The 57,671-nt window shown below is 38.5% G+C and carries 61 protein-coding genes, 3 pseudogenes and 1 riboswitch (1 of these 65 cut by a window edge); of the genes and pseudogenes, 46 read left to right on the top strand and 18 right to left on the bottom strand.

The features are described 5' to 3' along the window. From ptsP to CZ487_RS10135, 4 genes are all read left to right on the top strand, one after another. Nucleotides 1-904: phosphoenolpyruvate--protein phosphotransferase (gene ptsP / locus CZ487_RS10120; protein WP_077212075.1), on the top strand; the 904-nt coding region annotated here is incomplete at its 5' end. Between the two features lie 18 nt (nt 905-922). Then, on the top strand, nt 923-1,780 hold the full coding sequence (locus CZ487_RS10125) for a class II fructose-bisphosphate aldolase (RefSeq protein ID WP_077212073.1): 858 nt from the start codon (nt 923-925) through the stop codon (nt 1,778-1,780). Nucleotides 1,781-2,237: 457 nt separating this feature from the next. Then, nucleotides 2,238-2,753 (top strand): DoxX family membrane protein, encoded by a 516-nt coding sequence (locus tag CZ487_RS10130; protein WP_077212074.1) that lies wholly within the window; start codon nt 2,238-2,240, stop codon nt 2,751-2,753. A 194-nt stretch (nt 2,754-2,947) separates the two neighbouring features. Continuing rightward, nucleotides 2,948-3,739, top strand: a complete 792-nt coding sequence (locus CZ487_RS10135; RefSeq protein WP_077212076.1) for an SDR family NAD(P)-dependent oxidoreductase — start codon at nt 2,948-2,950, stop codon at nt 3,737-3,739. Nucleotides 3,740-3,897: 158 nt separating this feature from the next. Here CZ487_RS10135 and CZ487_RS26580 read toward each other — a convergent pair whose 3' ends face one another. After that, a complete protein-coding gene (locus tag CZ487_RS26580; protein ID WP_154676023.1) occupies nt 3,898-4,053 on the bottom strand; it encodes a hypothetical protein in 156 nt (51 codons plus the stop codon). Between the two features lie 419 nt (nt 4,054-4,472). Between CZ487_RS26580 and CZ487_RS10140 the strand changes: the two genes are divergently transcribed. After that, nucleotides 4,473-5,423, top strand: coding sequence for a ribose-phosphate diphosphokinase (locus CZ487_RS10140; RefSeq protein ID WP_272914198.1), 951 nt, complete (start codon nt 4,473-4,475; stop codon nt 5,421-5,423). Nucleotides 5,424-5,528: 105 nt separating this feature from the next. On the opposite strand, the gene CZ487_RS10145 is transcribed toward CZ487_RS10140, so the two are convergent. Beyond that, entirely contained in the window at nt 5,529-5,732 is a 204-nt protein-coding gene (locus tag CZ487_RS10145) for a hypothetical protein (protein WP_077212077.1), read from the bottom strand. A gap of 220 nt (nt 5,733-5,952) precedes the next feature. Here CZ487_RS10145 and CZ487_RS10150 point away from each other — a divergent pair, with 220 nt between their 5' ends. From CZ487_RS10150 to CZ487_RS10225, 16 genes and pseudogenes are all read left to right on the top strand, one after another. Beyond that, complete coding sequence (locus CZ487_RS10150) at nt 5,953-7,101, top strand: acyl-CoA dehydrogenase family protein (RefSeq protein ID WP_077212078.1); 1,149 nt, start codon at nt 5,953-5,955, stop codon at nt 7,099-7,101. 12 nt (nt 7,102-7,113) lie between these two features. After that, nucleotides 7,114-7,698 carry a TetR/AcrR family transcriptional regulator gene (locus tag CZ487_RS10155; protein ID WP_077212079.1) on the top strand — a complete coding sequence of 195 codons (585 nt, stop codon included), beginning with the start codon at nt 7,114-7,116 and terminating at the stop codon, nt 7,696-7,698. Nucleotides 7,699-7,714: 16 nt separating this feature from the next. After that, on the top strand, nt 7,715-9,220 hold the full coding sequence (locus CZ487_RS10160; RefSeq protein WP_077212080.1) for a class I adenylate-forming enzyme family protein: 1,506 nt from the start codon (nt 7,715-7,717) through the stop codon (nt 9,218-9,220). Between the two features lie 70 nt (nt 9,221-9,290). Then, a complete protein-coding gene (locus tag CZ487_RS10165) occupies nt 9,291-10,433 on the top strand; it encodes a TRAP transporter substrate-binding protein (protein WP_077212081.1) in 1,143 nt (380 codons plus the stop codon). 86 nt (nt 10,434-10,519) lie between these two features. Further along, on the top strand, nt 10,520-11,848 hold the full coding sequence (locus CZ487_RS10170) for a TRAP transporter large permease (RefSeq protein WP_237562850.1): 1,329 nt from the start codon (nt 10,520-10,522) through the stop codon (nt 11,846-11,848). A 15-nt stretch (nt 11,849-11,863) separates the two neighbouring features. Beyond that, complete coding sequence (locus tag CZ487_RS10175) at nt 11,864-12,364, top strand: TRAP transporter small permease (RefSeq protein WP_077212082.1); 501 nt, start codon at nt 11,864-11,866, stop codon at nt 12,362-12,364. An 18-nt stretch (nt 12,365-12,382) separates the two neighbouring features. Then, a pseudogene (locus CZ487_RS27460) lies at nt 12,383-12,566 on the top strand (hypothetical protein); the annotation flags it as partial. Between the two features lie 178 nt (nt 12,567-12,744). Then, entirely contained in the window at nt 12,745-13,182 is a 438-nt protein-coding gene (locus CZ487_RS10185; RefSeq protein WP_077212083.1) for a MarR family winged helix-turn-helix transcriptional regulator, read from the top strand. A 174-nt stretch (nt 13,183-13,356) separates the two neighbouring features. After that, nucleotides 13,357-14,295 carry a ring-cleaving dioxygenase gene (locus CZ487_RS10190; protein ID WP_077212084.1) on the top strand — a complete coding sequence of 313 codons (939 nt, stop codon included), beginning with the start codon at nt 13,357-13,359 and terminating at the stop codon, nt 14,293-14,295. A 78-nt stretch (nt 14,296-14,373) separates the two neighbouring features. Further along, on the top strand, nt 14,374-14,979 hold the full coding sequence (locus CZ487_RS10195; RefSeq protein ID WP_077212085.1) for an alpha/beta hydrolase: 606 nt from the start codon (nt 14,374-14,376) through the stop codon (nt 14,977-14,979). 41 nt (nt 14,980-15,020) lie between these two features. Next, nucleotides 15,021-15,443, top strand: coding sequence for a DoxX family protein (locus CZ487_RS10200; protein WP_077212086.1), 423 nt, complete (start codon nt 15,021-15,023; stop codon nt 15,441-15,443). A gap of 102 nt (nt 15,444-15,545) precedes the next feature. Beyond that, nucleotides 15,546-16,157 carry an NAD(P)H:quinone oxidoreductase gene (gene wrbA / locus CZ487_RS10205; protein WP_077215265.1) on the top strand — a complete coding sequence of 204 codons (612 nt, stop codon included), beginning with the start codon at nt 15,546-15,548 and terminating at the stop codon, nt 16,155-16,157. Nucleotides 16,158-16,361: 204 nt separating this feature from the next. After that, entirely contained in the window at nt 16,362-18,509 is a 2,148-nt protein-coding gene (locus CZ487_RS10210) for a transglycosylase domain-containing protein (RefSeq protein ID WP_077212087.1), read from the top strand. Nucleotides 18,510-18,747: 238 nt separating this feature from the next. Further along, nucleotides 18,748-19,227, top strand: coding sequence for a MarR family winged helix-turn-helix transcriptional regulator (locus CZ487_RS10215; RefSeq protein ID WP_077215266.1), 480 nt, complete (start codon nt 18,748-18,750; stop codon nt 19,225-19,227). A gap of 39 nt (nt 19,228-19,266) precedes the next feature. Beyond that, nucleotides 19,267-19,752, top strand: coding sequence for a CBO0543 family protein (locus CZ487_RS10220; protein ID WP_077212088.1), 486 nt, complete (start codon nt 19,267-19,269; stop codon nt 19,750-19,752). Between the two features lie 111 nt (nt 19,753-19,863). After that, a riboswitch (SAM riboswitch) is annotated at nt 19,864-19,980 on the top strand. 84 nt (nt 19,981-20,064) lie between these two features. After that, entirely contained in the window at nt 20,065-20,421 is a 357-nt protein-coding gene (locus CZ487_RS10225) for a peptide-methionine (S)-S-oxide reductase (RefSeq protein ID WP_077212089.1), read from the top strand. A 49-nt stretch (nt 20,422-20,470) separates the two neighbouring features. On the opposite strand, the gene CZ487_RS10230 is transcribed toward CZ487_RS10225, so the two are convergent. Then, nucleotides 20,471-21,331, bottom strand: coding sequence for a glycerophosphodiester phosphodiesterase (locus tag CZ487_RS10230; RefSeq protein WP_077212090.1), 861 nt, complete (start codon nt 21,329-21,331; stop codon nt 20,471-20,473). A 45-nt stretch (nt 21,332-21,376) separates the two neighbouring features. Between CZ487_RS10230 and CZ487_RS27120 the strand changes: the two genes are divergently transcribed. From CZ487_RS27120 to CZ487_RS10250, 4 genes are all read left to right on the top strand, one after another. Then, on the top strand, nt 21,377-21,754 hold the full coding sequence (locus CZ487_RS27120; protein ID WP_077212091.1) for a hypothetical protein: 378 nt from the start codon (nt 21,377-21,379) through the stop codon (nt 21,752-21,754). A gap of 314 nt (nt 21,755-22,068) precedes the next feature. Then, entirely contained in the window at nt 22,069-22,266 is a 198-nt protein-coding gene (locus tag CZ487_RS10240) for a hypothetical protein (protein ID WP_077212092.1), read from the top strand. 267 nt (nt 22,267-22,533) lie between these two features. After that, nucleotides 22,534-23,649 carry an S-layer homology domain-containing protein gene (locus tag CZ487_RS10245; RefSeq protein WP_077212093.1) on the top strand — a complete coding sequence of 372 codons (1,116 nt, stop codon included), beginning with the start codon at nt 22,534-22,536 and terminating at the stop codon, nt 23,647-23,649. A 212-nt stretch (nt 23,650-23,861) separates the two neighbouring features. Then, on the top strand, nt 23,862-25,220 hold the full coding sequence (locus tag CZ487_RS10250) for a VWA domain-containing protein (RefSeq protein ID WP_077212094.1): 1,359 nt from the start codon (nt 23,862-23,864) through the stop codon (nt 25,218-25,220). 239 nt (nt 25,221-25,459) lie between these two features. Here CZ487_RS10250 and CZ487_RS10255 read toward each other — a convergent pair whose 3' ends face one another. Continuing rightward, nucleotides 25,460-25,753: a transposase gene (locus CZ487_RS10255; RefSeq protein ID WP_337189736.1), complete on the bottom strand. Its 294-nt coding sequence runs from the start codon at nt 25,751-25,753 to the stop codon at nt 25,460-25,462. 185 nt (nt 25,754-25,938) lie between these two features. Between CZ487_RS10255 and CZ487_RS10260 the strand changes: the two genes are divergently transcribed. The 6 genes from CZ487_RS10260 to CZ487_RS27125 all read left to right on the top strand — a co-directional run bounded on the left by CZ487_RS10260 (nt 25,939) and on the right by CZ487_RS27125 (nt 30,140). Then, nucleotides 25,939-27,201 (top strand): MFS transporter, encoded by a 1,263-nt coding sequence (locus CZ487_RS10260; protein WP_077212096.1) that lies wholly within the window; start codon nt 25,939-25,941, stop codon nt 27,199-27,201. Between the two features lie 142 nt (nt 27,202-27,343). Continuing rightward, nucleotides 27,344-27,526 (top strand): hypothetical protein, encoded by a 183-nt coding sequence (locus CZ487_RS10265; protein ID WP_077212097.1) that lies wholly within the window; start codon nt 27,344-27,346, stop codon nt 27,524-27,526. A 144-nt stretch (nt 27,527-27,670) separates the two neighbouring features. Further along, complete coding sequence (locus CZ487_RS10270; protein ID WP_077212098.1) at nt 27,671-28,039, top strand: hypothetical protein; 369 nt, start codon at nt 27,671-27,673, stop codon at nt 28,037-28,039. 186 nt (nt 28,040-28,225) lie between these two features. Continuing rightward, complete coding sequence (gene yedF / locus CZ487_RS10275; RefSeq protein ID WP_077212099.1) at nt 28,226-28,618, top strand: sulfurtransferase-like selenium metabolism protein YedF; 393 nt, start codon at nt 28,226-28,228, stop codon at nt 28,616-28,618. Nucleotides 28,619-28,664: 46 nt separating this feature from the next. Further along, nucleotides 28,665-29,891: a selenium metabolism membrane protein YedE/FdhT gene (gene yedE, locus CZ487_RS10280; protein ID WP_077212100.1), complete on the top strand. Its 1,227-nt coding sequence runs from the start codon at nt 28,665-28,667 to the stop codon at nt 29,889-29,891. Between the two features lie 69 nt (nt 29,892-29,960). After that, nucleotides 29,961-30,140: a sulfurtransferase TusA family protein gene (locus CZ487_RS27125; RefSeq protein ID WP_272914221.1), complete on the top strand. Its 180-nt coding sequence runs from the start codon at nt 29,961-29,963 to the stop codon at nt 30,138-30,140. A 493-nt stretch (nt 30,141-30,633) separates the two neighbouring features. Here the strand turns inward: CZ487_RS27125 and CZ487_RS10290 are convergent, their stop codons facing one another. The 3 genes from CZ487_RS10290 to CZ487_RS10305 all read right to left on the bottom strand — a co-directional run bounded on the left by CZ487_RS10290 (nt 30,634) and on the right by CZ487_RS10305 (nt 32,647). After that, a complete protein-coding gene (locus CZ487_RS10290) occupies nt 30,634-31,368 on the bottom strand; it encodes an SDR family oxidoreductase (RefSeq protein WP_077212101.1) in 735 nt (244 codons plus the stop codon). Beyond that, a complete protein-coding gene (locus CZ487_RS10295) occupies nt 31,369-31,692 on the bottom strand; it encodes an EthD family reductase (protein ID WP_077212102.1) in 324 nt (107 codons plus the stop codon). It abuts the gene before it with no gap. Between the two features lie 499 nt (nt 31,693-32,191). Then, nucleotides 32,192-32,647 (bottom strand): nucleoside deaminase, encoded by a 456-nt coding sequence (locus CZ487_RS10305; protein WP_077212104.1) that lies wholly within the window; start codon nt 32,645-32,647, stop codon nt 32,192-32,194. A 265-nt stretch (nt 32,648-32,912) separates the two neighbouring features. On the opposite strand from CZ487_RS10305, the gene CZ487_RS10310 reads away from it, so the two are divergent. Further along, nucleotides 32,913-33,050, top strand: coding sequence for an anti-repressor SinI family protein (locus CZ487_RS10310; RefSeq protein ID WP_084783202.1), 138 nt, complete (start codon nt 32,913-32,915; stop codon nt 33,048-33,050). Between the two features lie 131 nt (nt 33,051-33,181). Here the strand turns inward: CZ487_RS10310 and CZ487_RS10315 are convergent, their stop codons facing one another. From CZ487_RS10315 to CZ487_RS10325, 3 genes are all read right to left on the bottom strand, one after another. Beyond that, nucleotides 33,182-33,307 (bottom strand): anti-repressor SinI family protein, encoded by a 126-nt coding sequence (locus CZ487_RS10315; protein WP_139339554.1) that lies wholly within the window; start codon nt 33,305-33,307, stop codon nt 33,182-33,184. Between the two features lie 115 nt (nt 33,308-33,422). Beyond that, on the bottom strand, nt 33,423-34,106 hold the full coding sequence (locus CZ487_RS10320) for a response regulator transcription factor (protein ID WP_077212105.1): 684 nt from the start codon (nt 34,104-34,106) through the stop codon (nt 33,423-33,425). After that, nucleotides 34,078-37,455 carry an ATP-binding protein gene (locus tag CZ487_RS10325; protein WP_077212106.1) on the bottom strand — a complete coding sequence of 1,126 codons (3,378 nt, stop codon included), beginning with the start codon at nt 37,453-37,455 and terminating at the stop codon, nt 34,078-34,080. Before CZ487_RS10325 ends, CZ487_RS10320 begins: the two co-directional genes overlap by 29 nt. Nucleotides 37,456-37,664: 209 nt before the next feature. Between CZ487_RS10325 and CZ487_RS10330 the strand changes: the two genes are divergently transcribed. Continuing rightward, a complete protein-coding gene (locus tag CZ487_RS10330) occupies nt 37,665-38,339 on the top strand; it encodes a metal-dependent hydrolase (protein WP_077212107.1) in 675 nt (224 codons plus the stop codon). Between the two features lie 32 nt (nt 38,340-38,371). On the opposite strand, the gene CZ487_RS10335 is transcribed toward CZ487_RS10330, so the two are convergent. After that, entirely contained in the window at nt 38,372-39,568 is a 1,197-nt protein-coding gene (locus CZ487_RS10335; RefSeq protein ID WP_077212108.1) for a GGDEF domain-containing protein, read from the bottom strand. A 219-nt stretch (nt 39,569-39,787) separates the two neighbouring features. On the opposite strand from CZ487_RS10335, the gene CZ487_RS10340 reads away from it, so the two are divergent. Continuing rightward, nucleotides 39,788-40,873 (top strand): metallophosphoesterase, encoded by a 1,086-nt coding sequence (locus CZ487_RS10340; protein ID WP_084783204.1) that lies wholly within the window; start codon nt 39,788-39,790, stop codon nt 40,871-40,873. Between the two features lie 33 nt (nt 40,874-40,906). Here the strand turns inward: CZ487_RS10340 and CZ487_RS10345 are convergent, their stop codons facing one another. After that, on the bottom strand, nt 40,907-41,347 hold the full coding sequence (locus tag CZ487_RS10345; RefSeq protein ID WP_077212109.1) for a cell wall hydrolase: 441 nt from the start codon (nt 41,345-41,347) through the stop codon (nt 40,907-40,909). A 232-nt stretch (nt 41,348-41,579) separates the two neighbouring features. Between CZ487_RS10345 and CZ487_RS10350 the strand changes: the two genes are divergently transcribed. The 5 genes from CZ487_RS10350 to CZ487_RS10370 all read left to right on the top strand — a co-directional run bounded on the left by CZ487_RS10350 (nt 41,580) and on the right by CZ487_RS10370 (nt 47,352). Beyond that, on the top strand, nt 41,580-41,879 hold the full coding sequence (locus CZ487_RS10350) for a hypothetical protein (RefSeq protein ID WP_077212110.1): 300 nt from the start codon (nt 41,580-41,582) through the stop codon (nt 41,877-41,879). Between the two features lie 136 nt (nt 41,880-42,015). Continuing rightward, complete coding sequence (locus tag CZ487_RS10355) at nt 42,016-42,558, top strand: sigma-70 family RNA polymerase sigma factor (RefSeq protein ID WP_237562851.1); 543 nt, start codon at nt 42,016-42,018, stop codon at nt 42,556-42,558. Further along, nucleotides 42,534-43,844 carry a DUF4179 domain-containing protein gene (locus CZ487_RS10360; protein ID WP_077212112.1) on the top strand — a complete coding sequence of 437 codons (1,311 nt, stop codon included), beginning with the start codon at nt 42,534-42,536 and terminating at the stop codon, nt 43,842-43,844. The genes CZ487_RS10355 and CZ487_RS10360 overlap by 25 nt, the downstream gene beginning before the upstream one ends. Nucleotides 43,845-44,325: 481 nt before the next feature. Further along, nucleotides 44,326-45,210 (top strand): DMT family transporter, encoded by an 885-nt coding sequence (locus tag CZ487_RS10365; protein WP_077212113.1) that lies wholly within the window; start codon nt 44,326-44,328, stop codon nt 45,208-45,210. 585 nt (nt 45,211-45,795) lie between these two features. Next, entirely contained in the window at nt 45,796-47,352 is a 1,557-nt protein-coding gene (locus CZ487_RS10370) for a glycine betaine uptake BCCT transporter (protein WP_077212114.1), read from the top strand. A gap of 67 nt (nt 47,353-47,419) precedes the next feature. Here the strand turns inward: CZ487_RS10370 and hprK are convergent, their stop codons facing one another. Continuing rightward, complete coding sequence (hprK, locus tag CZ487_RS10375; protein ID WP_077212115.1) at nt 47,420-48,346, bottom strand: HPr(Ser) kinase/phosphatase; 927 nt, start codon at nt 48,344-48,346, stop codon at nt 47,420-47,422. 595 nt (nt 48,347-48,941) lie between these two features. On the opposite strand from hprK, the gene CZ487_RS10380 reads away from it, so the two are divergent. Beyond that, entirely contained in the window at nt 48,942-50,024 is a 1,083-nt protein-coding gene (locus CZ487_RS10380) for a TRAP transporter substrate-binding protein (RefSeq protein WP_237562949.1), read from the top strand. A gap of 216 nt (nt 50,025-50,240) precedes the next feature. On the opposite strand, the gene CZ487_RS26880 is transcribed toward CZ487_RS10380, so the two are convergent. Next, nucleotides 50,241-50,342 (bottom strand): LysR family transcriptional regulator, encoded by a 102-nt coding sequence (locus tag CZ487_RS26880; RefSeq protein ID WP_139339555.1) that lies wholly within the window; start codon nt 50,340-50,342, stop codon nt 50,241-50,243. Nucleotides 50,343-50,457: 115 nt separating this feature from the next. Here CZ487_RS26880 and CZ487_RS10385 point away from each other — a divergent pair, with 115 nt between their 5' ends. The 4 genes and pseudogenes from CZ487_RS10385 to CZ487_RS10400 all read left to right on the top strand — a co-directional run bounded on the left by CZ487_RS10385 (nt 50,458) and on the right by CZ487_RS10400 (nt 53,646). Continuing rightward, entirely contained in the window at nt 50,458-51,126 is a 669-nt protein-coding gene (locus CZ487_RS10385) for a YczE/YyaS/YitT family protein (RefSeq protein ID WP_077212117.1), read from the top strand. 180 nt (nt 51,127-51,306) lie between these two features. After that, nucleotides 51,307-52,701: an L-cystine transporter gene (locus CZ487_RS10390; protein ID WP_077212118.1), complete on the top strand. Its 1,395-nt coding sequence runs from the start codon at nt 51,307-51,309 to the stop codon at nt 52,699-52,701. A 57-nt stretch (nt 52,702-52,758) separates the two neighbouring features. Then, nucleotides 52,759-52,841: pseudogene (locus CZ487_RS26885) on the top strand (ArsI/CadI family heavy metal resistance metalloenzyme); the annotation flags it as partial. 217 nt (nt 52,842-53,058) lie between these two features. After that, the gene (locus CZ487_RS10400; protein ID WP_077212120.1) at nt 53,059-53,646 is read left to right on the top strand and encodes a CBO0543 family protein; all 588 of its coding nucleotides are present in this window, start codon (nt 53,059-53,061) and stop codon (nt 53,644-53,646) included. A 46-nt stretch (nt 53,647-53,692) separates the two neighbouring features. Here the strand turns inward: CZ487_RS10400 and CZ487_RS10405 are convergent, their stop codons facing one another. The 4 genes from CZ487_RS10405 to CZ487_RS10425 all read right to left on the bottom strand — a co-directional run bounded on the left by CZ487_RS10405 (nt 53,693) and on the right by CZ487_RS10425 (nt 56,169). After that, nucleotides 53,693-54,373: a phosphoribosylaminoimidazolesuccinocarboxamide synthase gene (locus tag CZ487_RS10405; protein WP_077212121.1), complete on the bottom strand. Its 681-nt coding sequence runs from the start codon at nt 54,371-54,373 to the stop codon at nt 53,693-53,695. A gap of 663 nt (nt 54,374-55,036) precedes the next feature. Beyond that, nucleotides 55,037-55,282, bottom strand: coding sequence for a hypothetical protein (locus CZ487_RS10415; RefSeq protein ID WP_077212123.1), 246 nt, complete (start codon nt 55,280-55,282; stop codon nt 55,037-55,039). Beyond that, nucleotides 55,263-55,781, bottom strand: a complete 519-nt coding sequence (locus CZ487_RS10420) for an RNA polymerase sigma factor (protein WP_139339625.1) — start codon at nt 55,779-55,781, stop codon at nt 55,263-55,265. The genes CZ487_RS10415 and CZ487_RS10420 overlap by 20 nt, the downstream gene beginning before the upstream one ends. A 16-nt stretch (nt 55,782-55,797) precedes the next feature. Continuing rightward, nucleotides 55,798-56,169, bottom strand: a complete 372-nt coding sequence (locus CZ487_RS10425; protein ID WP_077212125.1) for a group-specific protein — start codon at nt 56,167-56,169, stop codon at nt 55,798-55,800. A gap of 371 nt (nt 56,170-56,540) precedes the next feature. On the opposite strand from CZ487_RS10425, the gene CZ487_RS10430 reads away from it, so the two are divergent. Both CZ487_RS10430 and CZ487_RS10435 read left to right on the top strand, forming a co-directional pair. Next, nucleotides 56,541-56,978: a PH domain-containing protein gene (locus CZ487_RS10430; protein WP_237562950.1), complete on the top strand. Its 438-nt coding sequence runs from the start codon at nt 56,541-56,543 to the stop codon at nt 56,976-56,978. Between the two features lie 93 nt (nt 56,979-57,071). Next, nucleotides 57,072-57,671: pseudogene (locus CZ487_RS10435) on the top strand (DedA family protein); it runs 3 nt beyond the window's last position.

The following is a 57,671-nucleotide window of genomic DNA, read 5'->3' on the forward strand; positions in this document are numbered from 1 at the left end:
TGCTGCAAACATTGGAACTCCTGATGATGTCCAAGGAGTGTTGGAAAACGGAGGAGAAGGCGTAGGTTTATATCGGACCGAATTCCTATATATGGGACGCGAAACTCTTCCGACAGAAGAGGAACAATTCGAGGCTTATAAAGCGGTGCTTGAACGTATGGGTGATAAGCCGGTCGTTGTGCGTACACTCGATATCGGCGGTGACAAAGAGCTTCCATATTTAGATCTTCCGAAAGAAATGAATCCGTTCTTAGGATTCCGCGCGATCCGCTTATGTTTGGAAATGCAGGATATGTTCCGTACACAGCTTCGGGCATTATTGCGTGCAAGTGTATTCGGTAACTTAAAAATCATGTTCCCGATGATTGCTACACTTGATGAGTTCCGTGAGGCAAAGTCAATACTGCTTGAGGAAAAAGAAAAACTTCAAGGAGAAGGGATTGCGGTTTCTGAAACGATTGAGGTAGGAATCATGGTGGAAATTCCATCTACAGCTGTAATGGCGGATCTTTTTGCAAAAGAGGTCGATTTCTTTTCAATTGGAACGAATGATTTAATTCAGTATACATTAGCAGCAGATCGCATGAACGAACGAGTTTCTTATCTTTATCAGCCATACAACCCAGCAATTCTTCGCTTGGTTAAAAATGTCATTGATGCAGCGCATAAAGAAGGCAAATGGGCCGGTATGTGCGGAGAAATGGCAGGGGATGAAGTTGCAATTCCACTGTTACTAGGGCTTGGTTTAGATGAATTTAGTATGAGTGCGACATCGATTTTGAAGGCTCGCAGTCAAATTTTACGATTATCTCGAGAAGAATTGCGATCTGATGCGCAGAAAGCTTTAATGATGAATACAGCTGAGGAAGTTAAACGTTTTATTGAAGAAAAATACATCAATTAAGAACGAGGAGGAACAGATATGCCTTTAGTTTCTATGAAAGAAATGCTGATTAAAGCGAAAGAAGAAGGCTATGCGGTAGGGCAGTTTAACTTGAATAATCTTGAATTTACTCAAGCTATTTTACAAGCGGCGGAGGATGAAAAATCTCCAGTTATACTAGGGGTCTCTGAAGGTGCTGGAAAATATATGGGTGGTTTTAAAACAGTTGTAAAAATGGTAGAAGGGCTGTTAGAAGATTACAAAATTACCGTTCCAGTCGCGATTCATTTGGACCATGGTTCTGGTTTTGACAAGTGTAAACAAGCAATTGACGCTGGTTTCACTTCTGTGATGATTGATGCTTCTCATCATCCGTTTGCAGAAAATGTGAGAATCACTTCTGAAGTAGTGGAGTATGCTCATGCTAAAGGCGTTTCGGTGGAAGCAGAACTGGGCATTGTCGGCGGAGAAGAGGATGGCGTCGTTGGGAATGGCGTTATTTATGCAGATCCACGTGAATGTGAGGAATTAGTGACTCAGACAGGAATCGATTTTCTTGCTCCTGCTCTTGGCTCCGTTCACGGACCATATGTGGGAGAGCCTAACCTTGGTTTTAAAGAAATGAAGGAAATTGCTGAACTTGCAGGGGTACCGCTTGTGCTGCATGGTGGAACAGGAATCCCGACGAAGGATATTCAAAAAGCGATTTCACTCGGAACTGCTAAAATCAATGTGAATACCGAAAACCAAATTTCTTCTGCGAAAAAAGTTCGCGAAGTATTAGCGGCGAATCCAAATATGTATGATCCACGTAAATACCTGGGACCTGCTCGCGAGGCCATTAAAGAAACAGTGATCGGAAAAATCCGTGAGTTTGGTTCTTCAGGGAAGGCGTAACACGGCGCTTTAGCTTATATAGTGATAGAAACACGATATTTCACGAAGTGGAGTATCGTGTTTTTTTTGGATGCAGATGTGGGGAATTCTTTTTCAGACAAGGTAAGTGGTAAATGCGTAAGCGGAGTCTGAATTCTTGGTGGATTCGGACAAGGAGCAAGGGAAAAACGCAAGCGGAGTCTGAATACGAGAAGGATTCGGACAGCTCATGGAGTAAGTGATCATACCGAGTCCGATATACGGGTCTAGACAACCGTTGTCCAGCTTGCGTTCCGCACCTTTTATTGGTGTCAAATAGTATAATCATTATAGTTAAGGTAGATACAAGTTCAATATTCCGCCATAACTTTTTTACGCATTTGTGACATGTTTCACAAAGTGCTGATTGTCCGTCAAGTTCATGGTATTCTCTGAGTATAGAAATTATCTTATATATTCCTGAAAGGAAGAGATCATAATGATCAACAAAACACTAAGAGAAAATAATATTGTAGCAGGAGTTTTAACATTAATTAGATTATATCTAGGTTACGCTTGGTTTACTGCAGGGCTTGGAAAATTAACAGGTGGATTTGACGCTAGTGGATTTTTAGCCAATGCAGTGAAAAATCCAGTTATGGGCCCAGACGGAAGTGCCGTTTACGGCTGGTATGTAACATTTATTGAAGGCTTTGCTCTTCCAAATGCCGAATTATTCAATGTCTTGATTCCTCTTGGAGAAACTTTGGTTGGCTTAGGACTGATGCTGGGTGGCTTAACAACGGCAGCTGCATTCTTTGCAGTAGTCATGAACTTTGCTTTTATGCTTGCTGGAACAGTATCTCACAATCCAACAGACGTTTTAATGGGCGTTATCATTATTGCAGCTGGCTACAATGCAGGTAAATTCGGATTAGATCGTTATCTATTACCATTCTTACGCAAGCTAGTAAACAAAGGAAAAGAAGAAAAAGCACAATCTGTATCTGCTTAAAGAATAGTAGAAGAGGATGGCTTGGGGGATCGTTTTAACGATTTCTAGAGTCATCCTCTTTCTTTTTTGTTGACCTTTATAGCTTTGAGAGAAGTATTAGGCATTTTTAAAAATAAAAGGTAATTTCGAAAATTTATTGAATTTATCAATAGATATAAATCATTTTGTTTGTATGATAAAGGAGGGGAACCATAATGGAATTTGGACTTACCGGAAAAAATGCGATTATTACAGGCGGAAGTGCTGGGATTGGTTTATCGTGTGCGAAAGCATTGGTTTCAGAAGGAGCTAATGTGATGATTATTGGGAGAGATCGTGTAAAACTTGAAAATGCAGTGAACTCTTTACGTGAAATTGATGAAAAGCGTAAGGTTATTGCAATTAGTGAGGATTTAACGAGTCCTTCAGTAGCGGAAAGGATAGGGGCAGAGGCCATTTCTCAATTTGGAAAAATTGATATTTTGATCAATAATGCAGGATCTGCTAAAGCGGGATCATTTTGGGACCTTAGTGATCAAGATTTCTTAGATGCATGGACTTTAAAACTATTAGGCTACATTCGGATGGTGAAGGCTGTGGCACCATATATGATGAAGGAAAAGCAAGGAAGGATTCTAAATATTGTCGGTACCGGCGGGAAAACTCCAAGTCCTACCTTTCTTCCAGGTGGAACAGCCAATGCGGCTTTATTAAATTTCACAAAAGGGATTTCAAAAGAACTGGCTGGGTATGGTGTCCGAATTAATGTGATTTCTCCAGCCATTACGGCTACCGAACGAGCAGAAACACTCGCTTTACAGGAGGCGGAAGCAAATGGGATCAGTGTAGAAGAACAAAAGGCGTTGACTAATGCCAAAATGCCTCTTGGTCAGGTAGTCCAGCCGGAGGAAATAGCGTATATGGCGCTCCTTCTTGTATCGGACCTTATCCCTTCGATAACTGGGACGGAAATCGCCATTGATGGTGGATTACAGGCTGGTATTTAGTGCTTTTTAGGCATGCATTAATAATTATAATTAGATTGCTCCGAAAATCTATTTTTTGGTTAAAATGCGATATTTTGTTGTAATTCTTTTTTGTAAAAAAATTAAAGAAGAGGAGACTGTCTTGATTGTTAATACCGCTATTTAACAGCCTCTTTAAGTTAAAAGAACCCTTCTGTTGCTTCAAAGCTTCTTAGGACATGGTCTATGGTATTTTTGTTTTCTTGATAAAAACGGGAGGTTACTTGACCGTTAATGTGGTACTCGATGCTCACATCTTTAATAAAAACCAACTCAAAGGTAACCATCCCGTTCATGTCTTCCTCATATTAATATGCCGTCTGACCGTTGTTAAAAGTAATTGGAGTAAAGCTTTGTAGGTCAGGAGAGAACTCAGGGTAGTAAAAGGAACCAAAAGCTGATATGTGATTGCTATCGAATTTATATAAGGATTTTCCATCGCATTGCCTGATACTAGCCCGCTTGGCCAGTCTTCAGGATACTCTATTTTAAATCCATATTTAGCGTTTTCGTAAACCGTAAAATATCTCAAGGGCTTTGTAAGTCGCAGGAAACCATCATTTTAAGGAATTGCTTTAATCATTGAGTTGTATTGTTAAACGGATTTATCTTATCTCGTAATCCTCCCTACCATAACATCCTTAAATATAGTAGAATAAGGTGAATTGTTAAAAGAATGTAAAGGCAGAAATACATACAGGTGGAGGATTACAAAGTGACGTATCAGCTAAAACCCAGTTTTAAAATGTTTTCATTGAATTCAAATCGAAAGTTAGCGGAAGAGATGGCAGAACTGTTGGGGTGTAAGTTAGGAAAATGCTCGGTATCTCAATTCAGTGATGGCGAAATTCAAATACATATCGAGGAAAGTGTACGAGGCTGTGAGGTCTTCGTCGTTCAATCTACATCAAACCCGGTAAATGAGACGATTTTGGAGCTATTGATCATGATTGATGCTTTAAAGAGAGCTTCTGCAAGTCAAATTAATGTGGTAATCCCTTATTTTGGCTATGGCCGACAAGATCGAAAGGCACGTTCACGGGAACCTATTACGGCAAAATTAGTTGCTAATCTTCTAGAGAAAGCCGGAGCAAATCGTGTTGTCACAATGGATTTCCACTCAACACAAGCTCAAGGTTTCTTTGATATCCCGGTTGAACATTTGATTGGCGTTCCAATTTTGGCCGAATATTTTGAGGCAAAAGGGTTGGAAGATATCGTCGTGGTTGCGCCACATAATGGAAGCATAGGAAGAGCTAGAAAAATGGCAAATCTTTTGCATGCACCACTAGCTCTTATAGATAAAAGAAAGCTAGAAGACAGTGAAGCAGAAACGTTGGATATTGTCGGAAATGTTGAAAGCAAAAATGCGATTATTATCGATGATTTAGTTGATACAGGTACCACTATTACATTAGCAGCTAAGGCTTTAAAAGAACACGGAGCAAACTCCATTTATGTAGGTCTTACACATGCTGTTTTAACAGGGGATTCTATTATTAAAATTGAATCGTCACCAATTAAAGAACTAGTGGTGACCAACACGATACACCAGCCAAAAGAAAAAGACAGCAAGAAAGTGACAACGATCTCGGTGGCGCCATTGCTTGTTGATGCGATCGATCGTATTCACAACGATAAAGCGGTTAGTCCACTATTCGAATAATAAAATTTATGCCCCCGCTGAATGGAAGATATATTCATTCAGCGGGGGGCATTTTGCTGTGAAGCGCAATATTTATTATGCTAAGGGGGAAAAGCAAGGACGAGATTATTCTTGCTTTTCGCGATTGTCGTTATTGCCGGTTATATTGTTAACAGCATTTTTAGCCGCATCCACCGTATTCATGGCTGCATTTTCAGTTGTCTCCAATGCATTATGCACCGTCTCAAATGCAGAACCGGCTGTATTCTTTAGGCTTTCAGTAAAACTGCTGTTATTCTGCTGCTGTTGATTATTTTTTTCATTAGCCATATGTATCACCTCCAACAAAAATAGGATATGTAGGGGGTGATTTTTTATTCTACAAAAATAAAAGTGTCGTCCTAATGCATTTTTCTGCTAGTACCTAAGCCTAAAATTCTTTTGAACTTCGTTTAAAAATTAATTGACATTCAAAAGACAATGTTTATAATAAAAATATATAATATTCAGAAAATTAATAAATTTTATCAATCCGGAGGTGTATGGAAGAATGAAAGCTCCTTTTTTAACAGATGAACATGAGTTGTTTCGCAGTTCATTACGGAAAATGCTCGAAAAAGAAGCGTATCCATTTTATAAAGAATGGGAGCAGAATCGAGAAATACCAAGAGAATTTTGGTTGAAAATGGGCGAGAATGGGTTCCTATGTTCTTGGGTAGATGAAAAATATGGAGGATTAGGGTCTGATTTCGGTTATTCGATGATTTTAAACGAAGAATTAGAAAGAGTCGGTCAAGGGCTAGCAAGCGGGATGTGTCTACATTCTGAAATTGTAAGCCCTTACATATCCGCGCTGGGAACAGAGGAGCAAAAGCAGAAATGGCTTCCAGGCTGTGTAAGCGGTGAAATCATTACGGCGATTGCAATGACAGAGCCAGGAGCAGGATCAGACTTGGCTCATATTAAAACAACAGCAAAGCGTGAGGGAGAATACTATATTCTCAACGGAGAAAAAACGTTTATCACTAATGCGGTAAAAGCAGATTTAGCGATTGTTGTCTGCAAAACAGATCCTCATGCCAATCCGCCGCATAAAGGGGTCAGTTTGATTGCTGTTGAAGCAGGGACAGAAGGATTTAAGAAAGGAAAGAAGCTAGAAAAAATAGGAATGCATAGCGGTGAGACAGGTGAACTGATTTTTGAAGATGCGAAAGTGCCTGTTGCAAACCTTATTGGAGAAGAAGGAAAAGGCTTTTACTATTTAATGAAAAACTTGCAGCAAGAACGTCTTGTTGTCGCCATTCAATGCCAGGTGGAAGCAGAAGAAATGCTGCGTCTAACGATCGACTATGTGAAAAATCGGCAGGCCTTTGGGCAGTCTGTTAGCAAGTTTCAAAATACACAATTTAAAATCGCAGAGATGGCTACGGAAATTGATATCGGCCGTTCTTACCTTAATGGCGTGGTTGAAAGACATATAAAGGGAGCAGATTTAGTCAAAGAAGTATCGATGGCCAAATGGTGGATCAGTGAAATGGCGAAAAGGGTAGCATCTCAATGTCTTCAGCTTCATGGCGGATATGGATACATGGAAGAATACGAGATTGCGAGGCGTTATCGGGATATTCCTGTAGCAAGCATCTATGCTGGCTCAACGGAGATCATGAAGACGATCATCGCAAAACAACTCAACTTATAAGGGTTTTGTGCTATGAAACTATCTGAAAAGAGGCTGCTAAACAAGAAGGAACAAATACTAATATCCGCCATTAAAATTGTTAATCAAAAAGGCTTTCAAAATACGACGATGGAAGAAGTTGCAGCAGAGCTTTTGATGACGAAGGGATCCCTTTACTACTATTTTAAAAATAAAGAAGATCTCCTCTTTCAATGCCACAAACTTGTTTTATCAAGGGCGATTGAAGAATTGCAAGCACATATAGATGAAGAAACAACCTATGAAAATCGTTTGAGAAAAATGATCAAAACGCATATTGATTATGCAATTGAAGAAAAAGAAACCTTTAATATCATCATTAAACCGAGCGAAACATTCTCGGGCACGAAATTAGAACCGATATTAGAAATCCGCCGCACTTATGCAGGTTACTTTTACCGTGTCATAAAGGATGGAATATCCGCAAAGGAATTTAAAAACGATGAACCAAAAATCGTCAGCATGTTCTTGCTTGGATCGATGAACTGGCTGCAGCAGTGGTATAATCCAGCTGGCAAAAAGTCTAAAGAAGAGATTCAAGACATTTATGCTGAATATATATTAAAAATTCTTAAATAGAAAGGAAGTCTACGAGATGTTTGTTTATGAAAAACTAGAAGAACTTGCAAAACTACAACCAGAGAAAGTGATTACGACTTATCAAGGAAGAGAAACTTCTTATGGGCAATTTTATCAGCAAGCGAAGAATTTAGCTGGCTATTTGCAAGGAAAGGGATATCAAAAAGAAGACATTATCGCTCTTTATCTTCCGAACTCAGATTATTTCCTTGTTTGTTATTTTGCTTGTCAGCTCGGTGGTTTTTCAGTAATGCCGATTAATACGAAATTAACAGCTCCAGAAGTTGACTATATTCTGAACCATTCAGAGGCAAAGGCGATTATTTATGATGTGCGTTATAACGCTATTTTGGGTAAGCTTGAGTCCACGCTTAGCAGATTCCAAGACAAGATTGAATTAGGGGGAGATGAGACACTCCGTACAATTTTGGCGGATGACACCATCTCTTATCATAAACCAAGCGTTGAACGTGATGATACAGCAGTTGTATTTTACACATCTGGAACAACAGGAAAGCCAAAAGGGGTTATGCTTTCTGCTGGAAATGTTCAAGCAATTACGCAAATTTGGTCAGATTCATTGGAAATCACCGCAAATGATTCTATGCAAATTTCTACCCCTCTTTTCCATTGTGCTGCAGCTCATTGCTTTAGTGTTCCGACGATTTATAGCGGCGGAAAGGTAGTGATTGAAGAGGCTTTTTCTCCTGAAGGTACACTTGACACGATGGAAAAAGAGAAAGTCACGATCTTCTTCGGAGTTCCTGCGATGTTTAGCATTCTATTAAACACGCCAAAAATGGAGAAGGTAGATTTATCGAATTTACGATTGTTCACATATGGAGCCGCGCCGATGCCATATGAGTTAGTTCGAAAAATAAAAGCACGCTACCCGAAGGTGAAAGTGCAGAACCTGTATGGACAAACGGAAAACTCGCCAGGTGCGACAACATTGAAAGATCACTACGCGCTGGAAAAGGTTGGTTCGGTTGGTGAACCATTGCCGATGACACAAGTACAAGTGGTTGATGAAAATGGAAATCCACTGCCAACAGGGCAAGTTGGAGAAATCATTGTTAAGGGACCGCAAGTGATGAAGGGCTATTTGAAAAATGAAGAAGCCACCCGCAATACTCTTAAAAATGGCTGGATGTATAGCGGTGACTTAGGACGCTTGGACGAAGATGGATTGTTATACATCGTGGACCGGAAAAAAGATATGATTATTCGCGGTGGTGAAAACGTCTATCCGGTTGAGGTAGAGGAAGTATTGTATGAGATGGATCAAATTTTAGAGGTGGCAATCGTAGGTGTTCCGCATGAAGTATATGGGGAGGTTCCTAAGGCATTTGTCGTTGTAAAAGAAGGCCAATCTCTTACAGAAGAAGAGGTCCTAAATTATTGCAGAACGAAGCTGGCAAAATATAAGTTACCTGCAGAAGTAGAATTCCTTGATGAACTCCCTCGGAATGCGAGTGGAAAAGTGTTGAAGCACAATTTGAGAGATAATGCGCGAGTGTAGGGAATGCAGTATTTTAAATTTAGTTTTTTGAATATTAAAAATATAAATTGCGATTAGGGGGTCTTTAATCATGAAAAAAAGAAAGTCATTTCTAACACTTGCTATGGGTGCCATGCTGGCTTTAAGTGCCTGCAGCGGCGGGGGCACAACTTCTACTGATGGCTCATCCTCATCATCAAGTTCTTCGGGAGAAAATGTTAATTTTCGTGCTTCTTCAGGTGTTTCTGACAAACACTTTTGGGATCGCGGCTTTTTCCAGCCGTTGATTGATCGTGTTGAAGAGGAGACGAATGGTGGAGTTACATTTGATAAGTTTACAGCGGGTGAACTCGTTGGGCTGGGTACAGAGTATGATGCGCTTCGTCAAGGAACCATCGATGTAGCGTTCACATTCATGGCGCCGTATGATCCACAGCGTTTTCCATACACAGAGGTTGTAATGCTTCCGTTGCTTGAATCAGATGCGCATATCGCTGCAACTGCCATGAGCAATATGATGAAAAGTGACCGAGAAATTCAGGATGGAAAAACCTATTACGAACTTGAATTTGCTGAAAAGGGATTAGTAGCTTTTGCCAATCCGCCAACAGAACCATACGTTCTTTCTACGACGGAACAGACATTTGAAAGTGTTGATGATTTTAATAATAAAATACGGATGCGTACAGCATCGCGCGTTCATGAGATTCTATCTGAGAACTTAGGGATTACTTCTCTTTCCATGCCGATTACAGATGCTTATGACAGTTTAAGCCGTAATGCCTTGGATGGTATCTTCTATAATATACCGGACTGGCAAGCATTCGGGTTTGATGAGTTGATTAAGCATACGATTGTAGGTGCTAACCTAGGACACTTTGTCGGCCATACGGCGATGACGCAGGAAACATGGGATTCTCTGCCAAAAGAAACACAAGATATCTTTACAAATGCTGCTGAAGAGCTCATTTTCAATGGTGCTGAATTAGCGATGAGTGAAACAAAGTTAAATGAAGAAAGCAACCTGGAAAAAGGGGGACAGTTTACACACTTAGATGAATTGAACCCAGAGGTATCTGAACGAATTCAAAAGGCAATGGTTGATACTTGGATGGACTGGATTGAAAACCTTGAGGGCCAAGGCATAGCTGGAAAAGAAATGGCGATGCTTTGGAGAGATATGCTGGTTGAAGCTGGTGCAAAATTACCTGAAGAAATTATGAACCTACAATAATAGAAAAAATGGGAGTGGAGCTCAAACGGCTCCATTTCCTTTATCTTAATCGAAAATTTGAGTGTTTAGAAAAGGAGGCGAAAACATTGTTTGAGAATATCGTAATCATTGTGGTGTTACTGATTTTTTTATACTTGCTGATGATGGGGCAATATATAAGTTCATTGCTTTTAACGGTCGGTATACTAGGAATCTTTTTATTAGGCGGCTTAGAATTGTTGAATGGCTTTATTCAAAGCGAACCATTTAACCGGACGGCAAGTTATGCGCTGACAACGATACCGCTATATATTTTGATGGCACAGTTCATCATGCAAGCTGGTATTGTAAAAGATTTATATGGATTATTTTATCGATTATCACGCGGTCGCCGTAGTGTTTTAAGTGTGTTGACCATTGTTTTGGGAGGCTTGTTAGGAGGGGTGTCTGGTTCTGGTACGGCCACTTCAGCGGCGCTGGGACAAATTGCTGTTCCTGAGTTAAAAAGGAGAGGATATCCGGATAATTTAGCAGGGACGATTGCCGCATCGGCCGGGTCCTTATCGTCGATCATTCCCCCAAGTATCTTCTTAATCATTTACGGGGTTGTTGCGCAAATTTCGATTGGACAGTTATTTACTGCAGCGATTATTCCTGGAATCCTGCTCGTTATTGTGTTTTCTTTAACGACGATTGCGTATTTGCAAGTTTATAAGAAAAGGATGGAGATCACGACAGGTACGAACGAAACTGCCGCTACGATTGAAGATGAACATACTCCTGTTTCCCGTTATGTTGTAGTCGTTTTAGCTGGTACGTTAATGATGGCAGCGATTTTTGGCGGGATTTATACGGGATTTTTCACTCCGACTGAAGCGGGAGCTGTAGGTGCTTTCATTGCCCTCATATTGGCCTTATTATTACGAAAAGTGAACAAGGCGTTCATTAAAGAATCTTTTTCAGAGACAGTTAAAGTCACGGTGATGGCAATGTTTATTGTCATTGGGGCATCCCTTTTTGGAAGATTTATTTCACTATCATTAGTTCCTCGGAAAATTATTGATTTACTAGGTCCATTAATGGAAACGCCGCTGTTAGTTCTGGCAATCATCATGTTAATCTATTTCTTCTTATTTATGTTTATTGAAGGAGTTGCGGTAATTTTAATGACGGTTCCGATTATTTCACCAATGCTGGATACGATGAACATTGATCCGCTATGGTTTGGGATTATGTTAACGGTTGTTTGTACATTAGGTATGCTTACGCCTCCTGTAGGAATAAGCGTGTATGTGGTAGGGGGAGTTTCTAATATCCCGATCGAAAGGTTATTCCCTACATCAATGGTGTACGCGGCTGTTGCCATGTTTTTCGTCATTGGAACTTTATTAGTTTTTCCAGAATTAGTAACATGGCTGCCAAGTCAGATGAAGTAAAGGAGGGGATTTTGAATGGAAAGATTGGAAAGATGGACAAAAAAAATGGAGTTCTTTGGGATGGTCGTTAGCGGCCTATCTATAGCCACTATGATGCTCTTGATTATGACCGATGTGGTCATGCGTAATTTTCTAGATTCACCTATTACGGGAACGTACGAACTTGTCCAATATTTCTTAATGCCGCTGGCTGTTTTTCCAGCGCTGGCATACACCTACACTTCAGGTGTGCTTCCTAGATTAGGAGAGTTAGTCTCGAAAATGCCTGGTAAATTTCAAATTTTCAATAAAAATATGATCATCGTCATCGAAATCGTTATTTTTGTCTTGTTAACACTGTACGGTATGAAGTTTGCTCAAGCAGGTATCGCAGATCGCATGGCGATTCCAGTCAGCGGAAATTTAATCCCTGTGTATCCTGTTTATGTGGTCGTACCATTAGGATTCTTGAGTGTACTTTGGGTCATCATTCTGGAGAGAGTCAAAGGACTTGTTGGTAATAAAGAGACTGCCTAAGGAAAGTGCTTAATTTAAATTTTAATGAGAGTCGGGGGTCTGGCTCCGTTGGAGGTTCTTTCTGGGTTTAATGGGAATTCCTCTTATTTTCATTCAGTTCTTAACCATATATGCTGCTAAGAAAATGATGGATGAAGATGAAAGGCTAGTAATTATTAAACATTTTAATGAGACCACTAAAGGGCCGGACCTGCATCAGTAAACGTTACTGCGGCGGGGCTGGTCCGCTTTTGTTTTTTGTCTGGCCAAGAAATGAAGAACAATACTATCGATTAAAAATTTTATAAAAAGGATTGACACATTCAGATAAACATATTAATATTATCTCATATTCAAGATATTTTAAATAAAGGTAATTAGTTAGGTGAGGTGATGATTCAATGCAAGGAAAATGTAGTAATCAGCCTTATTTACTGTTAATGCAAACATCAAAAGCGATACAGGAAAGAATCAAAACCGAGTTAGTTCCATATAAGTTAAACCTCACTGAATTTTCTGTATTAGAAGTGCTGCATCTTAAGGGAACCCAAACGATTCAGCAGGTTGGTCATAGCATTTTAATATCAAGTGGTTCGATGACTTATGTGATAGATAAATTGGAGCAACGAGGCTTGCTGGAAAGAAAGGCTTGTCCTAATGATCGTAGGGCCATACATGTATTGCTAACTGAGGACGGAACCAATTTGATGACAGAATTGATGCCTATGCATCAGGAACTGGTAGATGACATGTTTAGCGATTTGGATCATGAAGAGGCTGAAACAATAGTGAAGCTCTTGGAGAAAGTAAATAGAAAGCCTAGACGTGAATTTATTTGAACAGATGTAATCTATATTTTTTTATTCTAAAATATCTCGAATTAGAGATTCTTAATTCTAAATTAAATGATTAGAAAATTTTCTCTTTAGGATTGGGGAAAATAAGCAAACTATTATCATGATAGATTCATCTGAATTTCTCCGTTTAGGTTTGGAAAAAGGAGTGGATATAAGATGTCAAAGAAGACGATGGGTATACACCATATCACGGCAATTGTGGGCCATCCTCAAGAAAATGTGGATTTTTATGCGGGTGTTTTGGGGCTGCGCTTAGTCAAACAAACGGTCAACTTTGATGATCCAGGAACTTATCATTTTTATTTTGGCAATGAAGGCGGGAAACCAGGAACAATTATTACTTTTTTTCCTTGGCCGGATGCTTATCGAGGAAGCATTGGGGATGGTCAAGTAGGGGTCACCTCTTATGTTGTCCCTAAAGGTGCACTGCCGTTCTGGGAAAAGAGGCTGGAAAAGTTCAACGTACCATTCACCAAATTAAAACGTTTTGGTGAGAACTATTTGGAATTTGATGACCCGCATGGTCTTCATTTGGAATTAGTTGAACGCGAAGAAGGAGAAATAAATAACTGGACCTTTGGAGGAGTAACGCCTGAAGTGGCGATTAAAGGGTTCGGTGGAGCAACCCTATTATCATCTCAACCTGATCGTACTGCGGAATTGCTAGAAAAAATTATGGACCTTGAAAAAGTCGGCACAGAAGGAGATTTTATTCGGTACCGTTCCACTGCTGATATCGGAAATATTATAGATTTAAAGTTAACGCCAATTGGACGCGGAAAAATGGGGGTTGGTACGGTCCACCATATCGCATGGCGAGCAGCAGATGACCAAGATCAGTTGAATTGGAAAAAGCATATTGAAGGAAATGGGTATGGTGTTACACCTGTTCGAGACCGGAATTACTTTAATGCTATCTACTTTAGAGAGCATGGGGAAATACTATTTGAAATTGCAACAGATCCTCCGGGATTTTCTCATGATGAATCACAAGAAACGATGGGCAGCGAGTTAAAATTACCGCATCAGTATGAACCGCATCGAGGCAAAATACAACAAGTTTTACTTCCATTTGAAGTAAGAGAGTTAGATTAATTTCCTGAGTGCGGGATGTAAACAAAATGAAAAGACCTTACCTCCTGGAAAGGTTCGAATTTTGAAAGGAGACAAAGTATGAAACATATATTTCAAAAAGGTAAGAATGATTCAAAGCCAACTTTACTATTGCTGCATGGAACAGGTGGAAATGAATTAGACATGCTGCCGCTTGCAGGACGAGTGGATGATGAAGCATCTATTCTAAGTGTACGTGGGAATGTTTTGGAAAATGGCATGCCTCGTTTCTTCCGCCGATTAGCTGAAGGAGTGTTTGACGAGGAGGATCTAGTCTTCCGTACGAAGGAATTATATCAGTTCCTTGATGAAGCGTCACAACAATACAGTTTTGACAGAGGAAATATCGTGGCGATTGGTTATTCCAATGGAGCAAACATTGCTGCAAGCATGTTGTTTCACTATCAAGATGCACTAAAGGGAGCCATTCTTCATCACCCGATGGTTCCTAGAAGGGGGATTGATCTGCCTGACTTATCAGGAACCTCCGTGTTTATGGGGGCTGGGACAAACGATCCGATATGCCCAGCAGCAGAATCAACTGAGCTGCAAGCTCTATTAGAAAACGCGAATGCAAAGGTTGAACTTTATTGGGAAAACAGAGGTCACCAATTAACGATTGAGGAAGTAGACGCTGCCGCACAGTGGTATCGTAAAAACTTTTAATCAATAAATTATAATAAAAAATATTTGGAGGTTACAACATCATGGTAAAACACGAAATTGGCGCATTGATTTTGCGTGTCACATTAGGGGTATTATTCTTCATTCATGGACTTGTTAAGTTTCAGGGAGGAATTGAGAATACAGTAGGATGGTTTGACAGCATTGGGATCCCAGGATTTATGGCTTATGTCGTTGCTTTGATTGAATTAGTGGGAGGAATTGCCTTGATCCTAGGAGTGGCAACTAGACTAGTGTCTGCTCTATTAGCCATCATTATGATTGGGGCAATTTTTACAGCGAAATTATCTCTTGGACTATTAGGAGATGGACAAATGGCTGGTTATGAATTAGATATAGCTTTCTTTGTGATCGCGGTATTTCTTGCCATCAATGGAAGCAAACTATATTCACTTGGAAACTTAATTTTCAAAAAAGATTTACAAGAGACATCAAAAGCAGCTTAGTTCAAAGTATGGAAAATGAATAGTAGAGAAAACTAGGGAGTGACAGTAATGGGATTTTGGTCCAAACTTTTTGGAAATTCATCAGAAAAGGAGAATGAAAAAATGACAAACGTAAAATTAGCAGTAATTTTCTACAGCATGGGTGGAACAAACTATCAATTAGCAAAGTGGGCTGAAGAAGGAGCAAAAGAAGCAGGTGCAGAGGTTAAAGTATTAAAAGTGCAGGAATTAGCACCCGATTCCGTCATTGAAGGCAATGAAGTTTGGAAAGCGACAGTCAATGCAACGAAGGATGTACCTGTAGCAACTGGAGACGATATTGAATGGGCAGACGCGGTAATCTTTAGTGTGCCAACTCGTTTTGGAAATATGCCGTCACAAATGAAGCAGTTCCTTGATTTACAAGGTGGACTATGGGCTACCGGTAAGACTGTCAATAAAGTAGTCAGTGCGATGACGTCTGCACAAAACCCACATGGTGGTCAGGAAGCTACATTATTATCATTATATACTTCCATGATGCACTGGGGTGCGATTATTGCAACTCCTGGTTACACGGATCCGGTCATCTTTGGTGCTGGAGGAAATCCATACGGAACAAGCGTAACAGTGGACCAAGATGGGAAAATGATTGAAGACGTTCAAGCAGCAGTGAAGCACCAAGCGAAGCGTACGGTTACAGTCGCTGAGTGGGTTAAAAAAGGAAATCAATAAATCTTTATCATTCTAGGGCCAAGCAATTGTTTGGCTCTTCTTTTTTTGACTAAGTAATTTAAAAGAACCCACCTCCTCCTAATTGATTTTTTATGAACAAAATTTATGAAATACCCTTATAAAAAGGAAAGTGCTGACGAAATTTATAAGGTGTGCAATACAAAACTAGTCAACTTTGAGTAACTTAACATGGGAGAGAAAAGGATGTCGGAAGGAAATTATCGTTATCGTCAGGAACGAAAAGAATCTGAAAAGAAGAGTAGGGAAAAAAACAGGAAAACTGGTTCTTTGATTAAAAAAATAGTCATTGTGTGTTTGGTGCTCGGACTTTTATCCATAGGTGCCGGAGCCATTACCTTTGCTTCAATGGTCAAGGGTGCACCTGAATTAGACTCTACTAAACTTGTAGATCCACTTTCTACGAAGTTTTATGATATGAACGGAAACTTTATTTATGAATATGGCAAGGAAAAACGAACGAAAATCACCTATGATCAGCTTCCAAAGGTGTTGGAACAAGCCATTATCGCTACCGAAGATTCCCGCTTTTATGAACATCAAGGCATTGACGTGAAAAGGACGGCGAAGGCTATTTTTGTGAACATAACGGATGATTTTGGATCACAGGGCGGTAGTACGATTACGCAGCAAGTGATTAAAAATTCATTTCTTACTCCTGATAAGACAGTGAAGAGGAAAGTGCAGGAATGGCGTCTGGCTTATGAGCTAGAACAAGAGTACTCCAAACAAGAAATATTAATGATGTATGTGAATAAAATCTATCTTGGCAACCGTTCGTATGGAGTGGCTGCAGCAGCTAAGAATTATTATGGGATTGAAGTGGAGGATCTGCAAAAATTAACGCTGGCACAAGCGGCGCTGATTGCCGGGCTGCCGCAAAGTCCGAACAATTACGATCCAACAAAACCTGAAAATCTAGAAGCAGCGACGGATCGCCGCAATGTTGTTTTACGTTTGATGAACAGACATGGTTATATAACAGAACAACAAATGGAAGAAGCCTCAAAAGTTTCCGTAACGGAAGGCATTGTTACCAACAACCAACAAAGGATGCCGTATGAAGCCTTTTTTGATGCAGCTGTACAAGAGGTAACGAGAAAATTGAAGGATGTTGATATAAGCACGGACGGATTAAAGATTTATACAACGTTGGATCCAAAAGCACAGGATTACGCGGAAAAAATGTTGAATACAAATGAAATTATTGTTTACCCGAATGCTAACTTTCAGGGAGCTTTTGTCTTTTTAGATACCAAAACCGGTGAAGTCAGGGCGATTGGTAGCGGGCGAAACGAATATAAAGCGGAGTTTTTTGGCAACAACTTTGCAATAAACATGAAGCGTCAATCTGGATCTGTATTTAAGCCGATTTTTGATTATGGCCCTGCGATTGAGCATCTGAAATGGTCGACGGCTCATCTGATTAATGACCAAAAGACGACTTATTCAAGCGGAGAGCCTATATCCAACTGGGATAATCAACATCACGGAATAATGACCATTCGCAAAGCCCTGCAATATTCCTATAATATTCCAGCTCTTCTTACATTAAGAGAGGTGGGGCTGGAGAAGGCAAAGGGATTTGCCGAGCAGCTTGGTATTATCTTTAAAGATGACAAGGTTTATGAATCCTATGCAATTGGTAGTAATACCGTCAGTCCCATAGAGATGGCGGGAGCTTATAGCGCTTTTGGTAATGGCGGTGTTTTCAATCAGCCCCATACGGTTCAAAAGGTTATATTCCCAGACGGAAAAGAAATTAGCTTTACCCCAGAACCAAGGAAGGTCATGCAGGACTACACGGCCTATATGATGACCGATATGATGCGGACTGTTGTTGATACGGGAACCGGTACAACAGCCAATGTCCCGGAACTTGATGTTGCCGGAAAAACAGGAACTACTAATTTTGATGAAAAAACAAAAGCTAAATATGGTTACCCGAACAATGCTACAAATGACAGCTGGTTTGCAGGATATACGCCGCAATACACGATGGCGGTCTGGAGCGGTTATGCTCAAAACGGTGAAGGAAATTACATGGCAGGTGACACAACGAAGATTTCACAGCGAATGTTTAAAGCGATGATGCAAAATTTTGGTAGTGATACTTCTTCATTCAAGCAGCCAGAAAGTGTCTATGCAGTGAATGGTGAACTGTATATCAAAGGTGTACCTTCTGCGGAAGTTCCGGTAATACCAAAAATTAATAAAGAAGATAAACCAAAAGATTGGAAGAAGAATAAAGGGAAAGATAAAAAGCAAAAAGGGAAGAAAGAAAATCCGGGGAAGGGAAAAGGAAAAGAGAAAAAGAAACATAAACAAGATTAATGATTTGGGAATTAGGGAGATTCAATTCCCGGGTAACCGAATGTAGTATGATGCTTTGATAGATGAAGTTAGAGCGCTTGATCTTAATGTTTGCTGTCCATGCGGGCAGTTTTTTTTTATGGTGTATTAAAAATGGATAAGTTCCTCTTGAGCCATGAATAGTGTAAAAAAGTTGGAAGAGACTAGTAGTTGTACATGCAATTGTATATACAAATAGGGAGATGAAGCTTTGAAATTCATGTTAAAACAGGAAATGCTTTTAATGGTAAGAGCGTTGTATTTTTGTATGGAAGATACGTGGGATAAAATTGGAAAGAAATATGATATTTCACCTGCCCAGCAGCATATTTTGTTCCTGCTGTCGACGAATGGGAATAAGCTTACTCCGTCGAAAATTGGTGAATTGGGATGCTGGCATCCATCCACTGTATCAAGATTGATAAACCGGCTTCAGAAAAATGGTTATATCAAAGTAAACGCGGACAAAAGCTCTAGATTTAAAATGGTTTCAATGACAGATGAAGGAAAGCAATTACTTGAACAATTGCTTGATGCAGCTAAAGCTATGGAGGAATTTCCATTTGATATGCAGCATTTATCAGAACAAGAAATTTTGACCTTTTTAGAGTGTGGTCAGAAAATTTTGGAAGTTCAAAAAGGAAAGGATTTTAGACAAAATGTAATCAGCAAGAGAGTGGATAATTATGATTATGCATAACGCGGGACGGATTTAATTTTCATCAGGAGGATTGCTGCTATGTCTAGGGATAAAGGCATTTTAATTAGCATTTGGTTTATCATGATTATACTGATATTAAAATTTATTAAAAAGAGCGAAATCAAGCATGGCATACTAGCATTCCAATTTAAACAAATGATCACGTGGCTAGTGGGGTTACTTGTAGTCGAAAAAGGGCTAATCAGATATCCTGTTCGAGAATTTAAAAAAGCCAATAAGACGAGTTTTACGTTTGAGTATTTTATTTATCCCGCTTGCTGTGCGATTTTTAATGTGCGCTATCCAGAAAACAAGGGGAAAGGGATTAAGCTTCTCTACTATATATTCCATGCAGGGATCATCACGATCATAGAAGTTGTTATAGAGAGGTATACAAATCTTGTGACCTATATTAAATGGAGATGGTATTGGACTTTTATATCCATAGGCTTAACCTATTACATATCAAGGCTTTTTTATTGTTGGTACTTTAAGGATGAAGGCAGCAACTTCACCAAAAACTAATTATTAATTAGTTAGAGAATGAAATTACTAATTATCTGAAATCTCTTGTATTTTTGTTAATGAAGTGATATTATCAGTAACAATAGTTAATAAAAAATCAATAGCGATAACTTCTTATCCAGAGTGGTGGAGGGACAGGCCCGATGAAACCCGGCAACCATCAAGACAATCGTATTGTCTTGAACGGTGCTAATTCCTGCAAAGGTGCAAGCCTTTGAAAGATGAGAAACGTATGATATCATACGGCCTCTCTTTCATGAAAGAGAGGTCTTTTTACTGGAGAAGCTTATCGCTCGAAGGAGCGAAATGAACATGGAAAGAGCAGTATTTGGTGCTAGTGAATTTTTTAGTGAAGAAGCATTTGTTACAGGTTTTCGCGGAATTGAATATGTTAAGACCGGGCATTTGAAAGGGAAAAATATAGACATCGTCGAAATATGGTTTAATCCGTGGAAGGTATCTTATGATGAATTATTAGAATTATTTTTTGATCTACATGACCCAACATCAACCGGGAATTATTCCATGATTTTTTTCTCTAATAAAAAACAATTAAATGTAGCCAAAAATAAGAAAGACGAGATGAAACAAATTTTTAAAGATAAAATTATTACAGAAATCACGCCAGCGAGTGATGTAAAGAATATTTTTGCGTCGCTGAGGCATTAAATAACATGGAGAAAAGGCTGATTTCATAGAATATCAGCCTTTTTTATTGCTATTTTCCTTTTTTAACTTCGTGGAGCAAGTCAGGGAAGTTTGTGAACATACCGGTTACACCCCAGTCTATTAACTGCTTCATTCTTTCCTTATCATTGACTGTATAAGGGTGGATTTCAAGTCCGCTGTTGACAACCTTTTGCACATATTCTTCATTTAAATAAGTATGGTTTGGGCCAACTCCGACCGCATATTCCTTGATAGCATCAATTTGTTCATCGGTAATTTCGGCATAGCTGCGATACGAGATTAATTGAACTAGATTCACAGTTGGATCAAGGTCATGCATGATTTGTAAGCTTTGCTGGCTAAATGATTGCACAAGAAGTTTGTCTTTATCGATTCGATATTCATTGACGAGTCGCAGAAGTTCCTTCTCCATCCCTGGATAAATTTCAGGCGATTTCGTTTCGATATAGTAGCTAGCGTTTTTGCCGAACTTTTGGAACACTTCTTCTAATGTCGGTACTTCTAATCCTATATACTTGCTGTCTGCGTATTGAGGATATTTTTCATTGAACCAGCTTCCAGCATCCAGTTCCTTAACTTCCTTTAGGGTAAAGTCTTTAACATAACCAGTTCCATCTGTTGTACGGTCCACTTTTTCGTCATGCATCGCAATCAAATGGCCATCCTTTGTCATTTGGAGATCGACCTCGATGTAATCCCCGTGCATTTGTTCTCCCATCTTATAGGAAACTAGCGTATGCTCAGGGGCATGTCCGGAAGCTCCACGATGCGACACGTTCAAAATCTCCTTATGTTTTTCCTTTGCTGAGGCGACTTCTCCACCAGCCGTAACACCAACGACCATAACAAGAGCAGCCAATGACGACAACCATTTCTTTTTCTTCAACATATTTCCAACTCCTTTAGTAGATTACTATTTAAAGGTAGCAAGTGAATGTTAATATTTTTCTATAATGAAGTAAATCTTGATAAAATTTCTATTACAATTGTAAAAAAGTGGGTGTTTATTCCTGTTACTTTTGTGGTAGATATAAATACTAGAAAGGGAGGAGATATTATTAGAAAAAAAGAAGAAATTCAGATTGATAGGATGATTAACGAAGGATTAGGCGCAGGTGAAATCAACGATAAGGATGATAGAGAACAGTTAGATTCACCGATATCTAAAAAAACAGGAACGACGAGAATAAATAATACTATGGTAGAGGGTATGTCAGATGCAAAGGAACTCGGAAAAGAAATGGAAGTTCTAAAAACGAATAAAGAAGTTAAAAAAGATGGTCATATACCCGACCCTATTCAACATAGTTGATAATATTAAAAAGCAATGGTAGAAGTCTTCCATTGCTTTTCTAGTTACTTATAAAGTATGGTCCACTTATCCTGAATCAAGTCTGGTATAATATAATTGTTGGAAAGTTTAAGCTTCTGTAATACCTTTACCAAAAACTGGATGAAAGCAGCGGCTAACTGAAAGTCACGATGGCTAAAATTTATGAAAAATCTGGAGGTACATTCAAGAAAAATCATCATTAAAACGAGAAACTTCCTAAGCATCCTGCAATAGACTAATATTAGAAGGGATCTTTATTTTCCTCTAAATGGAGTTTTAAAGGGGGGAACAAGATGTCAGTCAATCATTACACTAAAGGCTCTTATGAATACGCACAAAAACAGAAAATTATTGAACTTCAATCCAAAGGTTTTACAGATGTACAGACCATTAAAGAGGCAAAAGAGCTTATTCGTTTTGCCTACGCCAGAGAGGGCATTCCGCTGCGTTATACTCAAATGGGTGTAAGTATTAGAATCTTTCCTGCTTAAATCCTATTTTTTCGTTTATTGTTGTATTCATTAAGCTTATTTTTTAAACTCGATATGTAAGCGTTTACATAACGTTTCATATCGAGTACCTGCAAACATACGCCTTTAATTATTTTCCTTTTGCGTTTTGATATCTTTAATTTTATACAGTTTTCACCGTACGAAACGTTATTACCACTTCCATATTTTTTAATATATTCTTTTCTCTTTAAATAGAGTAATATCTTCTAGAAAGATAAAAGATTATATGGAAGAGGGGTTAACAAATTGAAATATATTCGTATTTTGCTAGCATTAGTTGTTACGTTTGGAATTTTTACGGCAACACACGCTTTTGCAGCTGAAAAAACCATTGATCAGTATTATATGGACGATGTAAGTTACGAGCATGGAGCGTATGAAGAATTAGAACGTTTCTTGTATACAGATATTCTAGATGGGTATGAGGAAACTGAAACTTTTGAAGAAGATGGAGAAGTATATGAATACACATCTATTTTATTAAAACCTGAAAATACCATTACTCGTGCACAGTTCACAAAGATTTTGGTGAATGCTATGAACTTAACACGCGGGGAGATTTCAAAAACATTCCCTGATGTAAACGAGTCAGATTGGTATTATGAATTTGTCCAAATTGCGAGCAGCAGAGGGATTATTACTGGTAAAGAAGATGGGACGTTCAAACCATATGATAAAATCACACGTGCGCAAATGGCTGTTATGATACACCGTGCTTTTGAGCCAACTGTTGATTTTTCTGCAACAGGAAAAACGTTCAAAGATGTCAGCGAAAGCAACTTTGCCTATGAAGCGGTTGTTAAAACAGCGGCTGTCGGAATCATTAAAGGATATGGAGATGAATTCAGACCGAATCATTTTGCAAAACGTTCACAAGCTGTACTGATGATCGATCGTGCGTTACATCAAGAGCCTGGAACAGCACAAGACGAAATTTCCGTACTTGATACAGTAGACCGCAACGTTACAGAAGAGCTGCTATACTCTGAGCAACAAGATGTTGAAGCATTGGAAGCACTTTACCGTGAAACTACAATGGGTTACTATCTTGCTTACGCACTTGATAACGTTAGTATGCTTACTGATTCTGACTATTTAGGATCTTCTATTTCAATGGAAAAAGCAGGCGAACATTCAAGCAGCATCGTTTCACTAAATAATCGTTTTGCAGTAGTAAAAGTAGACAACTTAAAGGTTCTTGCTTCTATCGATGAACCGGATATGTCGCTTGAAATGAAAATCGACTTATCAGGAACTGCTTACCTTAAGAAAACAGAAGATGGAACTTGGAAAATCTATAATATCGTCTATGATGAAGATTTCCTTGAGGAGTTTCTAACTGCTGCTGAAGAAGGTAACTAATATATAAAAGAATTCCCACCTTTTTATAAAGATGGGGATTTTTTTTGTATAAAGATAGAAGTGCAAATCGTTGTCTTTTGGGGCAATGCGGCATTACAAATTGAGTGATATATTGATCACTTAAATTAGTTATCTAGCTGTTTAGACCTATGAGCTTCGTATCTCAACGCTGGTATATATTGTCTGTTACACTTGTAGTTGAGGTGAAACTGATGCGAAGATTATTTCTTTTTGTTATCGTATGGGGATTATTTTTAGCAGGGTGCAGCGGGGAGGATCAACATATTTCAGGGGAACAGGAAGAACTTCCTGCAGATGAAAAGATCGAAGAAAAAGTGGAGGAAGTCCCAGAAGAAGTTCCACCGGCTGCGGTTGACAATGTCCATGAAATCGTGAAGGAGCAGGGAAAGTATGATGTCGATGAGGTTAATAAAAATGAAGAATTAAAAGCACAACTGATGGCAGAATTGAAGGATTTTCCTGATAATCTATCAGGTGAAGAAGCTTATAATCGTGTTATTCCATTAATTGCAGCGGACATTAAAAAAGAGGCGGAGTTATTTGAGGCCGTTGATCCTGTGATTAAGTTTGATTCTTCTTCGCCAGATAATGAGTTTGCCTTACCGGAGACGGAGACCGTAAACGTCGCTATTTTGCTCGATGCAAGCGGCAGTATGGCAGGCCAAGTGAGTGGTGGTCAGAAGATGAAGCTTGCAAAGGAAGCAATTAAGAACTATGCTTCTGATTTGCCTGAAGGGTCCAATGTCATGCTGAGGGTGTATGGGCATAAAGGGACCGGAAGTGATGCGGATAAAGAACTATCTTGCAGCAGCCATGAAGTAGTTTTTCCGCTTGGGGCATATGAAGAAGGGCAATTTGAATCTGCGTTGAATCAATTTGCACCTGCTGGCTGGACGCCGCTTGCCGGGGCTATCGAGGAAGCCAAAAAAGATCTGGAGTCTCAAAAGGGAGAAAACGTGCGGAATGTAATCTACATTGTAAGTGATGGTATTGAAACATGTGATGGTGATCCCGTTGCGGCTGCGAAGGCATTGTATTCTTCAGATATCCAGGCAGAGGTGAACATCATCGGTTTTGATGTAGACAATGAAGGGCAAGCTCAGCTAAAAGAAGTAGCCGAAGCAGGAGGCGGAGTCTACAAAACGGTTTATTCCGAGAGTGATTTGAATGATTACTTGAAGGAAGAATATAGCCGATTGTACTGGGAATGGCTGGCTTGGAGCAACGATCGTTATTTTGATGTATTAGGTCAAAGCAATGATATTTATTTTGATATGCTCGGCTATACGAATGATATTTACTTTAAATCTTTAGCGGAAAAAAATATGATGAGCACGATCCGATATGAATTAAAAGATCTCGGGAAGTTTAAAGATGGAGATGCAGCAGATGAATTCATGAAACTGGCCAGAATCCGTCATGAGACAGTCGATCAATATTTTGATCAAGAGGAAGACAGGAAGAATAAAATTCGAAAAGAATTAAAAGAAAAGTATCAAAAATTAATTAAAGAAAAGAAAGAAGAAAATCTTGAGAAGTACTCTTCTTAGAGTTTTGTGCGGGATGGGGATAAGGGAGTTGCAGCGGTATTCGGACTAGTCCTGCGTGAACTGGATTGGAACAGTCTGAATCCGTTTCCTATTCGGGCTAGACCTCCGAGGAACAGGCAGGAGTAGTCCGAATCTGATAGTTTTTCAGACTCAAAGCTTTAACCACCCCGAGGGTTAGTCTGAATCCCTTAGCTATTCAGACTGGATAATCAGAAAGCTGCATGCACTAGATCGGATACTTAGCTAACAGGATTCATGGCTCTTAAAATTAAGGAATAAAGCAGGTAAACTCCTAAATAGGCTCCTGTTAGTAAGAATAAGGGATTGAGGAATAAACCATGAATATTGGTCATAAATACTGTATCATCCTTGATTATGTTGTATAAGGCGATGGAAGCAATATTTCCGAAAAGAAGTGCTGACAGAATAGCGGCTATAGTAAACAAGATTTGAAACTTTGAGTCCTTTCTATGAAGTACCACCATTATGACAGGAATAACCACACTACCTGTTATGATAAGTATTTTCATCATGATCACCTCGACTTTCATTCTTCTCTAAAACGTTCCAAACTATGCTCGAGGCCTAAATTAAAGGAAAGAAACTATCTCACTTCAAAAAACCATAGCTTCGAATTGCAAACTAAATGTAAAAACTGGTTCCTTCTTACCTCTAAATCCATATATATAGAATAAAAGCCTAACAGGAGTAGTCAGCATTGGATAAACAAAATAGCGCATTTAGATGGATTGTGTTTGCTTCTGTCTTGTTTACTTATGTATTGATGTCGAGTCAGCGGACCGCACCAGGATTGATTACGGATCAGATAATGTTGGATTTTCAGGTTACAGCCACCACGATTGGGTTGATAACGAGCATTCAATTTTTTGTGTATACGGGATTGCAAATTCCGATGGGGATTCTGGCTGATCGGTTTGGACCGAATTTTTTCCTGCTAATGGGTGCCCTGCTTACAGGTGCAGGAACAATGATTTACAGCCTTGGTACGCATGAATATATTTTGTTTTTGGCCAGGATCATGATAGGAATTGGAGATTCGACCATTTGGGTCAATATGGTGCTGATTTTAAGCCAATGGTTTAGTGCAAAGGAATTTACAAAATTGATTGGTATAACTGCTATGACAGGAAGCCTTGGTTTTCTTATAGCGACAGTACCGTTTTCCTTATTAATCGAATTCCTTGGCTGGAGGGCATCATTTTTCTCAGCTGGACTGCTGCTATGTTTATGCAGCGTTCTCCTTTACTTTGTTCTTTTAAAGAAACCGAAACAATCACTATTTATAAAAAGTGAAACAAAACGAGAAAAGACAATGGTGATCCTGCGGAGAGTTTTTTCCAGCCGGCAAGCTTGGGCTTTATTTTGTTGTCACTTCGGGATTGTCGGAACGTATGTTGGATTTATCAGTTCGTGGGGAGTGCCCTATGGCATGGATATGTACGGAATGACACGGACAGATGCGAGTCAGCTCATGATGCTGGGACTAATCGGGGCACTCATTGGAGCTCCTTTAGCTGGATGGATTTCAAGTGTGCTAGAAGCCATTAAACGTCCTTATGTTGTTGTCCACACCATTCTGGTATTAGCATGGTCCGTCTTTCTTTTATTTAGCGGGAATCCACCTATTTCCTTATTGTATATGCTTTTCTTCATTATTGGCCTTGCCTACGGGGCAAATGCCTTAACTTTTGCTGCTGTCAGGCAATCTTTTTCTATTAAAGAAGCCGGACTTGTCTCTGGTTTTGCCAACACGGGTGGTTTTTTAAGTGCCGTCTTGCTGCCGAGTATTTTTGGAAAAATATTGGACTATTTTCAAGTTTCTGGGGATATCAGTTCTGGGTATTATTATGGTTTCATTACACCTGTTATTTTCGCTATGGTTGGTTTACTGGGAGTTTTGATTTTAAAAGAAAAGCGTCAGTTGCAGGAGGTAAAAACGATATCTACTTACCATAAATAAACGGCCATGCTTCAAGTGAAGTGTGGCTATTCTTATGAGGGAAGGGTTAGTATTCCTTTTCACAGATGGGAACAGTATTTTATGATACAATGATAGGGAAAATGAGTGTTAAATCGAATATTTATGATGGGGCTAGATAGATATGAAGCGATATAAGCTAAAGAATAATTTTAAAGGTTTAAAAAAGGGAACACAATTCTATTTAATTGCAGAGTCTGAGTTTATTGGCGTGAAGGAATTTGTGTTACGAACTAGCGACCTATCGATTAGAATATCTATTAACGAAAAAGAACTGCAGAAGTATTTTACCATAATGTATTATTAACATTGCCGCTGTGCTTATATAGGATGAATCTGGGAAAGCCTTTGGCTGTATTCTATTGGATGTTTTCGTAATTTTTCGATAATGATCTATATGACCAGAAAGATTCATTATAGTGATTATGAAGAAAGGCGAGGGGATCAGTAAATGCAAACTGTTATTACATACGTAATAACCTTGGTTGTGATTGTGATTTCAGTCTTTATTACACTACTATTCAAGGTTGAATTAGAAAAGATGTTTCGTGAAAAAAAAGAGGTTACTGCCTTCCATATTTGTAATGTCGTCATTGTTTTAATGGTTGCGTTTATGACAAATGCTGTATTTACTATTTACATCATGGAAAATGAATTTAATATGCTATTACAATTAGTCATTCTTTTCTTCATTATTTTACCAATATATCTCATTGGGTACTTAGCTTTTGAAAAATATAAAATCACCAATCGTAAATATGTAAAAGCTGAGAACGGGAAGGTTCTTATTATCAATGAAAGGTTTTTGAATAGGAAGTAAAATTTCGATGATATCGAAACTGATTTTAAATGAATACGAATGAAGCGTTTAATCTAAGATGGATGGACGCTTTTTTTTATTGGTGTATTGTATATTGATAAAGTAGATAGAAAATAATCGATTGAATCTATATTACGAATGAAAGAAAAAATAGATTGATGATAAAATTCAATATATGTGTGTCTCATGCACCTGCAAAAAGAGATACATATACCAAAGAATAATATTGAGGTGGAGAACGTGAAGAATAAAGTTATTTTGCTAGCATCAGATCAGCTTGGAAAAGGGGAAAAGGAATTAGGAGAAGGAATTTTAGAAACCTTTTTTACGATTCTTAAGCAAAAGGAAGAATTGCCTGCTGCTGTTTTTTGCATGAACAGAGGGGTGTTTGCTTTGACAGAATATTCGCTTGTTTCTCTTCAATTAAAGGAATTGGAAGAAAAAGGTGTTGATATTCTAGCTTGTAAAACATGTGTAGACTATTATGAGCTGGAGGATAAGCTTGCAGTTGGAGAAATCAGCGGGATGGCACAATTTATTGAGCTGGCTTCTAAATATGAGGTTATGACACTCTCATAAGTTAGGTGTCTGACATCCATTTACATAAAGGAGATGCAGAACATTTATGAAAGTATACAATAAAATCTTTAAGGAGTATTGGAACCCCTATGTGGCGATTAGTATTGCCGGGCTGCTGAGTGCTTTGTATTTTGGCATAACTGGGACCGTTTGGGCCGTAACCGGAGAGTTTACTAGATTAGGGGGCCATATCTTGCAGTGGTTTGGCGTAGATGTGTCAGGCTGGGATTATTTCGAACTCATCGGTATCCAGGGATCGCCTATTAGTCGAACAGATGGTTGGATTGTCATTGGGATGCTAGTTGGGGCATTAATGATGATCCTACTCAGCGGCAGTTTTAAAATTCGGATGCCAAAACAAAAGCGGCGCATTGTGCAAGGTTTTATCGGGGGAATTATCGCTGGCTTTGGTGCGCGGCTCGCAATGGGCTGTAACTTAGCTGCCTTTTTTACTGGTGTTCCGCAATTTTCATTTCATGCATGGATTTTTATGTTGACGACTGCAATTGGTACATATTTCGGAGTAAAGGTAGTCAATACAAAATGGTGGCTTGGGAAACCGAACCTGCAAAGAAGTAAGGGGAAAAGAGTGGCAGTAAAGAAGAATGCTAACAAAACCAATATACAGCCGATTTTAGGTTTGATAGTAGCATGCGTTTATTTAGGAATTATTGTGTACTTTTTCGCAGCAGGCAAGACTCTTTTAGCAGTTGGAGCAATTGCGGGAGCTGCATTTGGTATTTTAATTGAACGCGGACAAATCTGCTTTACATCTGCTTTCCGTGATATGTGGATCAGCGGCCGTGCAGTCATGTCAAAAGCAATCGCTGTTGGGATGATGGTCAGTGTCGTCGTTACTTTTATTCATATTCAGACCGGTACAATGCAGATTATTAAAATGGCGGCTCCAAGTACAGTAATTGGCGGCCTGTTATTCGGATTCGGAATCGTTCTTGCGGGAGGCTGTGAAACAGGAATGATGTATCGTGCAATGGAAGGACAAGTGCTGTTCTGGATTGTCGGGGCAGGGAATATTGTCGGAGCAACCTTGCTGTCCTACGGATGGGACCACCTAGGAATCTTTAATGCGCTTGCAGAAGGCTGGCCGGCCGTTAATTTAGTAGTAGAGTGGGGACCGGCTGGAGCGTTAGTGGGAACATTGGCGATGTTAGTTCTCTGGTTCTTATTCTCGAACTGGTGGGAAAAACGATTCCGTTATGGTACTGGGATCAAGCAGGCAGAAAGACAACATTTCGCACCAAAGGAGGTATAAGTTTTGTCACAAGAATTTGAAATTGATTACACGTTAGATATTCGCGGCGAGCCTTGACCATACCCAGTCATTTATGCGCTGGATGCGCTAAAAACGATGAAAATCGGGGAAGTATTAGAGGTCATTGCAGACTGTCCGCAATCCTTCCGCAGTGTGCCGGAAGAAGCAGTCAAACATGGTTATGAGCTGGTCACCGATCCGGAAAAGGACGGGCAGGATATCTATTTTTATATTAAAGTAATAAAGTAAAAGATAAGGGGAGTTTCCTTAACGGGGGTTCTCTTTAGAGGTAAAAATAAGGTGAGAAATCGTAGTGATTTTCTCACCTTATTTTTTTGGCAAACGCACGGTCAGTCATATAGTAAATAATAACCCGCGAATAGACTGTGTTAAAAAATAAAGGGAAAAATTCCGTTTAAATTGGGAGATATCTATATTTCCTAAAAATTAAGGGGAGTTTTTCCCTTTATATGATTGGAACCTTTTGGTTTTTCCTTAATTTAGAGAGGATAGCGGGAATTTCTCCTCTTATTTCTGCCTCATAAGCTCACTTTTATACAATAGCGGGAAATTCTACCCCTAAAAAGCATGGCAAATTTTATATACAAATTACCATGCTTTTTCGTAAGTTATTTAATCTGTTTTTCACTTATTGCACTTGAAAAGAGTTTCCTTCCTTGCCTTTTTTCGAAAAATTGTCCTAACCATATTGCTTTCAGTCGCTGGCCAATTCTGAAGATGATTATAAATATAAACCGCCATCGACAAAAACAACCTGCCCTTGAATCATTTGCAGTTCTGGTTTCGTAATACCATAGATGGTTTCGGTTATATCATCGAATGTAATATTTCTGCCGCTTGGATTGGCTTTTGCCGCTGCTTCTAGTCTAGCTTTTGCAGAATCACCAAACATTGTTCTAAAGGCTTCTGTGTCAATTGGGCCTGCAGCAACGATGTTAGCTCGGATGCCGTGTGGTGCTAATTCTTTTGCCATATATTGAATGATGGAATGGGTAAAGGCTTTTGTTGTGCCAAGTGCCGCATAATGAGGAATCGCACTTGTTGCACCTTTGCTTGACAATGCAATAATATTGGAACCTCTTTTCAGGAGAGGGCGAACTTCCCGAACGATATCGATCAAGGAGAGGCTGCTAATTTCAACTGCTTTTCGCCACTCTTCAGGTGGAATTTCCAGTGAATTACCTCGCACAATCCCTGTTGCGCAATGAACAATTAAATCAATGGAATCAACTTCACTTTTTATGACAGTGCTCATTTCTCTAACTTGGTGGAAATCACCAACATTATATTTTAATAGTATAGGTGTGGCGCCTATTGCAGCCACCTCAGCTTTGGCCGCATTTGCTGCATGATCGTCATGGAAATAATTAAGGAGCACCTTATTTCCAGGGGCAGAGAACCGCAACGCGACGGCTTTTCCAATGCCTTTTGTGCCGCCAGTAACTAAAATATTCATCTATTTATCCTCTAATAATGTATTGACCTCGAAACCTACCATCGTGACTTTCCCTTTAGCGAAGCTTTCGAAATCATCATGTGATCTTTTTCCATCTGGAGTTTGCAAGGCCTCCTGCATTGCTTCCTTACTGTCCCATTCCATTGTGGCAATGAGGTGGTATGGATTTATACCTTCCATTTGGTCAACGGCTTTACTTACAGAAAGGATTTTCGCATTCGGAATTTTTTTAGCGAGGGGAATATGAACATTAAAGTAATGCTCCTCCCAACTTTTAATCTCTTCTGGTTTTGGTTTGTGATACATAATTAATAGTCTATACATTTTGTATTCTCCCTTCATAATTAAATTACTCGTCCTTTTTATTTATATTGTTGTTTTTTGAAAATTATTTAAATTTAGATAAATAATATGAAAGCTAATCTATAAAGGGAAATCTATTATTCCATTGACAGCCGGAACAATTTGCATAAATTGATGTCATGGTTGCGCATAGCATGGGATATGATTACACTTTTCTTGGAATTATACATATATTGGTAAGTACTGGGGGAAATAAAGCGATGAATGGGGGAGTAATATGATAACCTTTTTAACCTCGATCATCCCATTGTTATATTCTGTCCTTTTTATTTTTTTGGTGTCCTGGTGTTTTTTTGTTTCTAAAAAACTAGTACAACAAAACAATGAAATCATTGAACTACTTAAGGAGTTAAATCGTAAAAATCACGATCATCGATCAAGGTATAGGGATGATGAGTAGTTCTATATTTACAAAGAAATGAAAGGGGACAATAGTCAAAATTCCCCTTTCATTAATGAATTAAAGCTGCTTGCTTTTCCATGCCTTCATTGGATTATCTAGCTCACCTGTCAGGCTCATTTGGATTATTTGAAGACTGCGTTCTTCCCTGGATTTCTTTAATTCGTGATAAATAAACTGCGATTTATCTAAACCTGCTTCAACAGCGTCTTCGACAGACTGGCAATAAATGACCTTCTCCATGCCAGCAAAATACATGGCTGTTAAGCACATGGGGCAGGGCTCACCACTAGCATACATCGTATACCCGGATAAATCATTTGTCTGCAGCTGTTCCTGTGCTCTCCTAATTGCAAGAAGTTCAGCATGTCCGCTAACATCATACGTTTTGTGAAGTTCGTTTACCCCTTCACTTACCACCTTGTTATCTTTGATGAGAACCGCTCCGAAAGGCTGGCCGCCTTCTTTTACATTATTAAGTGCAAGCTCTACTGCTCTTTTCATGAATTGATCCATATTACAAAAAACCTCCCTAAATAGATATTCTTAATTGGTAGTATAACTAATTTTGGGAGATAACACATTAGCAGTGGATTTTTCGGACAAGAGTCGTTGATTTGAGAGGACAGTGTGTTCGATTCCGTTTTTCATTGCAAAAGGAAGTTTGTTTTCATGAAAATGGGGTATTTATATAAAAATCACTATTCGAGAGGTTTTTTAAAGAAACCAAAACGAAAGTGTAATAGTCATAAACAGATATAGTAGCAAGGAGGATTTTATCATGCCCAAGAACAGTAATGAATTAGATATGGAGTGGATGAAGCTCGTCCAAGAATTTATGGATTCGGATGTAACGAAGGATGAATTTAGACAGTTTTTGGAATTAAAGAAGGCAGAAAAATTAAAAAGGAAAGATTAGTTGGAGCAGCATAAAGAGGACTGTGTTTAGTTCAGAATACATAATTAAATATCCTTTACAATGGGATACGCAGGAAGACCTATAGCATCCGATCGTAAAGGATATTTTTGTTGTTTTATAGAATCGGGAATTTAAACAACTTTATCTTTCTTTTTATCTATAAAAATCGCACGTACTTCCTCTTTTGTTAACCCTAGATTCCGAGCTTCCATAATTAAGCTAATCCATTCCTCATCCAATTTGTCATTCTTTCCCATAGGCATTCCTCCCTATTTAATCTCCATTAATCTCTCTATTACGTTAATCATAAATGGCTAAGGTTAAAATTAGGTAAAGAGATAGAAAATTCAGTGATTTTTTCGTGCCGCTTATCTATGTCAGGAATTTATATCCGAATCCTCTTACTGTAATAATATAATCTGGTTTAGAAGGGTTTCTTTCAATTTTCTTTCTTAATTTGCTGATATGAACAGACACCGTTTTTAAATCACCAACATCATATTCTCCCCAAATTAAATCATATAATTGTTCCGTACTGTATACTCTCCGTGGATTTGTCGCCAATAGAATTAAAAGCTGCATTTCCTTTGTTGATAAATGGACAGGATTTCCGCTGAGGGTAACCGTATATCGATCTAAATCAATGCGTAAATCCTTCCATTCAATGATGTGGCTATTTTTTTCACTAGAGGCTGAATGATTGCGGCGTAAGTTGGCTTTTACTCTTGCCATGAGCTCTCCCGGATCAAAGGGTTTTGTAATATAGTCGTCAGCACCCATTTCTAGGCCGCGTATTTTGTCACTTTGCTCTCTTTTTGCACTGATAAAGATCACGGGGATATGTATATTAGCAGATCTTAATTCTTCACAAATCCTAAATCCATTCATGCCAGGAAGGAGGACATCAAGAAGTATAATGTCCGGCATTAATTCCATGATTCCTGACAGAGCTTCTTCACCATCTGAAAAAGAAATGACCTTATATTCTCGTTCTAGATAAAGTGTTAATAGATTCCTTATATCCACTTCATCTTCGGCAATTAACACGGTTTGCATGTACTTCACATCCTTCATAATCACTTTCAGTATAAATAGGCAATGTAAAATAAAAAGAGCTGCCTTTTGTTTTTATGCTATTTGCCCATATAATTCCTTTATGATAGGTTATGATTTCTTTTGCAATGGCTAGTCCTAATCCAGCATTCCTGAAAGAGTCATATTTTTCTTTATCACCACGATAGAAACGGTCAAAAATATAGGGCAGATCTTCAGAATGAATTCCCTCGCCGTTATCGTGAACAGCAATAACAAGGTTGTATTGATGACTGCTTTTTTCTTTACCTTCTAATGCAGCGGCAATCTCTTTAATATAATTCCGCTTTTCTTTATTCATTGAGAAAAATTCATCACATATCACAGTTTCAATTGTAATGCTGCCATTCTTTTTTGAATATTTTATGGCATTTGAAATAAGATTTCCTAAAACCTGCCGAATCCGATCAAGGTCGATATGAAGGAACATCTGTTTATGTTCAGGTGAAATATAGGAATCAAGAATAAATGCAATGTTATAAGGTGTAATATCGGCTTCAAATTCTCGTAAGAAATGATCTACAAAGTCCTTAATCGTAACTTGTTCCAAATAAAAACTCGCCTGACCCGTCTCTAATTGAGAAAGATCATGCAGGTCCTGGATCAGACGGTCGATATACAAAGTCTTCTCATAAATGATGCCTAAATAATGGAGATTATTAGAATCAATGACACCGTCCAACATTGCTTTCACATATCCTTGAATCGATGTCATAGGTGTGGCCAAATCATGGGAAATATTTGATAATAAATGACGGCGGGACAACTCCATTTCTAATAGTTTTTCTGTTTTAATTTCAATTTCGCGCGTTCTGTCCATCACCCGTTGTTCAAGCTCCTCATTTAAAGATGAGAGTTCCTTATTTAGCTTGTTTAACGTATGGCTCTTTTCAATTACTTCTGCTATCACTTTCTTTAAGGTAATTAATGTTTCTACGCGGGCTAATAGTTCTTCTTTAAAATACGGTTTAATCAAGTAATCATTGGCGCCTGATTGGAAGGCTGTCACAACGTCTTTTACTTGGCTTCGGGCTGTTAAAATCAGTACCGGCAGTTCAGTTAATGAGTAGTCCTTTCTTAGTTCTTTGCAGACATCATATCCTGATAATTTCGGCATCATGAGATCTAGAATCACAAGGTCGAAAGTTTTATCATGACGAATAAGAGTAAGGGCCTCTTCTCCGTCTTTGGCAGCAACCAATTGATAACCATTTAAGTTCAAATGATTGGAGAGAATCTGAATATTGACAGGATCGTCATCAGCGATTAAAACTTTCCCTTTTAAGGTACCTGGAATGGTTTTATAGGTACTCATTTCATCCAATTGTGCAGATTTCTTTTTAACTAGATAACGTGAACTAGAAGGGGAGTCTTTTACGATCCCTTTAAAAATAGGCAAAGTGAACTCAACCGCAGTTCCTTTATCTTGAACCGATGTTAAGGAAACCTTTCCACCGTGCAGGGTTACTAGATTCTTAGTGATGCTAAGCCCAAGTCCAGTGCCGCCAAGCGATCTGTCTTTTGAATGCGCACCTTGTTCAAATTCATTAAAAGCGTTTTGGATATCCTCGGGGCTCATTCCGAGCCCTGTATCTGTTATCTTAATAACTACATTGTCTTTATTTATTTCACCTGACACTGTTACTGACCCAGCATCCGTAAATTTAACTGCGTTGCCGATGAGATTATAGAAGATTTGCTGTACCCGATTTTCATCAGCATATGCATATGGGAAGTCGGCCGGGAGCATATTGACAAGTTCTACGTCTTTCTTCTGAGTTAACGGTTCGATTAAAGTCATGACAACGTTGGCAGCATCTTGAAGTCGAACAGGACCAAGGTCTAGCTTTATTTCATGTGATTTAAGTTTCGAGTAATCTAGTAAATCATTTAATAGATTGGCCAAGCGCTGCCCGCTATTGATCATCAAGGATAGGTTGTATTTTAGAATGGGGTTTGGTTCTCCTGCCACTCCATCGCGCAAGGATTCGGCAATGCCAATCATCCCATAAAGCGGTGTTCTTAATTCATGCGTGGTATTTGCCAAAAATTCATCTTTTAGGCGATCTACTCGCTTTAAGTGCTCCAGCGCCATTTCTTTGTTGACAAGTGAAATTTTCTCGAATTTTTCTTTTTCCTTTTGAATCATTGAAAATCGATCAGCTAGCGCAATGGAAAAGAGAAGCATTTCAATGACTGAACCGAACAATGAGCCATATCTAGTAAAAGTATTTACCGGTACAACTCCAGCATCAGCTAATGAAGTAAGCAGTCCGCTAAACAAGAAAAAGAACCATCCGAAAAACAAGAATCGTGCGGATTTATTTCCTCTTTTCCAGCATAAAATGGTAGTAATAAAAATAGCCACGATAAGAAAAGTGGTGGAAATCATGACAAGGTTTAGAGCTAAGGAATAGCTTATCATCAATATACCGATGAACCCTATATTTAAGACGGCAAGCAGGTTCAAGAACTGGCTCCAACCCTTAATAAATTGACGAACATCAAGAAACCTATTGACAAAGAGGGCGCCAGCAGCGTTTGTTAAAGCAAGTGTAAAGACAATGGATCGGTTATTCCACCATGGATTTTCCGGCCATAGAAACTGATAAGCAAAACCATGAAAGGTAAGTTGATTCATGCTAATCGCAATAATAAAAAGGGCATACCACAAATAACTTTGCAGCCTTAACGAGAAAAATAAAAATAAATTATAAATAATCATGACAAGAGTAGCACCGAAATATAGACCTAGTACCGCATACTCTTTTAAACTTTTGACTTCAAAAGCTTCTCCTTTCCAAAGAACGACGGGAAGCTGCAGAGAGCCTTCGCTTTCTAATCGGACAAAATAAGTACGAGTTTCTTTCATTGGAATCGTAATATTAAACGTGATGTAACGATGAGTTCGCTGCCGTTCATTGAATGGCAGTAAATCGCCGCCCGTTGAAACATCGTAACCATTCCCATTTAGTTCATATAAAGAAATGGAATCATGTGGGGCATAGGGGAATTCCAAAGTAAATTCTTCATCGTTAGAGGAATTGTCTATTTCAAACATCATCCAGTAGACAGAATTAGAGTAGCCATAACTCGGAATACCATGATTATTACTTTTGAAATCTTCTGAAATATCAATGTCTAATATATCTTCAAAACTTAGATGACCTTCTTTATCCTCCAATACATGCATATTAAGATGAATGTCATATTTTTCTTTACGATCATCTATTAATACGGCAGCGCCAACTTCACCTGTGTCATAGTGGATGAAAAAGAGAAACATCAAAATCCATAGAATTTTACTTGTCATCACGAAACACCCGTCTTTCTGCCCGTTAAATAAGCTCTATGTATAAGTTCGATTAAAGAACAAATTTTCCTTTTTTTACGAGAAGTTGAGGATTTTGAAATCTAGTAAAATAGATATCTATTATGATAATGTAGAAATCAATGGAAATTAAGTTTTAGTACTAAGTTATTTATTTCCTTGAAAAGAGATATCAGCAAAGAGGTGGCATCATGAAAGGTCGAACTCATTTAGCGGTGGGTTTAGGAATTGGGATAATTGCTTCTGTTCGTTCTTCTCCAGAAGATATCCCGGTTATTTTAGCAGCAGCAGGAGTCGCTTCTCTTGCTCCAGATTTAGATGGAAGGAACTTGTTAAATAGACGAGTGACGAAGACGGCGAAAAAAATTAAAAAGAGTGGCGTTTATATTGCGGCGGTGCTGATGCTACTGGCGTTGCTCTCGTTCTTTTTTGATTTCAGTATCCTGCCCTTTGTAGATAAAAATTGGTTTGGGCTGCAGAATAAGCTTCTTCTTTTTGCATGGGGTGTAGTGATTTTAGGGTTTTCTGTCAGGAGTCAAGAAACGCTAAAAAATATCCTTATGAGCATCATTGGATTGTTCTTGATGTATTACGCAGCGAATAATGAATTTTGGTGGCTGGTGATGTTTGCCTTATACATTGGCGTGGCAGGCTGGTTCGCTCATCGGGGAACGACCCATACTCTCTGGGCGCTGGTGTATTGGTGGTACATGAGTTTTTTAATGGAAAACAGCACAGCCGTGAACGGGTTGGCAGTTGTATCAACATTAGCTTATCTTTCACATATTGTCGGAGATATGATGACGGTAAAAGGAGTGAAATTTTTATTTCCTCTTACAAAAAAGTCATTCAGATTTTTACGCTGATAAAGCCAGTTCCCCAGGTGAGGGGACTGGCTTTATCCAGTTACTGGATGTGAAGATAATGCAATGTCTCCCGTATCTCCGCAGGAAATGCAATCTCTTCCATTATGTTTTGCTTCATATAGAGCCCTATCACAAAAAACATACAGAGTTTCTAAGTCTGTCTGTTTAGTAGGAATGAGGGTGATTACACCAATACTAATGGAATATCTTTCAGGAACTCCGTCAATTTTTGCCAGCTCCAGCAGCTCCCGTATTTGCTCTAACTTATTTGCTGTTTCCTTTTGATTTAGACCGGTGAATAGAATGGCAAATTCGTCACCACCATATCGCCCAAACAGGTCGTGTGGTCCTAGAAACCCATTAATTCGCATGGAAAGGTCTTGAAGAATGCGATCCCCGGCTTCATGCCCATAAAGGTCATTAAATTTCTTGAAATAGTCGATGTCAAATAGAATAAAAGAAAGATAGGTTTGTTCTTTTACACAACGTGATAATGTTTCTTTTGCTCGTGTAATAAAACTTCTGCGATTTAACGTGTTTGTGAGATCATCATAATATGCCATCCTAATGAGCTCATCATCTGCACGTTCCTTCAAGATTAAAATAAAACCCGTATTTCCTAGAATCATAACTAAAAATAGCGTTAAAAATGAAAGCGTTTGGATGAGCCCTGGAGTAAATAATCCCATTTCTTGCTGAGTTGTGAGTGCGACAATGCCTCTGACTAAGAATGACAGCGTAACGAGATAATAGAGAACCCCCATTAACTTCATTAATAAGGTCGAACCATTTCCACTCATTAACCGATAGGCGGGGAGGAAACACAATACTGCCGTACCGAACGAGGCAAAGACAATCCGGATGAATTCATAGTTATAGAAAAGCAGGAGAAGATGAAAGCCTATTACATAAACAATCGTCAATCCCATATAGAACTTCTTTGTAACAGCTTGAAAGGAGCCTGTTAATTTTAAAATGGCAACGGCCTCTAATGATGAACCGATAAACAAAAAAGAATTTGCGATTGAAATGGTAAATAGGTCCGGTATTCCGCCTCTTAGAGCCAATAATAACCAAGCGCAGGCTTGGATACATTTTGCTAGGAAAAAAGTATTTAATATGGAGTCTCTTGTATGTTTCTGCCAATAGGCACTGATGAGAACAACTGTGAATAAATGGCCGACTACTAATGTTAAGACAATTGTTTTCATATCGAGATATAATTCCATTCTATCACCAAACCTGAACGTATATTAGATAGTCTTTATAACCTAGTTCTTTTGAACCTAATCAATTATACACCGCCCTTCACGAGAATAAAAGAATTATATGGAAGGATGAGGAAGGGAAAATTAGCTCTTTTAGAGAGGCAAATATAAGGAATTAAGGAAGTTATTTTGATAAAATAACGTATGCTCCATATTGGGAGATGAGTAGGGAGGGAGAGTATGTTATATATTGTATTCGCGGTATTCATGGCGATATACTTCGTGATTTGTTTCTATGTTGGATACAATGGATGGGTTTGGCTTCGTGAAACCTTTTCCTTTCGTTATAAAAAGAGCTATTTCGCTGCCATTATCGCGATATCCTTGATGATTTTTTTAGACCGGTTGATTTCATCCAAAATAGTCGCTTTTATAGGCGGTTCGTGGCTTTTGATCATCGGGTACAGTTTGATCCTTTTGCCGATTGCTAATTTGCTTTATTACCTGTTTAAAAATAAGGGTGCAAAAGTGTTAGGTGGAACTGTCATCGTCTTCTTTGTTTTTGTATTCGTGTTCGGCTCCTACAATGCTTGGAGTCCCGTAATCCGTACGTATGATATTTCATTAGATAAACCTGCTGCTCAGAAGGAACTGAAAATCCTAATGGTATCTGATTTACATTTAGGAAAAATTGTGGGCGAAAAGCATTTAAAGAGATTAGTAGATATTGTTAAAGAGAGAAAACCAGATATTGTCTTAATTCCCGGTGATCTTATTGATGATTATATTGAACCGTATTTAACTGACAATATGGGGGAAACGATGCAGAAGATTAGAGCACCACTCGGTGTCTATGCCACATCAGGGAATCATGATTATTATGGCAATGATTTAGAAATCATTTTTGAAGAAATGGAAAAAGCCGGCTTGACAATGTTGGATGATGAAACAGTCCAAATTCTGGATAGCATTTACATTGTGGGAAGAAATGATTTAACAGATAATAACCGAAAAAGTATTGAGGAATTGGTGAAGAACTTAGACAAAGATAAACCGATTATAATGCTCGATCATCAACCAGACCAACTGAGTGAAGCAAATACAAATGGTGTTGATGTTCTGCTCTCCGGCCATACACACGGGGGACAGGTAGCTCCAGCAAACCTCATTACCGGTATGATTTATGAAAACGATTGGGGATATTTGAAAAAGGGAGATTTGCATTCGATTGTGTCGTCTGGTTTTGGTCTCTGGGGTCCGCCTTTTCGTATTGGGACAAGAGCTGAAGTGGTTGAGATTAAAATAGAATTTGAGACACAGGAGTAACTAAAAAACCCCACAATTTGTGGGGTATTTCCCTTACCATCTATAAGCGTCTTCGCATGTATTTGCCTGTGGTTCGTAATAACAATGCTGTTTGAATTGACCAGCAAACGGTTGATCGTACCAGGTTGGGGGACAAGGAGCATACGGATTAAAATACCAGAGCGAATGCTTGGAAGGATGCTCTCTCCAGTAATTTATAACTTGTTGTGCTAATTTCTTTTCTACAGTTCTTGCGGGTTGGTAGAAAACATTCCCTTTTTGTACCGCTTCAAAAGAATAATTTCCTCCCTGCACTTGAAATATTACGTCTGATATCGAACGCACGTCTTTAAAGTCTAAACAATTAGCTTTTGCTCGATTGACAATGACATTTCCAACCATCAGCATTCCCATGCGCCCTTCACCTTCGGCTTCAGCTCTCATCATTCTGGCCATTAGCGCAACATCACTGCTGTTATGTTTTACCCTCGCCACTTTTTCATCACCTCTAAAAGAATTGTATGATAAAAGCCAGCAAAAATGCTTTTACATCCTTCAACAAATCGGAAGGAAGCTGCATGTTTTTACCGAAAATGATTCTGACTAGTTGAATAGTATCTTTTCAGTTATCATTATACGTATCACAGACTATTCATTGTTTAGGGTACCTATGTTGCTTAAAAGAAAATATCACACTACATAATAGGATAGAGAAAGGAGTTTCACCATGAAGAAGATTGATGAATACTTTGAAACGGCGATGGAAGCATGGGGAATGATGCAGGAGACTTCCGGTGATGAAGGGGCAGAATGGGCAGAGAGATTCGAGCGCTACTTTTACGAATTTATTGATGAATTGAAGAAGTGGTGGGGAACTCTTGATCATCAGCCAGCGAACATAGAGGAAGCGGAGGAGCTGCCCCAAATAAAAAAATGGATGGAGAGAATCCCTGATCCTGTTCAATTGAACTTTATAACAGAATTAGAGGATATTATAGATGGGTTTGAAACAGAACGTTTTGACTAAGCTGTCGAATGAGAGGGCCACAACATTTTTGAGATGTTGTGGTCCTTGTCATGTTAAATATGAAGTTTTTTAAAAAAATGAAACCTGCCACTTCGCTGATGCATCTAACCAATAGATAAACAAGAAAGGAGCGCGCATGGTGAATATTACGAAAGAAGTGAAGAAAGCAATGAAAGGAAACTCATCTTCCTTTGAAAAGCTTATCCTTTCACATAAATTAATGATGTACCGCGTTAGTCGTACGATCCTTTCACGTGATGAGGATTGTGCGGATGCTATACAAGAAGCTATTTTGAAGGCTTTCCAGAAGATTCATACATTAAGAGAACCTCGTTATTTTAAGACATGGTTGATTCGGATTCTCCTAAATGAATGCCATCAAATCCATCGAAAGAGAAAGAATCTCATCCAAATGGATGAATTAGCAGAACCAATTTCAAACGAAAATGGGTACGACAAAATAGAGGTAGTACAATTACTCGATATACTCCCTTCAGAAGATAAACAGCTTTTAAGACTTTATTATATTGATGACCTATCCATTCATGATTTAGCAATTATTTTGGAACTGCCCGAAAATACGATTAAAACCAGATTACGGAGATCTCGTGAGAAAATTCAAAAAGCGTTAGCGAAGGACGAGGAGGTTAAGACATGGAAAAATGGGAACAGCAATTAAAAAATGACGTGAACCGGTCGGTGCCAACTATGATCGATGTGAGAGTCGAAGAAACCCTAAGAAGACTCCCTCGCAAAAAAACAGTGAAGAAGAAAATTTATTACGGATTGTCTGCGGCAGCGGTTGCGGTGCTCATGACTTTCGGTTTGTCGGTTATATCACCTTCATTTGCGAACACGATAAAAGAGATTCCCATTATTGGCTCAGCGTTTGAATTTGTTGGAAATATTGGCGTGAAAAAGGGAAAAGAAGAAGGTTTAACGACAGAACTTGGAGAACAAATAGAGATTGATGGCCAGTTGATTACGTTTACGGAAACCCTGTACGACGGCGGTGAAATTCATATTGGCTATATTGCACAGCGGAATGAAGATAACACAAATCCTCATTTTATGAATCACCTCGAGTTGTTTATTGATGGGAAACGTATTGGAAGTTATGGCATGGGAGGAAATGAATCAAAAATTGAAAATGGGATGTATGCAGGAACGATAAGCATACGTGTTCGGGAGGAAATTCCAGATTCTTTTGTGCTGGGGATTCGCCCTCATGAGGGAAAATCCTGGTCTGTTGAACTGCAAGTTGAAATGAAAGGAGAGCATCAAACTTTTATAGTGAATAAGGTAGAGCAAAATGATGACTTATCCATTTTATTTGATAAAGTAAATTTCTTTCCTACTTCAACAGAAATATCTCTCCGTTTAGTTATGGATGAGGAAGCATTTTCTAAAAATAAATATAGAGACCTCGGCTATGTAGTGATTGATGATAAAGGACGTGTTCTGCAGCCATTCAGCGGTGGTGGAGGAGGCGGCGGTCCTGTTAATGGAAAGGTTATTCACAATTTTAAGCAATACTATGAACCGTTGCAGCCAACCCCCGAAACAATTACGATAAAGCCTTATTTAATGGATTTTAGTGAATCAGCTCCGACTAGAAAAAGAGTAAAATGGGAAGGAGAGAAAATCACGCTTTCTCAAGGTGAAATCGGTCATTTAACGGTATTGGAATCTAGTGAGGAAAATAACGTCAAAACGTTCACATATGAAGTACAGGGCGAAGATTTATATTCACAAGCAACCGCCATCTGGCTTGAAGATTCAAATGGTAATTGGTATCATTCTGAACAACCTGCGGTAAGGGTTGATGGAACTGTCAATCAATATCAAGTTTCATTTACAGAATTCCCGAGTTCTGACGATACGTATGTTTCAACAGTCAAAATGGATTCTCCGAACTTTATAGAAGAGTTGGAGACGACGATTGATTTTACAAAAATAGATTAAGGGCACAGTTGTGTTCCCTTTTAAAGGTTGCAATGCAAATAGGGTGAGGAATCGGAGTGATTTTCTCACCCTATAAAATAGATGTTTCCTGTGGTTGAAAAATAAGAGGAAAAATTCCGCTTAAATAGGGAAATAGCCATAATTCCTTAAAGATAAGGGGAGCTTTTCCGTCTATATGAACAAAATCTTTGTATTTTGCCTTTTTTACAGAAGTTAACGGGAAAAGCTCCCCTTATATCAGCTTCTTCAGCCTCCTCTCAATACATTAGAGGGAAATTCTCCACCTATAAATTCTCCGAATCTATTCCCAGGCTTTTTCACAAGTTATTTAACCAGTTTTATTCACCTTTTTCAAAAGAGAACCCGTTATGGGGAACGCGGCAATTCATACCCGAAGCAAGGAATAATGATACTCTTAAAAATTATCAATCCATTTTACCTCTCCTTGTGATATTATTTTTATTCAGGGGGAGAAGTAGAGATGAAACAATACATTGGCGATGGAATGCTGCTTATTACTGCGCTCGTATGGGGCAGTGGATTTGTTGTGACCGCTATTGCACTAGAATATTTAACGGCTTTTCAAGTAATGGCAGGTCGATTTGTACTTGCTACACTAATTCTGACCATCCTTTTTGGCCATAAGTTCAAAAAGTTCAATAAAGCTGTCGTGTGGAAAGGTGCTACAATAGGGGTATTTTTATTTATTGGTTTTGCTTTGCAGACAGTCGGTTTAGAATATACAACACCTTCAAAAAATGCATTTTTAACAGCGGTCAATGTGGTGGTTGTCCCAATGATTGCTTATCTTGTTTATAAACGGAGAATTGATCGATATGAATTGACAGGGTCCTTTTTAGCGCTTGCGGGAATTGGATTCTTATCATTGCAAGGTTCTTTAACGATCAATATTGGGGATGCACTATCCCTTGCATGTGCAGTAGCGTTTGCTTTTGATATTTTTTATACGAATCTATTTGTTAAAAAAGAAGACGCGATTTCGCTGACAATCGTACAATTTATAACGGCTTCTTTGCTCAGTGTCATTACGGTGCTGATTCAAGGAGATATCCCAACTTCGTTTGAAAAAGAAGCGGTCTTTTCGATCGTCTATTTAGCTGTTTTTTCAACGACGATCGCCTATATTTTCCAAAATGTAGCTTTTAAATATACGACAGCCACAAAGGCGGCAATTATTTTATCACTTGAATCTTTTTTCGGGATGGTATTGTCCGTATTATTCCTCCACGAAATACTGACGGGCCGGATGGTGCTGGGGGCCGTATTGATCATGGTCGCCATCTTAATCGCTGAAGTAAAGCCGGTTTTCCGGAAGAAGCCTATTGCGGAGAATGTCGGTAAATAAATAGATTAGGTCATTTATTTTGTTTTGAGTGTCACGTTACAGATATAAATAAATCGTTTATTAAAAGGTCAGGGGGCTCCAGGCCTTTTTTTTTGGTGAAGGGAAGGCATAAAATCAAGATTCCTCGTCATTCAATTGCAGAATGAGCCGCTAAGGAACATATCTTATAGCATTTCGGCTTTATTCAGATTATTTGAGAGTTATATTAAGATATGGTCTGGACCAACCCTCCTGAGAAGGAATAGAATAACTAGAGCCCTGAATAAGCCCGAAATATGCATGTGATTGCTGAAACATTTTTTGGTATAGTTTAATTATTCCTCTTAAAAGCCTATAAAAAATCCATAGTAAATACCTCTGCCGTATTTAATCTGTCTAATCATCGTATTCCCAAAGAGATGGACAATGGTAATTTTTAAGATTGTAAGAAAATGCGTAGACGCAATTTTTATACGGGTTCGTTATATGAGTATTATTTCTTCTCTCCAAAAAAAAATTTCAACACATGGTTTTGCATTTTATATGTTCACCAATTGAAGGAAGAACCCTCTGCGACTAAATCAAAGATGGGAGTTAAAATTTAATATGAGAAATGCTTCAATTGTTTTTTACGTATCATTAGCCATTATGGCTGGTCTTGTTTTAATGGGCATTACAATGCCTGCAGCATTAGAAAGTATCACGAGTACTGCACAAGGGATGATTACTGATTCATTTGGGTGGTATTATCTAATCATCGTTTCATTGTTTGTGTTTGTATGTTTTTATTTATTAGTAAGTCCAATTGGCCGGATAAAGCTCGGGAAACAGGAGGACAAGCCTGAGTTTTCCCGCCCAACTTGGCTTGCAATGCTATTTAGTGCAGGTGTGGGAATTGGATTGATTTTTTATGGTACAGCGGAACCAATTAGTCATTATGCCGTTAGTTCTCCAACAGGGCAAGAAGGCACGGCTCAAGGGATTAAGGATGCGATGAGGTTTACTTTCTTCCATTGGGGAATCCATGCATGGGCAATCTATGGTTCGGTTGCATTGGCTTTGGCTTATTTTACTTTCCGAAAAGGGGAGCTGAGCTTAATTAGCAGGACGTTAAGACCGCTGATTGGGAAACATGCAGATGGATTTATTGGAAAGGCTATCGATGTCATAGCAGTCATTTCTACGGTTATTGGGGTAGCCACAACTTTGGGATTTGGTGCCATGCAAATTAACGGTGGACTGTCATACCTATTTGGGATATCTAGTACGATGACAAGCCAAACCATCATCATTCTTGCTGTTACAGTGTTATTTATGATTTCGGCCTTAACAGGTCTAAGCAAAGGGATTAAAATTTTAAGTAATGTAAATATGGGGCTTTCGGCTGTCCTCTTCTTGATTGTATTTATTTTTGGACCGACTATTTTTACACTTAACTTATTTACAGATACGGTAGGGGCTTATATGCAAAACTTTATTAACATGAGTTTACGCATGGCGCCTGTGAGTGAAGAAGGACGCAGCTGGATTAATGGTTGGACTATCTTTTATTGGGCATGGTGGATTGCATGGGCTCCATTCGTTGGTGTCTTTATTGCTAGAGTATCAAAAGGTCGAACGATTCGTGAGTTTGTTGTATGTGTCTTACTTGTTCCTTCACTTATTGGATTCCTTTGGTTTTCTACGTTTGGAAGTGCAGCAATTGTCACTGAAACTTCAGGGCTGATGTCCATTTCAACATTAGGTGCTGAGGAATCACTTTTCGGAGTGTTAGAAGGTTTTCCAATGGGCTTAGTTTTATCACTATTAGCTATTTTAATCATTGTCACATTCTTTGTTACATCGGCAGACTCTGGTACATTTGTTTTAGGGATGATGACAACAAATGGATCTCAAAATCCGAGCACAGCCATCAAAGTGATTTGGGGAGTTTTTCTTTCCGTAACGTCGATCGTTCTGCTTTATTCTGGAGGCTTGCAAGCTCTTGAAAACACTATGATCATTGCGGCCCTTCCATTTTCAGCCATTATGGTGTTAATGGTCGCAAGCTTACTCAAGTCTTTAAAACAGGAAGCAAAAGAGCTCGGACTCGCACAGTTAAAAATGGAACGAAAGAAACTGGCTGAGGATCAAATGAAAGAGGATGTTAAGGAAGCTATATAATGAAACAAAACAAGCACCGTCTCAACTTCGGCTGGGACGGTGTTTGTTTTATTTTATCTCCGCGTATTTATAATTTCGAAATGTCTGCCTCAATCCTGCTCATGAATTCTTCAGCTGCGCTGTATCCTTGTTCTTTTAAGTACCAGTTATTTGCAGCCGCCTCAATTAACCCCGCCACATCACGACCAGGCTGAAGCTGGATTTCGATGGAAGGAATCTTAACCCCCATATAGTCCATATCATGGAATTCCTGTTCCAAGTCATTATACAAGGCATCCTTTTCCCATTTTGTTAAATGGATATCAAGAGCGATTCGTGTTTCCTCCTGAAAAGCTTTACGGCCGTATAAGCGAACCACATTCAGCAGCCCAATACTGCGAAGAGCTAAAAACTCTCTTGTTTTCTCGTCATGTGTACCTAGTATTGTTTGCGCACTAAGCTTCTTTAAGATCACAATATCATCGGCAACCAGACGGTGTCCGCGGCGAATTAATGTGTGCGCTGTTTCACTTTTGCCTACTCCGGAACTTCCCCGAAGTAAAATCCCAATGCCTGACACATTCATACAAACTCCGTGTACGGCCATTTCAGGTGCTAATTCCTTTGTTAAAAATGCGTCTAATTTGGTGATGAATTCAGACGTTGTCTCAGGCTTTTTAGTGATTAACAAGGGGATACCTTGTTCTGTACAATGGTGAATCAAATAGGTAAGGCCTTCTTCACCAGCGGTTACAATAAAACAGGGAGGATGGTAGTGGACAATATTTCCAATTCTGTATTTCCGTTCTTCGTGGCTTAATTTTAATAAATAAGTAATTTCCTTTTTTCCTAGAATTTGAACTTGCTCGGTGGGGAAAAAATCAAAATGACCAACAAATTCAAGGCCTGGACGATGCACACGCGGCTGCGTAATCACTCTCTGAAGTTGGTCTTCACCAGCAAGTACCTTCAATGAAAACTTCTGAGCCAAGTTTTCAACCGTTATCTTTTTCACCCTATACTCACGTCCTATTTGCGATTTTATTAATAGATTATACTTTAGTTTAGTGGAAGCGTCATCATTTATGCATTGGTTGTTCCAAAAGAGGAATATTTAACCTAATTCGGCATTTAATTTTACATTTCATGCTAAAAATATTATTAAATAATATAACAATATATGAATCGCGGAAAAAGAATAAGCTTAATATGGATAGGGAGTAGGAATTTTATTTAGAAATAAAGGGAATCCTTAAGGATGAACATATAATAGAAGAAGTAGGAATTTAATTTAAATATTACTTTTATATAATATTTAAAAAATTCAAAATTATTTGACTCTAAATCTAGTATCATGCTAAACTCAACATATCGGTATGGGATACCGGCTATTAGTATTATTGGCAATATCTTTTGTAACAACGTTAGCAGTTATGTTCTTATTTTGGTAGTTATTAAAGCGTTTTCACAAGTGTCGTAAAATGAAATCTAGTGAAGTGGCGGTGATAGAAAAGAAGTTTGTATGTTGAAGGTTACAAACGATTTTTATAATTTCTAGAAGCAGTTGACCAATCAAGTGTTAATTAAGAAAGGGAGATGAAGAATTGAAAGTGAGGAAGTTCTTCTTATTTACAATATTTATTATGATTCTTACTCTAGTTGGCTGCAGTTCAAGCTCATCCAACGAGGCAAAAGATAGTGAAACAGAAGGCGAAAATGGAGAAACAGGTGAAAAGATTACATTAAAATTGGGAACTTACTTTGCTAACACGTCAACAGTTTGGACAGGTTACACCGAGCCTTGGATCAAAAGGGTGGAGGAACTAACGGATGGGAAAGTTGAGTTCGATGTTTATCCTTCAGAGCAGTTAGGAAAAGCTCACGATATGCTCAAATTGACAAGAGACCGTGTAATGGATATCGGTGTTTATCCTACGAACTATTTTCCAGATAATATGCCACTAGGAAATATGTTGGCTGGTATGCCTAATCTAAGTGAGTCTGTTAGTCAAGGAACCCGTGCTTTTAATGAACTAGTTCAGACGAATGCTGAGTTTTTAGAAACAGATTATCTAAAAAATGGTGTAAGACCGATTATGACTCTAGTATCGCCTACCTTTGAGGTTTGGACTACGGGTAAAGAAATTCGTGTTCCAGAGGATTTGAATGGACTGAAAGTTAGAACTCCCGGCGGGGTTACAAATGAAGTTTACGAATACATGGGAGTAGTGCCTGTGGCTGTCCCTCATCCTGAGGTATATGAAGCGATTGAGAAGGGGGTTATTGAAGCACATACTGCTTACAGTAACTCGTTAATAAGTAATGGAACTCATGAACTTTTAAAATATGCGATATACCCTCATATTGGAACGGCTATTCATGCCTTACATATCAATGAAGAGGTTTGGCAAAGTCTGCCTAAGGACGTACAAGATGCGATGATCCTTGCAGGTGAAGAGGCTATGGATAGAATGGGTGAATTATATCTTGAAGAAGAAGTGAAATTCCAAGAAGAATTCAAAGCTGCTGGCGGTACAATTGCAGAATTAACTCCTGAAGAAGAGGAAAAATGGAGAAATATCACAGAAGAATTCACAAAAGTATGGCTGGAGGAGCACAAATCCGATGGTCCTCCATATGAAGAAGTTTTGAATCAGTATAAAGAGCTTCTTGAAAAATACAAAGATAGCTAATGATAAAAGAAACCAATTTCGAATAATTTATTTGAAATTGGTTTCTTTAATAATGTTAAAGGTGGAAATGCCCTAATATCAGCTGCGGTTAGGTAAGTTGCAATGACATACTTCCTTTATTCAACGATCTCCCAAAACTGGGTAACGACCTTTGAGATGGGTTCATTTTTTAATTTTAAAAAGACGGGCTCCACGCTGAAATTAAATTCTTTAAGTTCATAAAGAAATGTTTGGTCTGCCAAATGCGATGAATAATGCTTTTGAAATGCTGCCCTGTTTAACAATTTCTTTGAAATAGTGTAATTGTCGAATGTCCATTGTGTTTCTCCATTATATGTTTTTTCATATGATTAGTTTATCATTTATATATTATTTATATCTTGAATTCAATGTTATATTTAATTCTATATTCTTATAGAAGGTGAGAGGGACAATGAATCATTTTAGTAGAACGTTGAAGAGGCTTCTAATATATGTGCTTGGCTTATTTTTTTTGTCGCTGGGTGTTAGCTTGTCCATTATAGCAGGATTTGGGGTATCACCGGTTTCGTCACTAGCGTGTGCAGGTGCGCTGACAATCGGTATATCGGTGGGTACTACCACGGTTATGGCAAATGTCCTGTATATTATAGTTCAACTCATCTTAACTAGACGAAGGCAGTTAAATGAATTTGCAGGTCAGTTTATCATTTCGTTTTTATTTGGGTTCTTCATGGATGCCACACTCCTCCTAGTCCAACTCTTTCCAACGCCTGAAACCATCTTTATGCGAAGTGTTTATCTCATAATCAGTTTATTTATAGTAGCAATTGGTTTATTGGGTTATACAACAGCGAAACTTCCGTTAATGCCGTATGATGCATTAACGTATGCCATCAGTGAAAAATTTAATGTAAAATTTGGTAAAGCCAAAATATCAAGTGATTTAATTAATGTCGGTGTGGCAGGTGCAATATGTTTATTTTTCCTGGGGTCACTCGGTTCAATCGGAATCGGTACACTTATCGCGGCCTATTTCATTGGTAAAATCTTAGGCTGGATGATCCCGCATTATCAGCAGCATCTTAAACAATGGGCTTTTGAAACGAGGAAAGCGGCTTAACGATAATATTCAGTTACCTGCTTGTACATGTTTTTTAGTAACAATAAAGGTTAAGAGATTCCCGCTGTCGGATGACAGCTTTTTTATTGAAAACCTTTGGAATATTCGAAGATATAATCATGCAAACTAAGAAAAAAATATGTATCTTCAAAAAAATCTTTCATTAAAGAAGGGATCAACTTGAATACATTTTTAGTTATCGTGAATATCTTTATATTTCTAGCTATCATAATTGGATTGTATAGGATGCAGCAGAAACATGTTTCTTTCTCAAAACGAGTGTTCGCTGGACTTGGTCTAGGTATATTGTTTGGGTTGATTATGAATCTTTTGTATGGCCTGGCCTCTGACGTAACTGCAACTACGATTGAGTGGTTCAGTATTGTGGGTTCTGGTTATGTGAAGCTGTTACAAATGATTGTGATGCCATTAGTGTTTATCTCCATTGTCGGGGCATTTTCAAAGGTGAAATTATCAAATAATCTTGGGAAAATAAGTTTTTTTGGGATTGGGATATTGTTATTAACAACTGGGATTTCTGCAGCAATTGGGATTGGAGCTGCTTTGGGCTTTGGTTTAGAGGGCATTCAATTACAAGCAGGAGAAGCGGAAGAAACTCGTAATGCAGAACTTACGGAACGGGTCGCAACGGTAGAGGATTTAACGATTCCTGAACAAGTTCTCTCTTTTATCCCAGCTAATCCGTTTGCAGATTTAACGGGTTCTCGACCAACATCAACGATAGCTGTTGTTATTTTTGCGTCATTTATCGGGCTGGCCTATTTAGGTGTAAGCCGGAAGCAGCCAGAACAAGCTGAATTGTTTGCTAAAATTGTCGATGCTTTTTATGCCATTATAATGCGGATCGTCACATTAATCTTAAGGTTAACACCTTATGGGGTGTTGGCATTAATGATAAAAGTAGCGGCAACAAGTGATTATGAGTCGATTCTGAACTTAGGTAAATTTGTGATTGCTTCTTATGCAGCTCTTATTGTGATGTTCTTGATACACTTGCTCATGATTAGTTTAGCAAAATTAAATCCTGTAACGTATGTAAAAAAAGGGCTGCCAACTTTAACGTTTGCCTTTACATCTCGTTCGAGCGCCGGTACACTGCCCCTCAATATTAAGACTCAAACGGATGGATATGGTGTGTCGGAAGGAGTAGCCAACTTTGTTGGACCATTTGGTTTATCGATTGGACAAAATGGTTGTGCAGGTATTTATCCAGCCATGTTAGCGGTTATGGCAGCCCCAACGGCTGGTATTAATCCCTTGGAACCAGGGTTTATCCTAACACTTATTATTGTAATTATAATCAGTTCATTTGGAGTAGCCGGTGTAGGCGGCGGAGCAACATTTGCTTCCTTAATCGTTCTCTCTGTATTGAATCTGCCTTTGGTAATCGTAGGACTGTTAATCTCTGTAGAGCCTCTTATCGATATGGGGCGTACTGCATTAAATGTAAGCGGCAGTATGTTATCTGGTATTTTAACAAGTAAAATAACTGGTGATTTAGACGAAGAGGTATATAACAATAAAAAGGGATTGGATGAATTAGTTGAAGTATAAGAAAGATATTATTAGCAGTGCTGTCCGAAAAGTCATTTGGGCAGTCTTTTTTTTCGAACTTGCTGCTATGCACACAAGAAAAGTTTTGGATAACAGATCCCAATGGAATGAGTGGGAATTCTTTTATACAAAGACCGATGTGGAAAAGATGGATTCCTACGAAAGCGGAGAATGTTGTTCTAGTGATCCGCAACAAAGAGAGGCTTGTTGTGAACCAGATACCCAGAAAGTTGATTTGCTGAATAGAGCCTAAAAAAGAAAGCGAATTCGAGCGTTCCCGGATTCGCTTTCTTTTTTTGCGAGAAGGAATAAAAAGATACATAAATGGAATACTAACCAAAAACTGGAGGCAACATTGTGGAAAAAGGTCAGCTGGAAATGATTGACAAAATCATGAAGGTCGAAATTGAACAGAATGCCAGACTGTTGGATTATTGGAAGGAGTTTTCAACCTTCTCTAATTGGCAAGTTTGGATTGTCCTTGCAATGCTTGTAGTTCCTCTCATTATTTTATTGCTTTTCATAGATCGAAGAAAAGCATTTCAACTTGGATTTTATGGATACAGTGTGCATGTGTTTTTTGCTTATACAGATATAATGGGCACGGAACGAGGGATTTGGTTCTATCCTTATAAAATTCTTCCATTTCTTCCTTCTAATTTCACATTGGACGCATCATTGGTGCCTGTGATCTATATTCTTTTTTATCAGTGGACCCTAAACAAAAGTAAGAATTATTATATTTGGATGATCCCTTTATGTTTGGTGTTAGCATTTTTAATGAAGCCGCTTATGGTGGGCCTCGGCTTGTTTTACTTTCGGGAGAAAGAGAACTTTTTCTTGCTCTTTTTAGGGTATGTATTCGTCGCACTGATTTCCAAATTCTTAACGGAATTTTTTATTCTCTTGGGAAAAACTACAAAGTGGAGTTTAAATAATAAGTAGAGCGGTTAAAAGGACAATCCCAAACAGATTGTCCTTTATGGTGAAATTATAAAAACATCTTTTCTAATTCTAACGGTTCGATGTATTCTCCATCTTTGTATGCACGCATATTTCCTCCGGAGATTTCATCGATTAGAACGATTTGCTTGTCGTCACCAACTCGTCCAAATTCAAATTTGATGTCATAAAGCTCAATGCCTTTTTTTGTTAGTTCATCTTTCACGACATTTCCGATTTGCTGTGTCAGGGCTTTTAACACTTGATATTCGTCCTTTGTTAAAATACCAAGCATATCTAATGCATCCTCACTGATTGGCGGGTCCTGGCGATCATCATCTTTTAAGGTGACTTCAACAAATGCATCTAGAGGTTGTCCTTCTTCGGCATACAAACCATACCGGCGTAAAAAGCTTCCTACTGCGCGATAACGGCAAATGACTTCAAGTCCTTTTCCAAACACTTCAGCAGGCTTGACTGTCATCGTAGCTTGTTCTATATCAGCATCAATATAATGCGTAGGAATTCCTTTTTCTTTTAAAATTTCAAAAAAGAATTTCGTTAATTTTAGACCGGCACGGCCAGCACCTTCCATCGTAAGGCCGACTGTGTTTGCTCCTGGATCAAACACGCCATCAACGCCAGTAACGTCATCCTTAAATTTAAGCAAGTAATTTCCGTCTTCTAATGCATAAACATCCTTTGTTTTTCCTGTGTACGTGAGCTTCATGTTAAATCTCCTTTGAGGGTTTTATTATTTACATAGATTATTATAATCTAATAATAATAAAATTTCAGATGAAATTGAAAAATGTTTGTGATGACGGGACAAGAGGGGGAGATAGTGCGTAAAAACTTCGAATTGAAAAGTCCCTACTTACACTGAAGTAGGGGGCTTTAAACAGTTAACAATATTGAACAGCATTATCCTTTGAAATAAAGTAACGCAATAAGGAAAATGATGAGTCCTATCATAAAAATAGAACCGATTCCTGCACTGTACACTACATAAACTTTCACATGAATAACGATATGAACAATCAGAATAATCAGTAATAAAAGCAGCAACAAAAGAAATAATTTTACGTTTCTCTTCCTATACAAAGAATCAGCACCTTATATCCTTTTTTGAGAAGCGTTATTATTGTACTGTTATTCATTGTATATTTTGCTTTAGCTTGTATCATTCGTGGAAATTCCTTCGATACCATACGGCGGGGGATTTTGACAAGAAAATGCCACGGTATCAGTCGGTGGAACTTTGATTGTGACAGGGAACGAACGAAGAGGCCGCATCGAGTCTGAAAAGAGCAGGGATTCAGACAGGGGAGGCCCTAAGGGGGTCCACCGAGTCTGAATGGCGTGCGGGTTCCACAATAGTAAGCTCTAATTCTTATAAAAACATTAGAATTTGTATCAATGTGACCACAGCTGTTCCAATGATGGGTGCGATTTTTAACAGTATCAGTCCGCTCGGTGTGGAGATTAATGGATCAAGCGGATCCTTGGCAGGTGAGGCTAGAAGATTGATGAAACGGATCCATCGGCTAGGTTTCATTGGGAAATCAGGAACATCAACATGATATTCATCTAACTTTGTACGCAAATGACGGTCTTGTTTAAAGGGATCCTGACTCATTGTAGCCGCCCTCCAATTCTTTTTTTAATTTTTTGATAGCTGCGTGTAATCTAGACTTAACCGTCCCTATAGGAATACCTAGGATTTGGGCTATTTCTTCTTGCGGCATATCGTGGTAGTAGAATAATAATACAACGGCACGCTGAATATCAGGGAGACGCGCGACTGCTTCCCGAATTGTCATTCTATCAGAATGAGGCAATTCCTCTGACTGCTGCAGGGGAGCCAGAAAGGGCAAGAGACTCCTCCATTTTTTCCGACGGTTTAATTTTGTGATCATCAGTCGATAAGCTGTCTGAAAGAGATAGGATTTAAGTTTTCCATGCTTTGGATTGTAATGATGCTTATAGCGCTGCAGTTTGACAAATGTGTCTTGAACGATATCAATGCTCAATTGCTCATCCCTTGTGCAGCGAAAAATAAACGAATAAATCGGCTGCTTTAGAAGAGTGTATATTCTTTCTAATGCGTCTTCATCTCCATTTTGATAAGCGGTCATCCATTCTTCTTCACGTTCACTCAATATCATCGCCCCAGCGTTCTTTAATCGATTTTAATGTCATCGAGACCCTGCATATTAAATAAATCATGGATACAAGTGTCCACACTTGTGCTTGGTTCGTAAAAAATTGCACAAACACATTCTCAACACTTTCTCCATTCGAGATTAAAAAATTAAGAGCTTGCACACAAATAATCGCATAGATTGCTAGACCGATGGTGAGTGTATCAAAGACGTTCCATCTTAAGTAAACTTTCGTTTTCTTATAATTGATTTTACCATTTTCCCGGACTACATGCTTGCGGTCCATTGGAATCGCAATTGCTAAAATGAAAACCATTAACACACCTGCTACAATAAGAGAAACAATCCAGCCTGTATCCATTTTATAACATCCCCAATCTTTATTCTTCACTAACTATACAAGCGGGAAGGCAAAAAGGTTCAAGTAAAATAAGGGGAATTTATATCTTAAGTAAAAAGAAGGGAATGAAAGCCATTTTTTATCTCCTCTAATGACATTCCTTCCTGGTTATGTTTTTCAGTTCAGTGAATTCTCTCTATAGATACCATGTAATGATAATTGGAAGTGGAATTTCTGCTTTTACAAATAATTGGGTCAAATATTACGAAGCTGTTTCTTTTTTAAATAGTTGGAATGATTCCATGACGAGAGAGTGATTTTTTATTATGATAGGGTATGCTAAGTACTTTCTGGAAGTCTTAAGGTAGGAGAAGGAGTGAATTGAACAGTTGGTGTTTCGTTCGAAAATAGATAAATATTTTTTATTTGTGATAACGGTTGCGATTATTGTCTTAGCTTTTGCTTGTCTTTTTCCACTTTTTTTAGATGGACAAAAGGAACCTTTTGGAATCGTATTGATGTTTTCTATGTTTACTTTAACAACGGGCTTTTTATTATGGATTAGCTTTTCAATCAGATATATATTCCAGGAAAAATATTTGTTGGTGAAGGCTGGCCCTCTAAACAAACGTATTGCTTATAGTGAAATGATAAGTATCCGGCCAACAAAAGACATTTTAACTGGTTATCGTATTTTGTCTTCTATCGATGCTTTGGCTATTTCTTATCAGACAGGTTTGATGGGGGAGATAAAAATCTCTCCAAAAGACAAGGAACGATTTATAGAAGAGTTAAAAATGAGAGTTTCGGGCATAAAGATCTTACAATGATACATAAGCAGATTACCAACGGTTTGAGAGGTATTAGAGTAGAATTACTATTTGCTTGACAGTTCTGAAAAGTAAATTAATAAGGGGAAGAGTCTGGAAAAATGGTTAATTGAAATTATGAATGAGTTTGGATATATGGGGGTAATGTTTCTCATTGCGCTCGAAAATATTTTTCCCCCTATCCCTTCTGAAGTGATTTTGACGTTCGGAGGATTTATGACAACGACATCAAATTTATCGATTTTTGGTGTTATCATGTCAGCGACGGCAGGATCGGTGATTGGTGCCGTAGTTCTTTATATAATTGGATTACAGCTTGATGTAGAAAGGTTGGAGAAAATTGTAAATAGATAGGGACATATCCTGCGTTTAACCACCAACGATATCCATAAGGCCGATGCTTGGTTTGATAAATATGGTCCATGGACAGTGTTTTTTTGCCGTTTTATTCCTTTAATTCGCAGTTTAATTTCAATTCCTGCGGGTATGTCTAAGATGAAATTTGTCTTATTTCTTGTACTCACAACATTTGGAACATTGATTTGGAATATTGTACTTGTGTTCTTGGGCGCTTCTGTCGGTGCATCGTGGGAAGTTATTGTAGAATATATGGACGTTTATTCAAATGCAGTTTATGTCATACTGGCTCTATTCCTTATTATTCTAATCTTTATTTTTGTGAAAAAAAGAAAG

The sequence above is a fragment of the Robertmurraya dakarensis genome, from assembly GCF_900156875.1.
Lineage (GTDB): Bacteria > Bacillota > Bacilli > Bacillales > Cytobacillaceae > Robertmurraya > Robertmurraya dakarensis.

Coding starts and splice junctions, on each gene's coding strand:
- wrbA (WP_077215265.1), top strand. CDS start 15,546: ATGACAAACGTAAAATTAGCAGTAATTTTCTACAGCATGGGTGGAACA.
- CZ487_RS10420 (WP_139339625.1), bottom strand. CDS start 55,781: ATGACCGCTTATCAAAATGGAGATGAAGACGCATTAGAAAGAATATAC.
- CZ487_RS10425 (WP_077212125.1), bottom strand. CDS start 56,169: ATGGATACAGGCTGGATTGTTTCTCTTATTGTAGCAGGTGTGTTAATG.
- yedF (WP_077212099.1), top strand. CDS start 28,226: ATGCACCTGCAAAAAGAGATACATATACCAAAGAATAATATTGAGGTG.
- CZ487_RS10340 (WP_084783204.1), top strand. CDS start 39,788: ATGTTATATATTGTATTCGCGGTATTCATGGCGATATACTTCGTGATT.
- CZ487_RS26880 (WP_139339555.1), bottom strand. CDS start 50,342: ATGGACATTCGACAATTACACTATTTCAAAGAAATTGTTAAACAGGGC.
- CZ487_RS10310 (WP_084783202.1), top strand. CDS start 32,913: ATGCCCAAGAACAGTAATGAATTAGATATGGAGTGGATGAAGCTCGTC.
- CZ487_RS10150 (WP_077212078.1), top strand. CDS start 5,953: ATGAAAGCTCCTTTTTTAACAGATGAACATGAGTTGTTTCGCAGTTCA.
- CZ487_RS10320 (WP_077212105.1), bottom strand. CDS start 34,106: ATGCAAACCGTGTTAATTGCCGAAGATGAAGTGGATATAAGGAATCTA.
- CZ487_RS10220 (WP_077212088.1), top strand. CDS start 19,267: ATGTCTAGGGATAAAGGCATTTTAATTAGCATTTGGTTTATCATGATT.
- CZ487_RS10230 (WP_077212090.1), bottom strand. CDS start 21,331: ATGTTGAAGAAAAAGAAATGGTTGTCGTCATTGGCTGCTCTTGTTATG.
- CZ487_RS10200 (WP_077212086.1), top strand. CDS start 15,021: ATGGTAAAACACGAAATTGGCGCATTGATTTTGCGTGTCACATTAGGG.
- CZ487_RS10385 (WP_077212117.1), top strand. CDS start 50,458: ATGAATCATTTTAGTAGAACGTTGAAGAGGCTTCTAATATATGTGCTT.
- CZ487_RS10175 (WP_077212082.1), top strand. CDS start 11,864: ATGGAAAGATTGGAAAGATGGACAAAAAAAATGGAGTTCTTTGGGATG.
- CZ487_RS10350 (WP_077212110.1), top strand. CDS start 41,580: ATGAAGAAGATTGATGAATACTTTGAAACGGCGATGGAAGCATGGGGA.
- CZ487_RS27120 (WP_077212091.1), top strand. CDS start 21,377: ATGTTAATATTTTTCTATAATGAAGTAAATCTTGATAAAATTTCTATT.
- CZ487_RS10330 (WP_077212107.1), top strand. CDS start 37,665: ATGAAAGGTCGAACTCATTTAGCGGTGGGTTTAGGAATTGGGATAATT.
- CZ487_RS10210 (WP_077212087.1), top strand. CDS start 16,362: ATGTCGGAAGGAAATTATCGTTATCGTCAGGAACGAAAAGAATCTGAA.
- CZ487_RS10265 (WP_077212097.1), top strand. CDS start 27,344: ATGAAGCGATATAAGCTAAAGAATAATTTTAAAGGTTTAAAAAAGGGA.
- CZ487_RS10145 (WP_077212077.1), bottom strand. CDS start 5,732: ATGGCTAATGAAAAAAATAATCAACAGCAGCAGAATAACAGCAGTTTT.
- CZ487_RS10295 (WP_077212102.1), bottom strand. CDS start 31,692: ATGTATAGACTATTAATTATGTATCACAAACCAAAACCAGAAGAGATT.
- CZ487_RS10190 (WP_077212084.1), top strand. CDS start 13,357: ATGTCAAAGAAGACGATGGGTATACACCATATCACGGCAATTGTGGGC.
- yedE (WP_077212100.1), top strand. CDS start 28,665: ATGAAAGTATACAATAAAATCTTTAAGGAGTATTGGAACCCCTATGTG.
- CZ487_RS10160 (WP_077212080.1), top strand. CDS start 7,715: ATGTTTGTTTATGAAAAACTAGAAGAACTTGCAAAACTACAACCAGAG.
- CZ487_RS10240 (WP_077212092.1), top strand. CDS start 22,069: ATGTCAGTCAATCATTACACTAAAGGCTCTTATGAATACGCACAAAAA.
- CZ487_RS26580 (WP_154676023.1), bottom strand. CDS start 4,053: ATGAACGGGATGGTTACCTTTGAGTTGGTTTTTATTAAAGATGTGAGC.
- CZ487_RS10370 (WP_077212114.1), top strand. CDS start 45,796: ATGAGAAATGCTTCAATTGTTTTTTACGTATCATTAGCCATTATGGCT.
- CZ487_RS10155 (WP_077212079.1), top strand. CDS start 7,114: ATGAAACTATCTGAAAAGAGGCTGCTAAACAAGAAGGAACAAATACTA.
- CZ487_RS10130 (WP_077212074.1), top strand. CDS start 2,238: ATGATCAACAAAACACTAAGAGAAAATAATATTGTAGCAGGAGTTTTA.
- CZ487_RS10135 (WP_077212076.1), top strand. CDS start 2,948: ATGGAATTTGGACTTACCGGAAAAAATGCGATTATTACAGGCGGAAGT.
- CZ487_RS10305 (WP_077212104.1), bottom strand. CDS start 32,647: ATGGATCAATTCATGAAAAGAGCAGTAGAGCTTGCACTTAATAATGTA.
- CZ487_RS10165 (WP_077212081.1), top strand. CDS start 9,291: ATGAAAAAAAGAAAGTCATTTCTAACACTTGCTATGGGTGCCATGCTG.
- CZ487_RS10290 (WP_077212101.1), bottom strand. CDS start 31,368: ATGAATATTTTAGTTACTGGCGGCACAAAAGGCATTGGAAAAGCCGTC.
- CZ487_RS10325 (WP_077212106.1), bottom strand. CDS start 37,455: ATGACAAGTAAAATTCTATGGATTTTGATGTTTCTCTTTTTCATCCAC.
- CZ487_RS10225 (WP_077212089.1), top strand. CDS start 20,065: ATGGAAAGAGCAGTATTTGGTGCTAGTGAATTTTTTAGTGAAGAAGCA.
- CZ487_RS10185 (WP_077212083.1), top strand. CDS start 12,745: ATGCAAGGAAAATGTAGTAATCAGCCTTATTTACTGTTAATGCAAACA.
- CZ487_RS10250 (WP_077212094.1), top strand. CDS start 23,862: ATGCGAAGATTATTTCTTTTTGTTATCGTATGGGGATTATTTTTAGCA.
- CZ487_RS10215 (WP_077215266.1), top strand. CDS start 18,748: ATGTTAAAACAGGAAATGCTTTTAATGGTAAGAGCGTTGTATTTTTGT.
- CZ487_RS10335 (WP_077212108.1), bottom strand. CDS start 39,568: ATGGAATTATATCTCGATATGAAAACAATTGTCTTAACATTAGTAGTC.
- CZ487_RS10270 (WP_077212098.1), top strand. CDS start 27,671: ATGCAAACTGTTATTACATACGTAATAACCTTGGTTGTGATTGTGATT.
- CZ487_RS10255 (WP_337189736.1), bottom strand. CDS start 25,753: ATGATGAAAATACTTATCATAACAGGTAGTGTGGTTATTCCTGTCATA.
- CZ487_RS10365 (WP_077212113.1), top strand. CDS start 44,326: ATGAAACAATACATTGGCGATGGAATGCTGCTTATTACTGCGCTCGTA.
- CZ487_RS10315 (WP_139339554.1), bottom strand. CDS start 33,307: ATGGGAAAGAATGACAAATTGGATGAGGAATGGATTAGCTTAATTATG.
- CZ487_RS10405 (WP_077212121.1), bottom strand. CDS start 54,373: ATGAAGCTCACGTACACAGGAAAAACAAAGGATGTTTATGCATTAGAA.
- CZ487_RS10415 (WP_077212123.1), bottom strand. CDS start 55,282: ATGAGTCAGGATCCCTTTAAACAAGACCGTCATTTGCGTACAAAGTTA.
- CZ487_RS10125 (WP_077212073.1), top strand. CDS start 923: ATGCCTTTAGTTTCTATGAAAGAAATGCTGATTAAAGCGAAAGAAGAA.
- CZ487_RS10360 (WP_077212112.1), top strand. CDS start 42,534: ATGGAAAAATGGGAACAGCAATTAAAAAATGACGTGAACCGGTCGGTG.
- CZ487_RS10355 (WP_237562851.1), top strand. CDS start 42,016: ATGGTGAATATTACGAAAGAAGTGAAGAAAGCAATGAAAGGAAACTCA.
- CZ487_RS10195 (WP_077212085.1), top strand. CDS start 14,374: ATGAAACATATATTTCAAAAAGGTAAGAATGATTCAAAGCCAACTTTA.